The sequence below is a fragment of the Fusibacter sp. QWL-12 genome (genome assembly GCF_058683495.1).
The window spans coordinates 747,568-805,238 of sequence record NZ_CM178745.1; the positions used below are offsets into that span (position 1 = coordinate 747,568).

The window sequence follows — 57,671 nt, forward strand, 5'->3', positions numbered from 1 at the left end:
CGATGTTTTGCATCTGTAAATTAGTGCTGTAGCCACTTCCATCTTCAGCAATCAATTTTGCTTTATCATTTAACTTATTATAAAGATCAAGATATTGAACGAAACTATCAGAGTTTTTCGAAGCCAAATACGACTCCAAATTGGTTTCAAAAGCATCCATTTCAGTGTTCATTTCGTTTAATAAAATACTTGTTGTAAACATTTGATTGATCTCTTGGTTGACTTTATAGGTCACATAGAATGTATATAGGAATCCCGTCAAGAAACAAAGCATGATTACCAATATAAACGAGAACACTTTTCTCTTTAGTGTATTATGCATCAAAAGGTCTTTTAATCTTCTCATAGCTATTCCACCCCTAGATTCCGCATTTCAAGTGTTTCAAATGGTACATTGACATAGCTAGAAACGCCTTCACCGTGTATGATGCGATTCATAAAATACACCGATAGCGAACCTATTTCAGAATAATCCTCAACGATACTTGCAGTAATTGATCTCTTTTCAATCCCATCTTTTATCTCATCTGTTTCGCCACTAGCAATAATCCGAATATCACCCACTCTGTTACGATCAACCAATACGCGAATGATTCGATTCACATCTACAGGATCGGTGCAAATAAGAACATTAATAGGCAGTTCCTCATTTAATATCTCGTCCATTAGCAGTTCAGCCCTAATGGCATTCGTATACTTAATAACTGATAGAGAAGCATTATCGGTTCGAGTAACCACATCTTGAATCCCATTAATAAAGTTATTGGTGGCAATTGCCTCTTCGCTAATGTATTCGCTGCCTAAGATTACACCAATATTAACCGCACCTTCACGCGATTGAATCGCAAGCGTCGCTGCATGGCGTCCCAAATTAAATTTATTTGTACCGATATAGACATCTCTTTGAGAATCGGGTGCATCATTGCCAACGACTATGACTTTTATGCCTTCTTCTTTACATTTTACAATCATGTCACTGGCTCTAGAATTGTCAGCCATTCTAAAAATCAAACCATCTACATCTGTAATAATCGCCATATCAACCACATCTTCTAAGGTCTGTTCGCCGACCTCGTAGATTTCGTAAGCCGAATCAATGGCTTTCATTGCTTCATCTACACCAGATATAAAGCTTTCATAAGCATAAGATTCAACATCATCAGTAATAATAGCATAGTGATATTTGTCCTCAGTAAATGTCTCCTTAGGTACAAGTCGCGCTTGATTAATTTTATTGAAAGTAACCACACTTAAGGATACCAGTATAAGTATGATTAAGACTTCTAAAGCTTGAACGATATATTTCATAAGTACACCTTTTTTCTCTTTATTCTTTCTTATTATAAATGAGGCATAGTTGGATTACAAATCAAAAAGACACTTACGATTCTTTCATCTTATCGTAAGTGTCTTATTTTATTTTTCATCTTCTAACCAATCCATTAACTGATCAAAGGGTTGAGGTTTTGAAAATAAATAACCTTGGCCATACTGACAGCCCTTTTCAATCAAATATTCCTTCTGTTCATAAGTCTCAATCCCTTCAGCAACAACAGTTAACTTTAAGCTGCTTGCTAAGGCAAGAATTGCATTGATGATTTCTTGACTGGTTTGATCTAAAGACTCAGCAATAAATGTTCTATCGATTTTCAAATGGTTCACTTTAAGGTTTCTTAAATACGCCAGTGATGAGTAGCCTGTTCCAAAATCATCAACCGCTATCTGAATGCCTAAGTTTTTGAGTTCTTCAATGACAAACTGCGCTTTATTTAGATCATTTAAGAAAACACCCTCTGTCACTTCAAAGGTCAAATATTTAGGGTGAATATCATATTGTTCGATCAATTGTTTTACTCTATCAACAAATCCTGGTTGATAAAACTGGACAACCGAAATATTAATTGCCATATTGAGTTTATCGTGTCCATCTCTTTCTAGTATTTTAAGGTGCTGCATGGCATTCGAAAGTACCCAATCGCCTATTTTTATAATCTGCTTCGTTTCTTCAGCTAATGCGATGAAAATAGTAGGTGGTATGTTGCCCAGTTTTTCAGATTGCCAGCGTATTAAAGCTTCTAAAGCAACTACTTTACCTGTTTTCAAATCAATAATCGGTTGATAATGTAAGGAAAACTCATTACGTTCGATTGCATGATTGAGCTCATTGATGGTTTCCATACGATTTCTAACCTTTTCATTCATTTGGCTACTATAAAATGAATAACCACCTCTGTTGCCTTCTTTCGCATGGTTAAGTGCTACATTTGAAAATTTGAATAAATCTAGAGGATCCTGTGTATCGTTTGGATAAATACTAACGCCTACAGAGCAGCTAACACTTATCTCATGCATAACCGTTACATAAGGCTTCTTAAAAGCTAATATGATTTCATCACATTTTCTAATCAGCGCCTCACCAGTTATATCTTTTAATATGATACTAAACTCATCACCACCGGTTCTGAACAACAAATCCTTGTCCTCAACAATTTCACCCAAGCGACTAACTGATTCGATAATAATATCATCACCGACCTTATAAGTGTAAGCATCGTTGATTTTCCTAAGTTCGTCAATACCAATAGTTATCAAAGAAAGTGTAGGACTGTCTTTCATTTCCTTAAGAATGTTAAATAATGCTTTTTTATTTAACAAATCTGTGTGTGCATCAAAATTCTCAAGATAATCAATCATACGGTCTTTTTTTATTCTTTCAGCAATTTCATCCTTTAATCGTTCATTTTGAACATTTAGTTTTTCAATGGTTTGATGAATTTCTGCTTGCATCTCATTAAAGGCAGTTGACAATTTACCTATTTCATCATTTGAGTCAATTTCCATGGGCTCAGAAAATTGATTGTATCTCAGCTCCTTAACCGAATGCGTCAACAGGTTTAGCTTTCGCGTCAGCTTAGAATTGTACAGCATGATAAATGCCAATACGAAGAAAGTGATAATAATCGCAATATAAAGTTGATCTTTGAGTGCAATATTAGAGATTTGGTTAACTTGATCCTCAAAATTTAAATATAAACTATAAACCTCATCTTTAGGCAAAACCAATGCCATAGTCCAGTAATCTTCACTAAATCCATCGTTTGGCTGCCATGTGGTATATTCATTTGTATGCGTTGAAATAATAAAATACGAAGTACCATTTATGCTAACTTCTTTTAGTTCTTTAAAGGATTCAAAATCAATTTGACGTACATCTTCATAGATACTGTCATTGATATTTCTCTCTAAAGTATTAAAGCCTTCTTCATTTATTTTTAAGCCATCGCCATTTTCTTCAAAACCAAGTACCTGTTTACCTAAATTATTAATTGCAAACACATTCCCATTTGATTGCATTAACACTGCGAAACCATTTTTACCTAGTCTAAGCGACTCTGTATAATCAATAAAATAAGAAAGCGGTATGTCATAAGCTAGCTCACCTAGAAATTTACCATCATCCGGAGAAAAAATAGGATATGTCATGCCAATGTTAACTTCGCCTGTAATACCGTCTTGAACAGGTTTTCCAGTCCTGATTAATCTCTCATCACCAATTCCAACTCTGTTTTTAAAATCTGTCCAATCATCAATTAAACCAGGGTTAAAGGTTTGCCACATAGGCAAATCATACAATTCAGGATACACATCATAAATGCCTTCACCAATATTAATCCACGGTGCCATTCTAGTAAAATCAAGTTGCTCACCACCCGTGAAGTAAATCTGTAATTTTTCAGCACCGTTGCTTGCAAAAGAAGGCATATATAAATCAAAAAATGAAGTCTTTTTAATGAGCTCTGACACAGAAAGAGGTATGTTGCCATTTTCATCTAATAGATATCTGCCTAAAAATACAGTTGTCTGCTCATCATCCTGATTCTGAAGCCAGTTGCCATTGTTAATCAGTCGATCTCTAAAGATGGGCGCTTCAAGTAGTGTCTCAATTCCTGGAGACATAGCTTCATAATTATCGAAATAATTTTGAACAATATGTCCAAAGATGCTCAATTCGTCAAAATATTTGTCGTACTCTGCTTGAAGATTCGATGCAACCTCAGTTATATGTTCACTATAAAAATCGACAATTAGAGCATCTAACTCTACACTCATTTTATCTAAAGTTTGATCTGATAGACGTTTAACACTAATCTGAGTATATAAAATAATCGAAACAATACCAATTATCACGATTAAGATGGTACTAAAAGTGATTTTATAATTTAAACTCGATCGATATTGATTAAAAAGTTTTTTCATTTCGCCCCCAAATGATTGTAATGGTAAGTTTATACCCTAAAATTGATAATTATCTCTCATTTAACTTTAAGTACTTTTCAACCATTCTTATAACGGATCTTTGGTTCGTAAGCCCGAACACCTCTTCATGCTTGACCCATTTTAAATCATTAGACTCATCACTTATGGCAATGGCCTCATCTTTAGTTTGCCTGATTAAAAAACGCACATCATAGTGAAAATGTGCACCTTGAGTTTTTCTTTCAGGAATTTCATGTACATCTATATCAAAAATATCAGAACTGAGTAGAGTTAGTGCTTCTAAGCCTGATTCCTCTTTTGTTTCACGCATTGCAGATTCAAGAATGCTCTCATAAGGTTCAGTATGACCGCCTAATTGCAGCCATAGATTAAGTTTACTATGATGCGTCAACAGTACACTATCGCCACTAAAGTTAATCAGCCATGATGATGCAGTTATGTGTCCCAATGGGTTATCAGAGCCGAAAACCTGCTCATTTGAACTAAGGAACTCAAGTGTTCTTCTCTTCGATATTTCATCTAAAGATTCATAAGGCTCATAAGCCATCAAAAGTCGTATCAATTCCTGTTTGTTTACAGTTGTCATTTTATCACCACCTAAATCTATTATGACATAAAACAATAGCCTTTATCCATAGGGATAAAGGCTATTTTATTTAGCAGCAAAGAAATTGATGTAAAATCTGAGGGCTCGATGACCGAAGATTTTTATTAAGTGACAATTAAAGCATATTTCTAATCGACTTACTCCTGTTCCATCAGAATTTCTTGTAGGAATGGTGTAAGTTCATTCACATCCAGCTCATCAAATGAACACCACTTCGTTATAACCAGTTCGTCATCATCTTGTTTAGGCATTAAGTCTTTCACCATATCCAACTTGACTTTAAAAATAAAACCCACAAGATGAAGAGATACTTTTTGTTGATTTTCATCGGTATAGTGCGTAACGAGAGCATCCGTTTTTAAAAACTTATACTCTTTTAACTCTAATCCGGTCTCTTCTATCATCTCTCTGATCAATGTCGTATCAGGTGATTCACCAAATTCGATCTTACCACCAGGTAAATCCCAAAGACCTTTGTATGGTCCTTTTGACTTTTGAACCAATAAGATCCGATTGCCTTCAGTTACCATACCATATACATAAAACTGTTGAAGCCGCGTTATCATAAAAACCTCTCTTATTTTACGGCTCCCTTTTGAGATGCCGTTAGATTATTTCCTTTAATATATTACCCAATCTTTTAATGCCCTCAACAATCTTATCTTCAGGCATGTTAGAAAAATTAAGTCTCATAAAGTTCTCTTGTCCACCATTTGGAAAGAATGAACCACCAGGTACAAAGGCAACTTTGTTTTCAACCGCTTTTTGAAGTACCGCTCTTGTATCTACATGCTTAGGTAATTTTACCCACGCAAATAATCCACCAGAAGGTATTTCATACTCTGCTTCGATTGGGAAAGATTCTTTTATTGTCGCCATCATTAAATCTCTACGTTTTTTATATACTGCTTTTATCGAATCAATATGTGCGTCAAAGTCATAAAGATCTAAAAATACATTTAGCTCTCTTTGACTGATTGAACTAGATTGAAGGTCAGCCCCTTGCTTTACTAAGATATATTTTGATAAAACTTCAGGTGAGGCAAAAACCCAACCAATTCGTAATCCTGGAGAAAAGGTTTTTGAAAAAGTACCCAGATAAACCACTCTTCCCTCAGTATCAAATGATTTGATAGGCGGAATACGTTCTCCTTCAAATCTCAATTCCCCATAAGGATTATCTTCGATAATAACTAAGTTATACTGGTTTGCAATTTTAACAAGCCCTTCTCTTCTCTCTCTACTCCAGGTTCTTCCTGAAGGATTTTGAAAATCAGGGATAACATATATAAATTTAGCAGATGGTGTTTCTTGAATCACTTTTTCTAAGTGTTCTAAATCCATGCCATACTGATCGGTATCTATTTCCTTAAAACCACATTCATAGGCTTTAAACGCATTGATTGCCCCCAAATAGCTAGGGCTTTCACATAAGACAATATCATTTGGATTTAAGAAGATCTTTCCTGTGAAATCCAAACCTTGTTGCGAGCCATTCGTAATAAGTATATGCTCCTTAGAAGCATTTAATCCATCTCTATTCAAACGAAGTGCAATTTTTTCTCTTAATGGATCATAACCCTCTGTCGTACTATATTGTAAAGCTTCTCTGCCCATCTCATTTAATACTTTTTGAGTGACCACTTTCATCGCTTCAATAGGAAATAGTTCCGGCGCAGGTAAGCCTCCAGCAAAAGAAATAATTTCTGGTTGTTGAGTCAATTTTAATATTTCTCTGATTTCAGATGCTTTAACTTGTTTAACCCGTTGTGAATAAAGATGTTCCATACTTCATCCTCCTAAAATTTATAAAAAACCTTTAAGCAAAAAAGTTTTTTGACATTTCTTCTAGGAACAACCGCGTATGTTTCTCTGTTTGAATTCTCGCTTCATCACAATCTCTATTTTTTATTGCATCTGCAATACTTTTAAAAGATTCAATGAGAATATCATAGTGCTGAATTACGTAGTGAATGGATTGAAGAAATCTAGCAGTTTTCGTATTGAGCGAATCCAATGTATCAATTAAAATCACATTTTTTGAAGCTTTTCTAATGATTTCATGAAACAACTGGTCATCCTGAATGCATTGTTTATAATCAATCTCTAAATCATACTTGCCAAAGCGATCGATGATATCAAATAGAGCTTTAATTTCATCTTCCGTTGCTCTTTTAGCAGCAAGTTCAGATGCAAATGCTTCAAGATTCTTTTTCACTTCATACGCATTCTTTACTGTTGGTATATCGATTTGAGTGACAAAGGTTCCAACGCGCGGTCTAAACTCGACCAAATCAATCTGAGCTAACTTAATAAGCGCTTCCCTAACGGGTGTTCTACTCACACCAAATTCTGAACAGAGGTCCTTTTCGAAAATCGGATCACCCGGTTTCATCTCAAGTTCGATTATTCTTCTTTTCAATTCTTCGTAAATAACTGTTTTTGATTGTTTTTGCATAGTCACCCTCGTGTTAAGAATACTTTCATTATACACGAAACCTTGTCGCAAACCAATAAAAAGAGAAACAAGCTGTTCCTTGATAAACATGTGATATATCAGCTATATATCAAATTTATCACTTTAATGGAAGACATACAATGTTTGTTGAACAAGTATACAATATTCTTGTTTATTTCTCTGAAAACCATATTTCAATTTCTCTTTGGCTACTTGTTTTAGAGTCTGAACCGTGAACACAGTTAATGGTTGTCGTGGTACCATATTTGCCTCGAATCGACTGTGGTTCCGCCTTATCAGGATTTGTAGCACCATTTAATCTTCTAACCTTTTCGATTGCATCTTCTCCTTCTAGTACCATAGCTACCAATGGTCCAGATAACATGAATTTCTCCAAATCAGGATAGAATGATTTTTCAACATGTTCTGCATAATGTTGCTTAAGTATTTCTGGTGTTGCATTTTGCATTTTCAATTTAAGTAAATGTAAATCATTTGATTCATATTCCATCAAAATAACCCCTGTTAAGTTTCTCATGACCGCGTCAGGTTTAATAATTACAAAAGTTCTTTCTATATTTCTTTCTATATTTCTTTCTACTTTTCCTTCCATCTTTCCTTCCATTATTTTTTCCAACTTATCCACCTCTCTTCTAGTATTTCAGTCGTTATCATTTAATTATATTAATTATACCAAAATAGACATCCTTCAATCACAACTGATACTTTGAATTGCTTTGTGGCATATTAAAGTGAGATTGTGGCTAAATTAAATAAAAAAGACTTGCTAAAATTCTAGCAAGTCTGATGCATCAAATAAACATGGTATTCGTCTTCACTCAGGATAACGTTTTCAAATGCGCCCTTCGAAAGATTATGTGCTACTTTTGTATAGTATTGTTTAAGTCGATCTTCGTTCGCAATCGTCGCATAAAGAAGCGATAATTCTGCAATCAAAAGTGTAGATGATACTTCACTACGTAGCTTTTCGCTTTCTCCAATCGCATCTTTCATAAAGCATTTTGACACGGAAACCCTTTCAAGATCCAGTGGATTTAACTGCTTTAAAACTGATGGTGATATCGATACTGCCTGCAATTTTCCAGATAAAAAATCAACTTGGTCTGACCAAAATTGGTAGTAGCCACTATTTAGTCCATCGCTAACTACTTGATCCCCTTCAGTATAAAATGCCAAAAGTTTTTCAAGTGTCAAAACAGCTTCTTTTGTCATAGGTCGATACAATGTATTTTTTTTCAGATCATTGATTGTTCGTTTAACACCATCAAAATCTACACAAATATAAAGACGTCTCACACCACTTTCAAAACCTCTTTTTACTTCACGCTTTTCAAATAAATACAGCATAGCAATTAAAAAAATAAGCAAGGCGAGACTTTGTGGCGCAGACAGTTGATCCAATCTGACAAAAAAGACTATAAGTAGTACGATAATTACCGTTACTTTTGTAAATTTTTTCATTTTATTAAGCTAAGGATTTCATTCTCTCTGAGTTTGATTTCTTCAACCACTTCGCTATATGGCTTCATAAAGTTTGTGTATTTACCAATTACTGCATTTAAAAGGTAATGCATATCAATAATATCTACATCTCTAATCATACATCTACTTGCAGTTAATAAGAAACGATCCATTTTTGGTGCATCCTTCATCAGCTTTCGATAAAGATATTCAGAGATTTTTTTATCATGTACATCTAACATTGAAAAATAAAGTGACAAGTCTTTGTTGTCATAATACTTAAAGATAATCTCTCTAACTTTTGCATGACCTTGCTCTTTCTTGATTTGTCTTAAAGCAAGTAAGTCGTATTTAAGCTTGCGATATGTCATATCAAAGTTTTTATATTTGATATCGATTTCATTTTCTTCATCGATGTCTAATACTTCTCTTTCATCGAAGATTCTTTTATAGTTGTTTTTAAGGAACTCTTCTCCCAACAAAGAAATTAGATAGCTGATAATTGCATTTGATTCAATTCCTTTTTGAATCATAAGCGCTCCAGAACCTAAAATGACAATTTTAGAGAAGTACACATCACTTTCATCAAAGTTATACGCATAACATTCGATAATATCTGAAATAACTTCTGTCGATAGCTCAGATGCTAGTAGTGAAATGAAAAGATGAAAAGTGTGATCGATGTTGTAAACTGGTGAGTTGGTAATCGCATCAATGTTTTTGGCTTTAGCGATATCATTTGCTTTACTAACCAATTTGATGTAATTGATTAATCTAAACTTGTCCGTTATCGGTAAAGTTTTGATTCGATCGAGTTGAAATGTGTTTTCAAAATAATCTGTGATATGGTCGTATTTATTAATCATGTTCGCCTCCGCTATTTATTTTCTACTGGCACAAAAGCCATTTTTGGTTGGTTGCAGGTTGGGCATCTCCAGTCATCAGGTAAGTCCTCAAAAGCAGTCCCTTTCGGTATTTCATGCATCCAATCTCCTTTTTCAGGGCGATACACATAACTGCAAACAGTACAACGATATTCTCCCATAATCCCTCCTAATGAATGTTATTAAGTGAAAAACCAATTCTCCCTCATTATCATTATATCACGCTAATTTGTAAAATATAGACTAAATCAATCAAAAAGTGTTTTTACAAAAAAACAGGGTAAATAAAGCATAACGAAATAAATATGGGAGGAAATTATGCTAAAGATTTACACAAGGACAGGCGATAGTGGTGAAACTAGTTTGTATGATGGCGCACGCGTACCAAAGGATTCAGTAAGAGTTGAAAGTTATGGCACAGTGGATGAGCTCAACTCTTATCTGGGACTCGCAAGACAGTATACAACAGATGATGACATTAAAGAAAAGCTACTCAGAATTCAGCGTACATTATTCAACGTCGCAGGTGAACTCGCAACAACGGTCGGAGAGAACTTCCCTGAAAAAGTAAGTGACGACGATGTTAAATGGTTAGAAGATACAATTGACTATTATCTGGATCAAATGAATCGTGCAGAAGTATTTCAATTTATCATCCCTGGAAGCAACCTAACCAGTGCTTCATTGCATGTGGCTAGAACCATCTGCAGAAGGGCTGAAAGAAGAATTCTCGCTTTACATGAAGAATCACAGGTTAGACCAACGCTTATGAAATACGTCAATCGTCTTTCAGATGCGCTCTATGCAATTGCAAGATATTCAGAAACAGAGTTATTGAGGGTAGAATTTAAAAAATAATTTTCAACGTTCTTAAATGAAGAAGGGAGGCCTTTATGGAGAGATTGAAAGGTATGCTCTTTGGTGCTTTTGTCGCTGATGCATACGCACTTGGTTTACACTGGATATATGACCTTGAAAAACTTGCAATGTACAGCGAACGTGACAACTTGATGATGACACCTTTAAAAGATAGCTTTCATCTCGGTAAGGTAAAAGGTGATTTCACCCATTATGGGGATCAAAGCTTACTCCTTCTTAAGAGCATAGCTTCAAACAATGGTTTTTCACTATCGGTCTTCAAAAAGCATTGGCTTACTTTTATGAGCAAATATGAAGGGTACATGGATCGAGCGTCTAAAGAATCGATTGAGCTTTTGGATAGCAACACAGTAAAGGGTTCATCCTCAAACGAGCTGGGAGGCTTAGCACGTGTTGCCCCATTGATCTATTATCATTTTGATGATCCTGAACTTAAAACATTAGTTGAATCAGAAACGCGTTTAACACATAATAACGATACTCTGGTTTACTACAGCCAATTTATTACCGATGTTATTTTAGAGTTGGTTATCGGAAAACCACTTGTAGACACGTTAAATAAAGTTGCAGTTAGTTATCCAAAAGTTCAATCACTACTTGAAATGTGTAATAGCCGAATTAATGAAGAGACGGCCTCTGTCATACATGATATTGGTCAGAGCTGCTCTAGCCAGTTCGCATTTCCGGCAGTGCTGTATTTGCTATTAAAGTACCCAGGTGATTTTGTAAAAAGTATGAATCAAAATGTTCTTTCTGGTGGTGATTCTGCTGGTCGCGGTATGATCTTAGGAATGCTACAGGGCGCAGCAATTGGCTATTCACAAATCCCACAGGAATGGTTACAGGAGATAAAGGTTTTTGAACTAATCGACAATTTTACACAACACAAACAGATATAGCATCAAATAGAAATCTTTATTGTTAAATAAAAAGGAGCTGTTGGTCATCTGATTTAGATTTCAACAGCTCCAATTAGATTTTATCTATTTGAAGAAATACTTTAATATGGATTGGAGGCAATCTATGTTTACTATAAAAAAACTACAAGCTGCATACGAAAATGCCTCAAGACTCCCACTGAACAAAGACTCAAAATATATTTTTTTTAGCGATGTTCATCGCGGTGATAACAGTCTTGCAGATGAATTTGCACACAATCAAAATCTATATGCCTATGCACTTTCTCACTACTATGATGCAGGCTTCACCTATATCGAAGTCGGTGACGGCGACGAACTCTGGGAACATAAAAAGTTTAATGTGATTCGATATGCACATAGTGACGTTTTCATGTTACTAAGAAAGTTCTATGATTTAGATCGCTTTATTATGCTTTATGGCAATCACAACATGGCTTTCAAGCATCAGATTCAAGCACAAAAACATTTATTCACCTTTTACGATGAATATGAAGAGTTTTTTAACGAGCTCTTTCCCAATATAGAAGTTAAAGAATCCGTAGTACTTACCTGCGAAGACTCGCCATTAGAGTTGTTTGTTACACATGGTCATCAAGGAGATTTTCTCAACGACCAGCTTTGGCCAGTCATGCGAACTTTAAGCCGGTACTTTTGGCGATACTTTCACGTTGTCGGCTTTCAGAATCCGGCAAGTCCTGCTAAAAATGCGCACAAACGACACAAACTTGAAGACAATTATTATAAATTTATCGAGCAAGAGCGCAAAATGCTCTTAGTCGGACATACGCATCGACCAAAGTTTCCTAAACACGGCGAATTGCCTTACTTCAATACAGGCTGTTGCATCCACCCTAGAAATATCACCGGTATAGAAATAGAAAATAATCATATATCACTTATTGAATGGCGAATTAAACCCAATGAAGAGGGTACGCTTCAAATCATTAGGCGAATCGTTCGCGGCCCTAGACCACTTTCGGATTTTGTTTATATGTCAACCGACGCCAAACCCACTCGACCGGACCGAAGCGATGACGTTTAAGCCATAAATTACTCACTATGATCTGTAGCATGATAAATCCGAGTGCTAAATACCAATACATTACTGGCTCTAAACTCTGGAACTTAGCGAATCCATAACCATAATAAAAGAATGTAAAGAAAACGGTTTGAGTTAAATAATTCGTGACTGCCATTTGTCCCAAGCTAGCCAATGGGTTTACGATGCCCCTTGTCCATCTGTTTTGACAGAACAAAATCAAAACACAAGCATAGAAGGTAGCGCCTGATAATGTGCTGAGTTCTTTAAATAAGCTTTGTGAAAAACCACTTGATAAGACATTCTCAGCAATGCTTACTGCTATAAAAATCAAGCTCGTGCTTAGCGCTACTCTTTTGATCAAAAGCTGATGTTCTTCAATCCGGTTAAAAAAACCTGACTTTGCATAGCCATAGCCTAACAAGAAAAGTCCATATATCCTAATTGGAACCAACACTATATTGGTAAGAACCAATGGTACTTCGTGCGTCATTCTGTACAAAAGCATCTCAAAATAGCTTGAACTTTGATAAGCCATTAATGCAGTTTTTGCTTGCTCATCATTCATGGATGATGGGAAACTTGAAATATAAGCGAAAATCACAGCTGACACAAGCCACCACATTAAACCGGATTGAATCAAAGCTCTCGGTGTTTTATCTCGTTTCCTAATTAAAAAAAAGCCAGTAAAAGCATAGACGTGCAAAATATCGCCATACCAAACCATCGTCATATGAAGTAGCCCCATGAAGAGCAGTATGATCAGCCTGCGTTTAAATAACGATGTATTTTTCAATAGTGTTGCGTCATCTAATCTCGATGCATCTTTAAACACAAAATAATAAAAGCCTGCTCCAAACAGCATTGAAAACAGTGAGTAAAATTTACCGACTGCAAGCGTATCAATTAACCACAGACTTAGCGAAAACGATTCAGTTAAAGATGATGCGACGTCAGTATATAACGTCGCATCTATCATTGTTAAATTTACCAGTAGGACGCCAAATAATGCAAATCCCCTAATAATATCCAGTTCAATTATCCTATTTTTCTTTGATATTGGTGAAACCATTTTAGAAACCTAGATTCATCATCAGTAAACTTTTTAGCATATCTTTATTTTCAAAGAAATACTCAGCGATTCCAACGATGCCCTCTTTTTCATCAGCAGGTAACACTTCTGCATATGTTTTTAAATCAGTCATCAGTGTTGTTAGAGCTTCACCTTCGATGATATTGGTTAAACCTTGATCCATAATATCATATCCCGTTTCAGCTGCTAAATCTTCATCTTCACTTAATGCTAAAATAGAAATACTATTTTCTGGTGTTGCGAGAGTCTCAGGCACAACATCACCATCAAAAGCATTGAAAGTAACGGATTGAGCCATCTTAATCCCCATCATGTCCATCGCGTATGTCATTTGTCTGATTTGATACTTGCTGTCAATTGCTACGGTTACATCGTAGTTGATGTCTGTAACAAGAACGGTACTCATTTGATCCTTCATGTCTTGATACATAGCAATCATTTCATCAAGTCCATTATTCCAATCTGTATCGAAATTCGTGTCAAACTCTGTGATTGCAGTTTCTAGCTCAGCTTTATCAATGCCCATGATTTCATAATCGCCAGATGAAAGCACTAGGTTCATCAGTTCGATTGCTTTAGATTTTACCAATACTTTTAATTCATCATCATTACGTGCTTCGTTCATCAAGTCGATATACATATCAAGCATTTGATCATAGGTTACAGTCATCTTAAGTGTGTCACATTTTACTTTTGAACCATCATCTAATGTAACTGTAATAGATTCGCCTTTTTCAAGACCACCTAAAAATGCTCTGATGATATTTTCATATCCTTTAATATCTTTAGTTAAAGCTTTGTAATTCGAATCGTTTTCAAGATTTAAAGCATCGATGTATTTTTGAATTTCAATTTTGTTTAGATCGACGCCTTCTTCTTCGTTGATCATATCAAAGAGTTCAGACTTAGTCATAACAAACCCTTTGTCGTATAATGTGTTACTCTTGATCACCATCTGCTCTTGATCAATACCAAAAGCAAAATCAATTAGCGGTTTTCCAGCATAGTTCAGATTCATACTCTCAAATAAATGGAACGCTGCATTTTTACCATCGAGTTTGTAAACAACTTTACCATCTATAGTGACATTGTTCACTAGAGAGGTCACAAAGGTTGCCATGGCTTCTGGATCTGCAGATATCATCATCATATTAGATGTCATCGCCTCTTTATCAAGTTCAAATTTACCATTAAAACTAGCGTCTACGGCAGTATGGTTGTTTTTTGTTGTACTGTATAACAAATAATTAACTGGATCTTTCTTTATCAGCATGTCTTTGACTATACCGAAACCAAATACGCCGACGATTGCTACGCATAAGACAACGGCAAGTGATATTATAAGCTTTTTATTCATGTAATCCTCCTAAATAACTATGTACATGCATAGACTTGATTCTACTATACATATCTTTTATCATTATAGCATAAGTAAACATCCTAAGAATTAAAAAACCATTAAAGATAAGGAGGTGAACTTTAATGGAACTGCCTCATGATCCGATTATACTTTTAGGTGTCATTAATATGAAGCTTCGTGATTTTTATCCTGATTTAGAAGCACTGTGTGATGATATGGAGCTGAACTTAGGAGAATTAAGCGATACCCTGACTGCAGCTGGATTTTTCTATGATCAAAAAACCAATCAATTTCATAAAATGTAACTTTGTAATATTAAAAAAGGCAACTCTGTGCTATGGGGATAGCTCACAGAATTGCCTTTTTATTTTTCAATTACCTCATTTATGGTCTTTCAATGAGTAACGTTGTACCCATTCCGCCACCTATACATAATGTTGCTAACCCTTTTTTTGCATCTCTTTTTTGCATCTCGTGAAGCAATGTAACAAGAATTCTTGTACCACTTGCACCAACAGGATGACCTATTGCAATAGCGCCACCGTTCACGTTAACGATTTCTGGATTAAGTCCAAGATCTTTTACAACTGAAAGCGATTGAGCAGCAAATGCCTCATTAGCTTCAATGAGCTCTAAATCTTCAACTGTCCAGCCCGCACTAGCAAGTGCTGCTTTAGTAGCTGGAACCGGTCCATATCCCATAATTGAAGGATCTACACCTTTTGTTCCAAATCCTTTAATAACTGCTAGAACTTCACATCCTAACTCTTTTGCTTTCTCAAGACTCATAACAACAACCATTGCAGCACCATCATTGATACCAGATGCATTACCGGCTGTAACTGTACCTTCTTTTTTAAATGCTGGTTTAAGTTTTGCCATCGTTTCCATGGTCACACCGTGTTTGATGTACTCATCTTGATCGACAACCACTTCACCTTTTCTAGTTTTAATCACTACAGGTACGATTTCATCTGCAAACTTGCCTTCTTTTTGAGCTTTCTCAGCTCTGTTTTGGCTGGTTACTGCAAAGGCATCTTGTTCTTCTCTTGTCAAATGCCATTGTTCAGCGATGTTTTCAGCTGTGATGCCCATATGATAATCATTAAATGCATCCGTTAATGCATCCTTAATCATATGGTCAACCATTTGAACATGGCCCATTTTGCTGCCCCAACGATTTTGCATCGCTAAATAAGGCGCATTAGACATGCTCTCAGCACCTCCGCAAAGGATGACATCAGCGCCACCACTGCTGATAATTTGAGCAGCTAAGCTAACTGAACGAAGACCTGAGCCACAGAGAATGTTAAGTGACATCGCTGGAATTTCTACTGGCAGACCAGCGTTAATAGCGATTTGTCTCGCGATATTTTGACCTTGACCTGCACTTAAGATGTTTCCGATGAGGACTTCATCAATATCACTTTCTTTGATGCCAGCTCTTTTAATTGCTTCTTTAGCAGCTATCACACCTAAATCCACAACTGATACGTCCTTTAAAGCACCGCCAAAAGCACCGACAGGGGTTCTAGTAGCAGATACTATTGCAACTTCTCTCATTTACTGCCTCCTACAATCTTAATCCGCCGTTAACTGATAAGTTATGGCCAGTTACAAACGATGATTCATCACTTGCTAAGAATAAAACTGCATTTGCAATTTCTTGAGGTTCGCCAAGACGACCTAACATTGTTTTTTCTCTAATTGGATCAAGAACTTTGTCAGGTACTGTTTTCATCATATCTGTATTAACATATCCTGGAGCAACGCTGTTTACTCTAACTGCTGCCCCTTTTCTAGAAAATTCTTTTGCCCAAGTTTTCATCATACCGATGACGCCAGCTTTAGTTGCAGCATAGTTTGATTGTCCCACATTACCATACTCACCAACAACTGATGCGATATTGATAATACTACCTTGACCGTTTTCCATCATAACTGGACTAATTGATTGCGTCATGTTGAAAACACCTTTAAGGTTAACGTTAATTACTGCATCCCACATATCTTCAGTCATTTTATTAATTAATGCATCTCTTGTTATACCTGCATTATTTACAAGTACATCAATTTTTCCATATTTAGCAACGATTTCATTTGTAAAAGCTTCAATTGCTGCTCTATCTGTAACGTTAAGTGCATAGCCATGAATGTTAGTAGCTTCGAACTCTGCTTTATTCATATCTACTGCGATAACAGTAGCGCCTTCTCTTTCAAATGTTTCACAAATACATCTACCAATTCCTTGTGCGCCGCCTGTAACAACAGCTACTTTATCTTTTAATCTCATATTTTTACACTCCTTATACTATTTTGCCATTCCTTATATCATGAGGCCCATTTTATCTTCTTTAAAAATTCTGATATCCATGGTTTTTAGCGGTTCTGCGATCGCAGGTCTAAACTCCATTTGTCCGATAACGTCTTTTTCTAAATCTACACCTGGTGCGATTTCGGTTAATGTTAATCCTTTGTCTGTAATTTCAAATACTGCCCTCTCAGTAACATAAATTACAGGCTGACCAACTTCAAACGCATAATCTCCAGAGAAAGTTACTTGTTCCACTTCTTTAATAAATTTCTTTGCTTTACCTTCATTAACGATTTTTAGTTCACCATTTTCAATTGCAATTTCTAAACCGCCAGCAGTAAAGGTACCACAGTAGACCACTTTTTTAGCATTTTGGGAGATGTTAATAAAGCCGCCACAGCCAGGTACCTTTGGACCAAATTTTGAAACGTTAACGTTTCCTTTAGCATCACATTGAGCAAGACCAAGGAAAGTAACATCAAGGCCACCACCGTCATAGAAATCAAATTGGTAAGGCTGATCGATAATCATATCTGGGTTAGTTGCTGCACCAAAGCTTTGGCCACCAGCTGGTATACCACCAATTGTGCCCGCTTCTGTCGTCAGAATTAGGCCATCTATGCCTTCTTCGTTCGCAACAATAGAAACGCCCTCTGGCATACCGATACCAAGATTCGTAATTGCATTTGGTTTAAGTTCCATTGCAGCACGTCTTGCTATTAACTTTCTTTCTGAAAGTTCAAGTGGCGGGATGCTTTTAACAGGTACTCTAATATCTTGGCTATATGAAGGATTATACTGTTCAGCAAATGTCTGCATATGATCTTCTGGTTTTGCTTCTACAATTGCATCTACATATATGCCTGGTATTTTAACGAGCTTGTTATTGAGCGTTCCATCTGCAACAACTTTTTCAACTTGTAAAATGACAATACCGCCTGAGTTTTTTGCTGCTTGAGCGATTGAAAGCATTTCTAAGCTCAATGCTTCTTTTTCAAATGTACAGTTACCAAATGAATCTGCATAAGTCCCTCTAATAAATGCAACGTCGATCGGGAATGATTTATAAAATAACCATTCTTCACCGCCAATGTGCATTAACTCGACGAGATCTTCTTTAGCAGAAGCATTAATCTTTCCACCTTCTAATCTAGGATCTACGAAAGTTTTTAAACCTACTTTTGTAACAACGCCTGGTTTTTTACCAGCAATCTCTCTGAATAGATGCGAAATTACACCTTGTGGAAAGTTATAAGCTTCAAGTTTTTCCTCTAGTGCTAGTTTGCCCAATTTAGGCGCTAGTCCCCAGTGACCCCCTACAACTCTTTTAACCATTCCCTCTTGTCCAAAGTGGTTTAATCCTCTGTTTTTTCCATCTCCTTGTCCAGCCGCATAGACAAGCGTCAAATCTCTAGGATGTCCTGCTGCTGTAAAGGCTTCTTCCATCCCTCGACTTAATGCCTCTGGATGCATGTTACCAACAAATCCTCCGGTTGCGATCGTACTGCCATCTTTTATAAGTGCAATCGCCGCCTCAAGCGTCATCACCTTACTCATTTTGTCCCTCCGAAATATGACAGCAACAAAGGCTGCTATCAAAGTCTATTTAAAATCCCAACTTTATTTTCCTAATTATATAGAACATGCGGGTGGGGTCTTAATGACCCCATCCGACATTCATTTAAGTGATCTGGTTCAAGTGTTAATTTAATTTGATTTAAATAATTTGAGTTTTCTATTTTTTATTACACGATACCAAATAACAAGTATGCTAAACATACTACTACAACAGTGATTAATGGAATTACAACTGTAAGTGCTGCGATATCCAAATATGATTCTTTGTGGTTTAACTTACATACAGAAAGTAATGTGATAACAGCACCACAGTGTGGTAATGAATCAAGACCACCAGCTGCGATTAACATGATTCTGTGAAGTGCACCTGGATCGATACCCATTGCTAAAAATTCTGGTGCTAAAACTTCAAGAGCGATAGCTGTACCACCTGATGATGAACCAACGATACCTGCTAATAAAGTTGTAGAGAATGCCACTTTGAATACTGAAGGGATTGCCATAGCAACGATTGCAGCCTTAACTGTACCAAATGCAGCTAAAGACTTGATAACGCCACCGTAACCAACTTCAGAACCTGTGTTGAAGATCGGTAATAACGATCCTACAGCACCGTCAAAGATTTGTTTGTTAGTATTTTGTAGATATTTTCTTAAGAAGATCAAAACGTAAACGATTGCTACGCCAAGACCGATAATTACTGGCCATGTACCATCAATAGTAGCATCTGGATTGTATGCTTTTAATTTGTTGATTACAGAGTCCATTTTGAAATAGTAATTTGTTAAGAAGAAGTTCATTACAAATACGATGATGATTGGAGCGATAGAAACCCAGAAATTTGGAATATCATCAAAGTTTTCGTGTAAGCCTTCATTTTCATGGTTACCATAGCCTTCACCAGCAGCGTTAAGTTTCTTAGCACGTCTGTTTAACCACCACAAACCGCCGAAGAACATACATGCAGAACCGATGATTCCTAACCAGAAACCAGCATAGATTGTTGTACCAAAATATTTTGTAGGCATTGTATTGAGGTACTGTGGCGAACCAGGCATAGCTGTCATAGTAAACGTAAATGCGCCAAGTGCGATCGCTGCAGGAAGTAAACGTTTTGGAACGTTTGCTTCTCTATAAAGCATAGCGCCGATTGGGTACATAGCGAAAACAACTACGAAAAGTGAAACACCACCATAAGTCAATAAACTTGTTGCAACAACAACAGCAGCAATCGCATGCTTTTTACCAGCTTTTTCTGAAATAAAGTGTGCGATAGAAGTAGCTGCACCAGTAACACCCATTAATTTACCAAAAATTGCACCTGCCAAGAATACTGGGAAGTATGACTTGATGTAGCCTGCAGCTGCTGGCATGAAAATGCTAGAAAGTGCGTAAAGTGCAGGAATCTCGCCTGATAAGATAGCAGCGAGCATAGCGAGCAATGGAGCTAATACTAACACTGTGATACCGCGGTAAGCTAAGTACATCAGTGCTAACAGTGTAAAGATAATAGCAATTACACCTAACATTTGTTTGTCCCCCTAACTTAATAGTTTGATGATTTCGTATGAAACATACAAGAGAATCAGTCCACAGATGCCCAACATCAGATAAAGTATGCCGTTTGTAAAAACTTTACCTTTTTGAAGCATCTCAACGTGTTTGGCATGAAACTTTGTCGTCCCTTGATAGTTTTTAGAGTCATCTATTATGGTCTTTAAAAAAGTACCCATTAAGACAACTGCAACTGCAAGGGCTAACAAGTAAACCAAGCCAAGGTTGATTGTAAGGATTTTTTCTACGATAGAAACAAGTGTGGTAACCAAAATTGCTAGTATAAAGTATTCCTCATTTTTTTGGAAACGATGTTTTGCATCGTATGCCTCAGAGATAATCATTCTTATGAACACCAATGCCAAGTGAACATATTTGAATCCTTGAGGAGCGTAAATCTGCTGAGCAATAACTATCGCCAACAATATCTGGTAAATCGCATTGAAATACCTTGGGTTCCTAAGTGTCTTCACCATAAAATACATCCTTTCATAGACTAATATCCTACGCCAATAATAAAAAGCAATTCCCATGCCAACTTTTTGTACATCCATTTAATTATTTTTGGTATTTTTCGTCTTTTTTTACGTCATTATTAATAAAATTCGCATTAATTATTGACAAAAATAAAACAAGTGTAAATTATTATTTACACTTGTCGTAACTCTTTTTCACCAGTGTCAACATTCGTTTACAGTAAATCGTTTTAATAAACCCTTGTAAAGTTTCGTTTACACTTTTTGATTTGATTTTGAAACACGGTTGAAATTATATTGTAAATTCATATAAAATTTGCAAATATTTTTTGATAAATTACTTCATATCGTACTTATCAAGTTTTTTGTGAAGTGCCATACGTGAAATTCCTAAGTCAGCAGCAGTTTTGCTTTTATTACCTTTAAAAGCAATCAATCTCTCTAAAATAATTTTCTTTTCAGCAGCATCAACAAGCTCTTTTAACGGTTCGCTCGTCGTCACATATTTACCACTATTAATATGTGCTGGTAAATGCCAAGGCTGAACAAACTCTTCACCCTCAATAATATTATAAGCACGTTCAATAACATTTTTAAGCTCTCGAATATTGCCTTTCCAATCGTAAGCAAATAACTGCATTTGCGCCTTTTCTGATAAGCCTTTAAGCTTACCGTGATTTTCTTGATTCAATTGATCGATAAAATGATTGGATAAGAGTAAAATATCCTCTTTACGTTCTCTCAAAGGTGGAATCATTAGGTTAATGACATTCAGTCTATAATATAAATCTTCTCTAAAAGACTTTTCTTCAACCATGCTTTTTAGGTTTCTGTTTGTAGCAGCTATTATACGAACATCAACTTGTCTCGGTGTGTTAGAGCCAATTCGTTCAACTTCGCCTTCTTGAAGCACCCTAAGTATTTTAGCCTGCATTTGAAGAGGCATATCTCCAATTTCATCTAAAAATATAGTGCCCTGATCCGCTAACTCAAACTTACCGATACGGCCATTCTTGTCTGCGCCTGTAAATGAACCTTTCTCATAGCCAAAAAGTTCTGATTCAAGGAGGTGTTCTGGGATTGCAGCGCAGTTTACCTTGATAAATGGCATTTCTCTTCTATGGCTTGAAAGATGAATGGCATGTGCAAACAATTCCTTACCCGTTCCACTTTCACCTTGTATCAAAACACTTGATTTCGAATGTGCTAACTTATTGACATAACTCTTCAACTTATTTATTTCTTCATTGCCTGTAATGATTTGGTTTAGGTTATACTTTGCACGATGCAAACTGCTAATTTCTGATTTTAAATTCTTAAGTTCTTTCTCAACCCGGCTAAATTTTTTATTAATGTTTTGTAGCTCAGAAACATTTCTAAAGATAACTTTACCGATTGCACCCGCGATTTTACCATCTACATAATAGGGAATACGCGTCGCCATCATATAGTCACCGTGTATCTCTTGAAAATCGTTAACTTCGGGAATACCCGTCTGAGCAACGATATGCATTCTCGTATTTTCAATAATCTCGGTAACATGCTTGCCTATAACCTGATCATCACCAATACCAATAAATTTTTTATAAGCATCAGAAATCATTGTAATATAGCCATTAACATCTACGACGACTATACCATCGTATGCGATTTCTAATATTGTTTTGAGAATTGACATTTCGCTTCGATCCGCTTCTATGCGACTGGTCATTTGCTCCATGCGAGTGATATCATCAAAAATTGAAATTGCACCTATTACGACATCATCCTTATATAGAGGCACTCTTGAAGCGATGCATACTCTGTTGTGAACATTGAGTCTTATGTTTCTTTCTACTTTCTGAGTGGTTACAGTTTGATTGAGCTTCGACTCAGGATAGACAGAAAGCATCGTCTTTCCAACTGCGTTTTCGTGACTTACTTCAAGTAATTCCAAGGCACGTTTATTAATGTGTGTAATTTTACCTTCTGTGTCAATTACCACAATCGCATCCGTGAGTTCTTCAATTACATATTGATTTTCATCAAGAAACTTAAACATATTTTTCAAACCGTTCACTCCTTCGATAATTAGTACCTATTATCAAATGCAATTTTTATACCAACTCTACCTAAACGATATGTGAATGCATTTAGTCTTCTACTCAGTTTCTAATAAAACAGGACAATGATCACTTCCCATTATATGTGCGTCAATTGCTGCTGAAACAAGTCTTGGCTTTAACGCTTCTGAAGCAACAAAGTAATCTATTCTCCAGCCAACATTTTTCTCCCTCGCTTTTCCAAAATACGACCACCATGAATAGGCATCCGTTTTATCAGGATAAAAGTATCTGAATGTATCAACAAAACCTGCATCTAATAGCTCTGTCATCTTAGTTCTTTCTTCAATTGTAAAGCCTGCACTTCTCATATTTGATTTCGCATTTTTTATATCTATCTCTTTATGAGCCACATTTAAATCCCCGCAGACGATGACAGGCTTATGATTCTCTAGTTTCTTCAAATAAGCTCTAAAATCATCTTCCCATTGCATTCTATAAGACAATCTTTCTAACGCCGATTTTGAGTTAGGTGTATAAACCGTAACCAGATAAAACGAATCTAGTTCAATGGTAATCACACGTCCTTCTTGATCATGTTCCTCAATGCCAATGCCATATGCTACTGAAAGAGGTTCATGCTTTGAAAATATAGCCGTACCTGAATATCCTTTCTTGACAGCGTAATTCCAATACTGATGATATCCTTCGAGTTCAAGAGCCACTTGTCCTTCTGATACCTTTGTTTCCTGCAGACAAAAGAAATCTGCATCCACTTGGTGGAAATAATCTAGAAAACCTTTATTAATACAAGCTCTGATTCCATTTACGTTCCAGTTTACAAATTTCATAAAATCCTCCAAATGCATTTATTTCAATTATTGTGTACTATTATATCAAATTTTCCAAGCTTCTAATACTAATTCTCAATTAAAAAGCAAAGCTACAACCTCTTTATTTCCTAACGCATGTATTACTCAAATTAGACAAAACCATCTTAGCGTTGAGCTCCAAATTTTAACACAACTGAAACAATTGCAAAATTAAAGAGCTCTGGCAACTTACCAGAGCTCATAATTAATGAATCTTATAATCTACTTTCAACGACTGACCAATCCACGACATTCCAAAATGCCTCGATATAGTCCGCACGTCTGTTTTGGTAATTCAAATAATAGGCATGCTCCCAAACATCTAGTCCCAATAATTCTTTTAATCCATCAGAAATTGGTGCATCTTGATTAGGTGTGCTTACAATTTTCAAATTACCACCATCGGAGACAAGCCATGCCCAGCCGCTGCCAAATCTTTTTAAAGCGGCATCTTTAAAAGCAGCTTTAAATGCTTCCAAAGATCCAAATGCTGCATTAAGTTTAGACTCAAACTCTGGTGAAATAGATTTACCACCTGGCGTTAAACTTTCCCAAAATAGTGTGTGATTGTAATGACCACCACCATTATTTCGAACAGCTCCTCTAATGCTTTCAGGAAGTTTATCTAACCCCTTTAATAATTCTTCAATTGATAAATTCTCAAACTCTGCTTTACCTTCAAGTGCAGCATTTAAATTATTAACATAAGCACCATGATGTTTTTGATGGTGAATTTCCATTGTTTTTTGATCAATATAAGGTTCTAATGCTTCCGTGTTGTATTTTAATTCTGGTAGTACAAATTTCATAATGACCTCCTAAGTTGTTATTAAACATCCAAATGGATGAAAATTTCGCTTAAGGAGTATATATCCAAGGCGCATAAATGATAATCATTATCAATGCCTTTGTAATATAACTGTAATATTACTCACAAAATGATTCTGATCTATTCTTACCAAGACTTTTTGCTTTATATAGTGCCTGATCAGCACATTTAATATATTCTTCTTTTGATTTACTTAAATCTGGTATAAAGTGGACGTATCCAATACTAACCGTAATAAAGACTGTTTCTGTTTCAGAAATCTGAAGCGGTGTATTGGCAACTTCATTTCGTATGGTCTCACATAGATCATATACTTCTGATTTCGAATAGCCCTGTAAAACTGCAGAAAATTCTTCGCCACCAAAACGTGCGACTAAATCCTTATTTTTATAAATAATACGACTAAATATGATACTCACCATTCTAAGACAATCATCCCCTACAAGATGACCATAGGTGTCATTGAATGCTTTGAAGTTATCCAGATCCATCATAATAATTGCCATTTCTCTTTTATGACTACCATTCTTTCCAAAAACAGTACTATAAAATTCATCAAACTTCCTTCGATTGGGCAATCCAGTAAGACCATCGCTAAATGAGAGTCGGCTCAAGGATTCATTCATTTCCTGAAGATCTTTGGTTCTTTCATCAACCTGCTGTTCAAGCGTCGTCACTAAGCTAGTTAGCTTTAAGGCCATTTCGTTGAACGATAGAGAAAGTTGACCGAGCTCGTCACGCCGTACTTCGTCTGTCACAAAATCAAATTTACCATCTGCTAACTTTTTCGCTGCATTATTTAGATGATAAATCGGTTTGGTTACCCAGCGCGTTACTAGCCATGAAATAATAATGAACAAAATAAGACTGAATAAAATTACAGTAATGGTTTGTTTAATCGCTGAATTCATCTGATCAACAAAATCATCATAGGAGAGCAAAACATAAATTTTTCAATTCAAATTCAGTAGATTAAATGCCATTTGATTGACACTGTATTTATCACCCTCCACTTTTATGGTTTGATTGATTTCAGCAGCATCTAATTGAACGGCTCTTTGAACCAATAAATTGCTACTTTCTTTAGCATTAATCAACTCTGAACTGCCATTGACGATTTTAAATATATCATCAGATGATTTCGAGGTTGCCACCAATTTATTATTTTCATCTACGATGAAGATTAGTCCGTTCTCTCTAATTGGAATTGTAGATAGCGTTTCTCCTAACCAAGTTAGTAGGTAATCCACGCCAAACACTGCGACCACTTCTCCCTCTTCTATAACTGGGTAACTCGCGGTAATAGTTGGTTGTTTAAAGACAAAATGATTATACACATCACTAAAAACAGGTGTTTGTGTCTTTACTGCCTTGATATACCAGGGTCTTAAGGTCGGATCATAGGCGTCAAATTTTTCAACAAAATCTGAAGCGTCGTGATGTTCATCAATATTATAATACTCTGATGCCCCTGATGTCTGACTATTATTTTTAACGACTTGAATACTGCCATCCTGCGATCGTCTTGCACCGTAAAACGTCTTGTCCGGAAAGCCAACATAGGTCATAGTAACTTCTGGAAATTTTGCAATTAGATTAGAGAAATAGCGCTCTCTATTTTGTGTACTTTCAATATTTAGTATAGAAGTGTTATAGTTATCTACATTTACCGCATTGAGCTGTGTTGCTTCAGATAAATGGTGCATTAATAAATCATCTACTTGAACCATGGATTGTTCTGAAACCGTCTCTATCGAAATTTTAGAAACATGATCAGCGCCATTTAATAGTAGATAAGTTAGTAGTGTCAATATAAACATTAATGGAAGTAATATTGGCATAATAAAAGCTGTCCGAATTGATTTAAACCTTAGAGGGGTGAGTCGCTTCATAAAATTCCTCCATCGTGGGCAAGTTATATAGTAAATAGTAAATTCTTACCCTAAAGTTAAACCGACAACCAACACTTCTGAAAACTAAACTCTTCTTTTGAGATGATCTCTGTTATTATTTCTCGTATATAGAAAACCAGATGCGATAGCAGTTAACGGTAGTGTCATTAAGATTCCTAACGAACCTATTATTGCTTGTAAAATTTCTATAACCACCATCTCGCGATTCATTAAATCTAGAATTGATGAATTATAGGTAATCAGTAGTAATACCGTCGATAATGAACTACCAATATAAGCAAGAACTAAGGTATTCGCCATGGTTCCCATAATATCTCTACCAATGGTCATGCCAGATGCAACCAACTGCCCAAAAGAATGCGCAGCATAGTTTTCCTTCATCTCATATAACGCCGATGAAATCGACATGGAAACGTCCATTATTGCCCCCATAGCACCAATGATAATTGCACCAAAAATAATAGCTTTCAAATCAACAGGGTGATCTGGATTCATCAGTAACAGATAGACAGATGCCTCATCAACAACACCTGTTAGCTTTAATATACTATTCATTACGAGTACTAGGATAGCTGACATTGCAATACCACTAATACATCCTATTATCGCTGCAGAAGTCTTTGGGTTAAAGCCACTCACTACAACTAAGGTCATAATTGTAACAAAAACACATATTACCAGTGACCATGCGTATATGTTAAATCCTGAAAGTACTGCAGGGATAAATACATAAAAAACAGCCATTATCGTTAAAACAAGTGAAAATAATGTTTGTAGTCCTTTTGATCTGCCAAAGATTAAAAGGATTAAAGCGAATATAATCCCTAATACAACTAAAGCTGGCGTTCTGTAGTATTCTCCGTAGGTCCAATCAGTTCCATAATACTCATTTGGCATCTCATAAAGCAAGATCGCATCTCCTACCTGAACTTCTTTTGGCAATACTTTGAGGTAATTATTTAAGCTCTGTAATGCTCTAATCTCTTGACCTTTTTGTAATCCTGTTTCCATTTTAACGTTAAACAAAATGTCTTTTGACACAAAATTAATGTCAATTTGATCTTCATAGCTTTGATCGATCTGATCTATGATCTCAGTAACCGTTCCTCTTTCAACGCCAATGTTTTCTGCTTGGCTAAATGAATCTGTACCCTTGCTGGCAATATTATGTCCAACAAATATAAGTGCGATGGATAGTGCGATAAATAAGAAGTACGTAAATCCGTATTCTTTTTTCTTCTTTTGACCTTTAATGATTACTTTTGCCATATTTGCCTCTTGTCCTTAAGATTTTAAAAACGCAAAAGCGAAGTTTCGCTTTTGCGTTTCAGTTCAATTATAATCTAAATTTCTTGATGTCTTCTTTTAAACGATTGATATCGGTTAAGAAATCTTCAATATCGTGTTCGTGCTCAAGCTCATCATTTAATATGGTAATTGCCATTTGATAAGTTGAGTGATCTTTACCGTTCGTATAATCTGCAATTTCCTCATATCTTTGAATTGCACATCTTTCGCCATCAAGATTTTGCTTCAATATTTCTTCAATATAAGGATCAACAGGTTCAGCATAAGGACACTTAGCATATTCGGTCCATTTAGCTGGATTTAAAATAGGTGTTCCACCAAGTTGAAGAATTCGATTGATAATTAATTCAGCGTGAGCCAATTCTTCATTTGCATGTAAAAGTAATTCTGGTTCTACTTCACTTCTCATTGGGCCTTCCATAACTCTTGCGCCAACCCAGTACTGATAGTACGCTAACCACTCTTCCGCCAAAGCTTCGTTTAACATTTGGATTAACTTTTCCACGTCGAGATTAGAAATTTCAATTGCCTTTTTCCCCATTACTTAACCTCCTTATCGATATTAAAAGCATTATTTGAGTACCATTATCATTATACCTTTTATTTATAATATCGTAAAGATTTGATCCAGACGCGTCATGCTAATTACTCTAGCGACGTCTTTCTTAAGATGTTTTAGAATCATTTTGGAATGTGTCTCATTGCATTTTTTATAAAGACCCACTAACACACCTAGTCCAGTACTGTCTATAAAATTACAGTTTGAAAAATCTAACTCAAAGGTAATTTGATCTACTTTCATAAGGTTATAAGTCATTTCTCTGAACTCTGATGCTTCTGTTACTGAAAATTGCTCTGGAATTTTTATAACTTCTACTCTCATATCTTACTCCTCAACTTTGAATTTTTCTACCAAGGTGTTTAGTTCGGTTGCCATCGCTGTCAATTCTTCACTACCTGCTGCTATGCTCTCTAACAATGCCGTTTGCTCTTCAATTGCCGCAGCAACTTCTTGGGCATTGGCAGAATTTTGCTCAGACAAAGTACTAACCGTATCAATTAATGTTAATATCTGCTCGGAGCTATTCACTTCATTATCCGTAATTTCGACAATTTTCTTAACATCTTGTGTAACGGATTGAACTGCATCATAAATTTGAATAAAGGCTCTATCCGTTACCATCGCTTTGTCAACGCCATTTTGAACGGCTGATTTACCAAACGACATGGTTTCAACTGCATTGTCAATTTTCTTGACCATTTCACTAACGACTTTCGTAATACCGCCAGCTTCTTGACCCGTTTGCTCTGCAAGTTTTCTAACCTCTTCAGCGACAACTGCAAAGCCTCGACCGTGATCCCCGGCTCTAGCTGCTTCAATTGAAGCGTTTAATGCCAATAAATTGGTTTGTTCAGCAATAGCATTTATAGTTCCTATGATACCCTTTATTTCTGTTGATAACACTTCAAGTTCTTTTAAACGATTGCCCGTTTCATCTGTAATCGCTTTAATCTCATCAATTGATTGCTTTGTATTACTTAAGCTATCTCGACCAACACCGACGCTAGATATCGCAGATTCAGCATTTTTATCTGATTCAAGCGCTCTAACCTTTGCGAGTTGAATTAAACTGCTTAATTGTAAAATGGTTTCGGTTGTTTCAAGTATAGAACGGCTTTGTGTTGTTGAATTATCAGCTACCTCTTGGATTGCCTTAGCCACATTTTGAGAGGCATCGCTGACATCGTTAGTTGATGAGGCAATTTCATCTGACGATTTTGCTACTTCCTTAGAGCCAGACTTAACTTTGGATACAATACCATTTTGATGTTCAATCATTTTATTAAATGAGTTTGAAATACTCTCAATTTCGTCACCAGTTTTAATATCCGATTTTACAGTTAAATCTCCATCTCCCGCAACCGACATTAATTCAGAAAGCTTTTTAAGTGGTCTTGTAACGTTAAACGTTACGAAGAAAAAACTGAGTGCTATTGCAACGACAAGAGATACCCCAATAATAATAAAAAGTAAATTTCTGATTTTTGTCATCGTAGACATATAATCATCATAATTGGCAGTGATTGCAAGTCCCATACCATCTATTGAGGTATATCTCACATATTTCTTTACACCTTTATAAGTATAAATTGCACTATCTGATTGACCTTCTTTTACTTTCTTCACCATTTCTGTTAATTCTGGAATATTTAATTCGTTTAAATTGAGATTAAATTCGTCCTCAGCATTTATGTAAGAAAGAACCAAACCTTCTGTGTTAAACATGTAGCTGTAGCCACCTTCAAATACTTTGATTGCTTTAGAGTGTGCTGCAATTTGATCAAATCTAATCGTTGTAATAAAGGTACCAACTACAGTATTACCTTTTTTAATTGGGTGCGCAATAGCAATTACCGGTTGGTTTGTTGCTTTAGAAATAATAACATCACTTTGTCCAACGTTTCCTTTTATTGCTTCTTGGTAGTATGCACGTTCACTAACATCTATAGAAGCGTTCATATCTGTATTTGATATAACGGCATTTCCCTTATTATCTGTAATCAGTGCCATCTCTATGACATCACTATGCGTTTCAACTAAGTTTTTTAATGCACTGTATGCTTCACTTCTCTTAGTACTATCTCCACCAGCAAATGCAACGATACTCGCATCATTACTCATCATATTACCGATCAAGCTCGATGCATCGATTTCCTTGGAAATCACATCTGATGTTAAATTAACCAAGTCATCTAATTTTGAATAAACGGATGACTCCGTTTCACTGGTGAATTGCAGTAATGAAATAGTTCCCAATACCGCTAATGGCACAATTATGACGACTAGCATCATTGCCATAATTTTAAATTTCAAGCTTCTCTTCATGTGTTTTACCCCTTTTTACTAATGCAATTACGCTATCATTCGTCTCATATAAAGCGTTTGCGAATTCTTTTACGAGGAATAATCCTCTGCCACCCTCAGATAGGATATCTTCAGGTAGGCATGCTTTTTCTAATACTTCTTGGTTTTTTGAGTGATCTATGTTATAAACCTCGATGGAAATCGAGTTTGGTGTGAGATGGATCATTATACTTACAAATGGCTCTACTCTCTCTTTACGTGTGTGTTTAAAAGCATTTGTCACCAGCTCACTTAGGATTAGCCTTACAGCAAATTCTTCTGATTCATCAACCTCAGTCTCCTTCAATATATGATTGATTACATTTTGCATTTCAGAAAGGCTATTGATACTATAGGCATACAGTGATTCACCCAGATTGGGTTTAATCAGCAAATTGCCTACCTCTGTATTATAGTTTAACTTATTTGCTTCAAAGTACTTATAGGATTCATTGAATATCGGAATTGGGTTATACCCATCGTATGATTTAAAAATTTCTGTTGGCATAGCCTCTGTAGATAACATCGCAAAATCAATATCATCCAGTTTAAAGGAAACTTCCCTTTGCGCATCAATTCGCATAAGCTCACCACTTTTTTTTACAAGATAGACATGACCATTATTATTATGAATTTGAAAGCGGTTTCCCTCAACATCCAAATTAACGAGCATTATTTCAAGTTTCACACCGTTATCTTCAGCCCATTTGTCGATTTCATTGGCAATTAGTTCTAAACGGTTTAAAGTTTCATTATGTTCGATACTCTTAATTAAAAAATCCAGCGTTATCAAAGAAATCGCATTCACTGATTCATTTGGATGAACTTTAATCATACAACTTGTATGCTTTTCATCACCATGGTTTAAAAAAAATACAGGTGGTTTTTTTTCATTGAGAATAATTTGGGGTTTTATTGCGCACCCTTTGTAGAGCCGTTTATGATGATCCATCATATATTTATACATGACAAATCGATCCGAAGAGCGGTTGTCTTCGTATTGGTTATTATCCACATATACAGAAAAAATCTCATTTTGGTAATTAAAGGTGTGCTTGTTTAATGAGAGTTCATCGAAATGGCTAGTTTCCAGATTTAAGAGTGACTCTAAATCGACTTTTCTAGCTAAATTAGAAAAGGTTGCTCTAAACGATTTGTTTAAGAACAACACCTGCTGCTCATTCGCTATCGCGATAGGCATTGTATATAAGTCTATGTATTGAGACAATCTATGTATTCCGGATTTCATTTTGACCTCGTATATTTATTAAATAGTCATATAACTTTATTTATTATAGTTCTAAAGTACTGTTTTTTCAACTTGAATTATGTTATCCTATATTGAAATTTCTAATGGAATTTTAATCTTGCAATTCCTTACATTTTTAAAATCACATTAAATTTTCCAACTTAATGATATATAATATTTTGACAGGATGATTGCCTGAATGCCTGACATTACAGTATATTAAGGTAAGTCATAACAGTTGGCAAATTTTGCTACAAGGAGACACAATTTATGTCAAACCGAAAGGTTATTGTTATCGAAAATGGGACAAACCATTTTTCACCTTTAAATCAATATTTAGTGCTTCACAATATTGATTATCAACTTTACAACCATTTTAATGAGTATACCGATGCCGGACTTAAAGACAATCACACACTGATTGCAAGTACAACAGACATTATTACACATTTCAATACAGACTTGTCTGATTATTGTGATTATAAACGCAGACTCTACAACTGTACATATCTGATTGCCTACGAACATAGTAATTGTATTGATTCTTTAAAAGAAGCGTTTATTCATGGTGCAGATGACTACGTTACCTTGCCCGCTCATCCAGAACTACTTTGTATGAAATTAAGGATTCAACATGAGCGTCTAAATTATCTAGAGTCATTGTATGCCTCTGAACAAGGTACAATCGTTTACAACAATATGTCTATCGATCCATTTTCAAAGCAAATCTATTTAAATGGTAAAATTCTCGATTTAACACACTCTGAATTTAACATTCTTTACACCCTTGCCAAAGCACCAAGTGAAGTTTTCAGTATGGAATATTTGTTCCATTTAATCACTGGTCAAAAGAGCTTGGGGGATTACAATGCACTTATGACACATGTGAGCCGACTTAGAAAAAAGTTAGCATTGGTTGATCCAACCAATCAATACATCGTGACCGTTCGAAATAAAGGATACAAATTTAATGTAATGAAAGCATCAAATTCAAAACCATTTGATTAACATTCTACAACATTTCATATGAATTGTATACCATGTACTTATTAAAAGTTGACATCTAATTGATTAACATTTTATTTTATATCCTCAGATAATAAGCACTAATCTTTCATTATTTATTCCATTGGACTAAAATTTTATTTATGTTTTAAATTATATGATTGTTCACTTTTCTCAAAAAAATGATATAAAAAAAAGTACCTGCTATGCAGGTACTTTTTTTATCTTTTATTGTACTGATACAACATCGTATCCAGCATCTTCAACTGTTTCTTTTAACACTGCTGCATCAACATCAGCATTAAGTGTAACAATAGCAGATTTATCAGTCAAATCAACCACTGCGTTAGAAACACCCTCGACACCTTTTAAAGCATTTTCCACTCTCATTTTACAATGATTACAGCTCATACCTTCAATTACTAATTTCTTTTCCATTTTGCCTCCAAGTCTATATTTTATTAACTCTAAACTGAGATCTATAACCTTATTTTACTACAATATTAAAGATTTTACCCGGTACATAAATTTCTTTTACAATTGTTTTACCATCTGTAAACAATTTAATCTTCTCATCTTCTAAAGCAAGTGCTCTAGCAGCAGCGGCATCAGCATCTACCGGAATGCTGATTAATCCTCTTACTTTACCATTAATTTGTACTGCCATCTCAATAACATCTTCTACTGTCTTATTTGGATCAAATGTTGGCCATGATTGCTCTGTAATCATACCTTCAAAGCCTAAAGACTCCCAAAGTTCTTCAGTTATGTGAGGCGCTACTGGATTTAAAAGTTTAAGCAGTGTACTGTACTCAGCGCGATTGATGTGCTCAACTTTTTTGAACTCATTGATAAGGCTCATCATTGCTGCAATCGCAGTGTTAAATTTCAGTGTTTCATAGTCTTCTGAAACTTTTTTAATGGTTTTATTCATCGTAATTTCAAGCTCTTTAGAAAAAGCGTCGCCAGGTACCACTTCATCGGCAAAATTCCAAACTCGATCTAAGAAACGTCTACAGCCTTTTACACTATTGTCCGACCAAGGCACACTCTTCTCAAAGTCACCTATAAACATCTCATAAGTTCTAAGCGTATCCGCACCAAACTCACCTATAATATCATCAGGATTTACGACATTCCCTCTTGATTTAGACATCTTCTCATTATTTTCTCCCATAATCATACCATGAGAGGTTCTCTTTAAATATGGCTCTTTTGTGTTAACTTTACCGATATCAAACAAGAACTTATGCCAGAATCTAGAGTAAAGTAAGTGAAGTGTCGTATGCTCCATACCACCATTGTACCAGTCAACTGGCATCCAATAGTTAAGTGCATCCATGCTTGCAAACTCTTGATCATTATCTGGATCACAGTATCTTAAGAAATACCAGCTTGACCCCGCCCATTGAGGCATCGTATCTGTTTCCCTATGTGCATGCCCGCCGCATTTAGGACAAGTTGTTTCGATCCATTCTGTCATTGCAGAAAGTGGTGATTCGCCATTATCCGTTGGTTCATAGCTAGCCACTTCAGGAAGCGTCAATGGTAACTCGCTTTCAGGTAGAGCAACCCAGCCACACGAAGGACAGCTTACGAGAGGAATAGGCTCGCCCCAATATCTCTGTCTTGAGAATACCCAGTCTCTTAATTTAAAGTTGACTTTTCTTACGCCAATACCAAGTTTTTCAAAGTGATCTGCAATTGATTCTTTCGCTTCAGCTACTGACAAACCATCGATAAGCGGTGAATTGACAATGATACCTTCTTCAGAATCTGTATAAGCTTCATTTTGTACATCGCCACCCTTGACGACCTCAATAATCGGCAAATTAAACGCTTTTGCAAACTCCCAGTCTCTTGTATCGTGACCTGGAACAGCCATAATTGCACCTGTACCATAACTCATAAGGACATAATCTGAAATAAACACAGGGATTTCTTCACCTGAAGCGGGATTAATCGCTTTAATGCCTTCGATCATGACGCCAGTTTTATCTTTGTTAAGTTCCGTTCTCTCGAAATCAGATTTTAATTTTGCCTCAGCGCGATAAGCCATAAGTGCATCGTAATTGGTAATCAAGTCTTTGCGTTCATCGATCAATGGATGTTCCGGTGAAACAACCATATAAGTTGCTCCATAAATCGTATCCGGACGCGTTGTATAAATTCTAAGGACATCACCTGAAGTCGTTTTAAAATCAAGCTCCATACCAGTTGATTTACCTATCCAGTTCTTTTGCTGTGCTTTAACACGTTCTATATAATCAAGATCGTCCAAATCGTCGATTAAACGTTCCGCATACTCAGTAATTTTTAGCATCCATTGTGATTTTGCTTTTTTAACAACTGTACCGCCACATCTTTCACAGACACCACCGACAACTTCTTCGTTTGCAAGGCCTACCTTACATGAGGTACACCAGTTGATGTCCATCTCTTTTTTATAAGCCAAACCATTTTCAAAAAGTTTGATGAAGATCCATTGTGTCCATTTGTAATAACTCGGATCGGTTGTATTGATTTCTCTCGACCAGTCAAAAGAAAGACCTAAACTTCTAAGTTGTTCTTTAAATCTTTTAACGTTATCTTCCGTAACGATTGCTGGATGTATTTTGTTTTTGATCGCATAGTTTTCTGTAGGCAATCCAAACGCATCCCATCCCATTGTATATAGTACGTTGTATCCTTCCATTCTTCTTTTTCTAGCAACGATATCAAGTGCTGTATATGGACGTGGATGCCCTACGTGTAAGCCTTGACCTGATGGATATGGGAATTCAACCAAAGGGTAATATTTTGGTTTTGAATAATCATTATAGGCTCTAAAGCTTTGCTTTTCGTCCCAGCGCTGCTGCCATTTTTTCTCGATTTCCTTATGCATATAATCTCGCATCAAATAACCCCTTTCAAAAAAAAATAAGGGTTCTTCGTTAGAGACGAAGAACCCGCGATACCACTCTATTTGATTGCCTAGGCAATCCACTCAAAGCCTTTAACGGAAGCGATCCGGTTTTTGCTTTCACAAAAACAGCTCCAGAACGAGTTCGGTCATTCAGCCGTCATCTTTCACCACCCGATGACTCTCTACAGACTATAGCTACCTACTACTTTCCTTCTTAGCAATTTATACTATTGAGTGTATTATAATATAGCTTTTCAAACTTTTCAACACAAATTCAAAAACGTTTGTAATTAATGCATATACTTCTCAACATAAGCAAATATCTCTGTTTGACTTAACCTAGATGCGTCAAGCAATACCATTTCACCATCGCCATCCCCCATGAAGGTCACAGGATCAATTTCTTCATACTCCTCATCCACATCATTAAGGATTGTAATTCTAATATTTTCTCCACCATCTCTAAAAGGGACCACATCATACCCTTTAGCTCTTAGCATTTGTGTCAGTTCACTTAACCCTGCTTGAATTGCAATTTTCATAAGTTCGCCTCCCAAAATACATTATTTTTAAAACCCTTCTGTAGTTTAATACCCTATTTTTCGATGATTATGCCTTTTCCTTTACCTTTGCTTATTAACTTATCTTTTTTTCTATTGATTTTACTTTCTAAAACGATATTTAAATCATATTGTTCCGGATAGAGCTCTTTTTGTTCAATATAAGGCTTCAGCCTTTTGTGATTAACCTTAATTCGCTTACCTAAAACGATTACCTCAACTTCACCTTTACTGTTACACGTTTGTGAGACGATGCCAGGTTTATTCATAGTCGTTACCCAAACTGAATCTCCAAGTGCATATTCGGATTGCCAGCTGGGACGATACTTTGATCCATTGATTTGATTTTTATGGCTAATATCATTTTGACTTTCAGTCAGTAGCTCTACTTGATCTACAACTTCAGATTGAAATTTAGTCTCTTCTATTTTCTGATCCAGTATATTAATCACTTCATTGATCTCAACATTTTCTAGTATCGCCATATCAGACCATTCCGTTTTATAAGCAAGCTCATGTGCCCTTTCGATCAAATCTTTAGGCATACCAATCCTTAGTGCAATGTGAAGTGCGTTACTTTGTCCAGAAGTATCTGTTATCAGTTGATAAAGTGGTGATAAGGTCTTTAGGTCAAATGCCATGCTACCATTTCTAAAATCTGGATGTTCATCTGCAAACGCTTTGATTTCATTATAGTGCGTTGAGGTTAAGGTATAAGCTTTTTTTTGATTTAATGCTTCAAGTACAGCGATGCCAATTCCCATTCCTTCACTTGGATCCGTACCTGCACCGATTTCATCAAGAATAACCAAGGACTTCTCATTTGCAAGTTCTAAAATTCGAATGATATTTGTAATGTGCGCTGAAAAAGTACTAAGGTTTTGAGAAACACTTTGTCCATCACCGATATCACACAAGAAACGTTCAAAAATTGGTAGCTCCGTTTCTTTACTCGCCGGAACGTGTAGTCCCGCCTGTGTCATCATACAAAACAAGCCTACCGTTTTCATAGCTACGGTCTTACCGCCAGTGTTAGGTCCAGTAATAACCAGATTGCGCTGTGTCGATGAAAGTCGAATATCTAAAGGTACCGCTTGGGAGGTCAATAAAGGGTGTCTGCCTTGAGCGATGGTAATCTTTCCTTCTAAGTTTAATTTCGCAGAAACGCCTTCAAACTTTTTCGAGAGCTTCGCTTTCGCAAATAAAAAATCGTAGTTTACCATGATTTCATAGTTTCTAAAGAGTTCAAAATGTCTTGAAGCCACATGATTGGTTAACTCCGATAGAATTCTATAGACTTCATTTTCTTCGTCTATTCGCAATGCAGCTAGCTCATCTGATAGCTTCTTAACCGCTGCGGGTTCAATGAAAAATGTACCTCCTGATCTAGAACGATCTAAGACCATACCATCCAGCCTTTTCTTATGCTCACTTTTTACCGGTATGACATATCGTCCATCGCGTTGACTGATAACCGCATCTGCAAGTAAACCTTGGTATTGCTCTCCTACAACGTATTCTGAAAGTTTCGACTTAATACGGCTTTCAACGATTTCAATTTTCTTTCTAATTTTATTTAGCGTACTACTTGCATTATCATCCACTTGCTGCCTGACTATAATTCTTACGATTTCATCATACAGTTCATGAAGCGGTTCGATAGCACCTGCATAGGTGCCAACTTCCGTTTCAAGATAACTGAGATCATTCATAAATATTTTCATTCTTGTAGACTCTTTTATAAATGATACGACGAGCTCAAATTCTACTGGTCTCATTATTTCCGATCGTTTAAGCTTATCGAGTTGTGTTTTTACCCCCTTTAAACCGTGAAGCGGTATACTTCCTGAGTGATCTAAAATCATACGCGCTTCTGTCGTTTCACGTTGATGCCTTTTTATTAAATAGTAGTCTGTCAGTACTTCAAGTTGGTCAACCTGTTCCTTTACTTCATCAGTTACTGCCAGAGTTTGTAAAATAGCTTTAATTTGTTTTAGTTCTAGTAAATTCTCAGCGTGTTCAATGTTGTAAATATGATTTACTGTGTTTTTGTGGTTCATTTTTGACATATTGTTCTCCTTGTCCATTTGATATGTCCACCTAAACGGATTGAATGATCTTATTGAAATGTAAATTTTTACCTGTCTTGGATAACAAAAAAACAGCAGACGCACACGGTCTACTGTTAGCTACATTAGATCATAGTGTTCCAAACCAACTTAGGTGAACGCAACACAAACAAGCCCAAATGGGCTATTGCTTTCAACCTTTTAAGTTATTAGTTTAGAACGACTCCACTCATAAAAATCTCCTTTATGTCATTTTGACACTTTAATTGTAGTATGAAAACAGGGTTCATGCAACATTAACTTTTTATTTACTTTAAAATAATCCTGTATTTTGCTATAATTTAACAAAAGAGTAGGAGTAAATTAATGAGCAAAATACAATGGAAACCAGGTACAATGGTTTATCCAGTTCCATCTGTCATGGTGACTTGTGGTTCCATGGAAAAGCCTAATATACTTACGGTTGCATGGACGGGAACTGTTTGTACGGACCCTGCCATGACATATATCTCTATACGAAAAGAAAGATATTCTTATGATCTTATTAAAGCTTCTGGCTTCTTTACGATTAATTTGACCACGAAGGCGCTTGTAAAAGCAACTGATTTTTGTGGCGTAAAGTCTGGAAGAGATTTTGATAAATTTAAAGAGTGCGGATTAACCCCTGTTAAGGGTTTTCATTCTTCAGTTCCTATGATTGAAGAATCTCCCGTTAACATAGAGTGTCAGGTGACACAAGTTCTCGAACTGGGAACGCACGATATGTTTTTAGCCAAAGTTTTAGGCGTTACTGTTGATGACCAGTATCTAGAGGAATCTGGAAAGTTCAGACTTGATTTTGCAGAGCCCATTGCATATGCTCATGGTGCTTATTATGAACTTGGAAAACAGCTTGGCACATTTGGGTACTCCGTTATGAAGAAAAAGACAAAGAAGAAGAGACAACAACAAAAGAAGTAATCTTGGAGGGGATATGTTTAGACGTTTTTCACTTTATATTGATATCGTAACATCACCGAAATACTATGCCCCAATACTAAAGTCTATTGAAAACTACACCGATGTGTGTGAACCCATTACAAATGTTTCAGAATCATTTGAAAAGCCTAATTTCATCTATAATTTGTTAGTGATTGAATACTGCAAAATCGATTTTACCAATCGCGCACTCGCTCTAATTAAAGAGTCCTATAATCATGTAATTGTTATCAATGTTCCCGACAATGTCATCCACTTCGAAAGACTATATGAACACGCAATTTATCGTATGCTCCGAGAAGGATTTTATCAAGTTGAACTCGATGCGATGCTTAAGGAATACATCCGTTCTGAACTATTAATCAATGAGAATACCCTTTTGGACAATCTATTTAACAGTGCGCAAAATTCCATCGTAATTACAGATCGAAAAGGGAATATTCAATATGCAAATCCTTATTTTGAAGAGCTCTCTGAGTATTCAAGAGATGAACTTATAAACAATTCACCTAGAGTCATTAAAACGGGGCAGCATCCTGAGTCCTTTTATACAGGTCTGTGGAATACAATCACTTCTGGACACGTTTGGGAAGGTATATTTATTAACAAAAGTAGAAATGGCAATATTTTCTATGAAGAAGCAACCATCACACCGATCGTCAATTCTCATGATATGATCGAGAAATTCCTTAAAATCGGTCGCAACATTACCCGTGAAAAAATGTTACTTGAAGAGCTATCAAAGGAAATCAAAGTTGCAAAAAAAGTACTTTCCTCATTTTTACCAAATGAGTATGTCGACGAGTCCATAACTTTTGAGTTTCAGCTTAAGGAGTTCAACGAAATTGGAGGCGACTTCATTTATTTTAAAAAAATAGATGAAAAAAGATATCTTAATGCCATTATAGATGTTATGGGTCACGGCGTTTCATCTGCTCTCGTTGCATTGGTTGTAACTCAGATGTTTGATGATTTAATGGCTTATTTGCCCATTGCAGATACCTTAAGGGAAATCAACAATGTTTTATGTGATTTAAACAGTGATGATATAGATAGCAATAAGTATGTCACGGGTATATTCATGGATATTGATTTGAACTCAGAGACCATAACCTATGTGAATATGGGACATCCCGATGCTCTCTTCTGTTATGAAGATGAAAGCATCGTTTCTCTTACCTCTAACAACATTATCCTTGGCATTCTCAACATCGATAATATTAACACCATTACCATTGATATTCATAAATTAAAGCGCATCCTAACCTACACTGACGGTCTATACGAGAACGATAGCCTTGCTTTAGACAATGCTGTTCAAGTATTGATGAAGCATTTATCAAAAAGTAAAACACCTTCAGAAATATTCGAACTTTTTTCTGAACATATGGAAATTAAAGATGATTCGACCATTAGCGTCATCGAATTGCTATAATAATAAAAGGTTTTAAACATTCAAGAGAGAATGCTTAAAACCTTTTTTATTTTACAATTGCTTGTATTTCAAAAGATGATTTGGTTGATCAGTGCTTATATGCTTGGAGCTTTATTTTAAATTCTTAGCATAATTTAGAAGTTCATTGATACTTCTACGATTGTCGATTAGATCGCTTATGGATTGATCAAAATTCAATCGATTGACAACTCTTGCGATAAACTCCGACATATCTACTTCAGAAAACCAAGGTGCTTGCCTTGCTGCTTCTGGTACATAAGATAAATTGGTCGTATATAAACGATCGATCAGACCTGCTTCATAAAATCGATTAAATTTATCTATGCCTTCAGTAAACAAAGCGTATGTTGTTGCAACAAAAATTTTACCAGCCTCACGCTTTTTCAACTCTTCTACAATATCAAAAACAGATTCACCAGATGCAATCATGTCATCTACAATTAAAATATTGCAATCTTTCACATCTTTTCCGATATACTCATGCTGTACAATTGGGTTTTTACCTTTGACAACTTTACTATGATCACGCCTTTTATAGAATAGGCCTATATCAAAGCCGAGCACACTAGAGTAATAAACCGCTCTGTCCATTGCGCCTGTGTCTGGACTGATCAAAAGCATCTTAGAAGGCTCTTTAAAGAGGTCTCTCTCATCTGAAATAAACCTTTTTACAATATCTAAGGTAGGATATAAATTTTCAAAAGAAATCAAAGGGACTGCATTTTGAATCGTAGGATCATGTGCATCAAATGTCAAAATATCATCGACACCAAGTTTTTCCAGTTCTTGAAGTGCCATTGCACAATCTAAAGACTCTCTACCCTTTCTGCTGTGTTGTCTAGAAGAATAAAGCAAAGGCATAATCAGAGTAATTCTTCGAGCCTTACCAGCCATTGCAGACAATACCCTCTTCACATCCTGTAAATGATCGTCTGGGCTTTTCCGGTTTACATAGCCGAACATCGTATAAGTAATGTTATAATTTCCTATATCGGTAACGATATAGATGTCCTTTCCTCTTACCGATTCTTCTAAAAACACCTTACCTTCACCATTCGAAAAACGGACCTCTTTTTTATTGATGATGAAACTATCTGGTAGTTCTAAGCCCTCATCTAAAAACGGTCTTCTCATTTCGAGTAAATGATCGTCAATCCATTTACCAATGGTTTCACAGTTTTCCATGACGATTAAACCCAACTCTCCAAAAGGAGAATGCTTTAAATAAACCTCGTTTCTCATGCCCACACCACCTTATAGATTAATTACGATTCATTTTTACCCATACTTTCTCTCTAAATTCAACTTATCATAAAAATCCATAGCTAAGCAACCTTTATCCCTATAAAAGATAAACTTTATATCATTTTTATAAAGTAAACTTGTAACTATTTTCACCACTCATGTAAGATGACTTTATTGCCAAATATAAAAAAGCTAAGAACGATTCGTTCTTAGCTTAATGGTGCGGGATAGAGGACTCGAACCTCTGGCTTTTTCCACGTCAAGGAAACACTCTACCAACTGAGTTAATCTCGCATGTTACCCTGCTATTATGACATAATTTCAACCACTAGACAAGTCTAAATTGTCATTTAATTATAATATTAGCTGATTCGACTGGTGGTATAATTATAACGAGGTGATATTATGAAAAAACGTGTTATTACTATTGGCATATTTATACTAACTACACTATTAATCTCTGTAGGCTGTCAAAATGAAACTTCTTCAACCGATGAGATTACGACTACTGCACCTGAAACAACCGTTGCTTCAACCAATAATGAATTACAAGAACAACTTGAGATTGCAAACCAAACCATAACCGATCTCAACGAACAAATCACTTTGTTGCAAGATCAGCTTAACTCACCACAGACCAGCACCATTTCAAATACAGTTCTTTTATCCGCGCTTGATGTGGTTCAAGCACTAAAAGATCAAGATATGAGTCTATTAGCAAGTTATGTTCATGCCACTCAAGGTGTAAGATTTACCCCTTATGGATATGTGGATACGGTTAATGATCTCAGCTTTTCATCCACAGCAATTGCAACTCTAATGCAAGATAATTCGCTTTACACTTGGGGGTCATATGATGGCTCTGGTGATCCAATTACTAAAACGTATTCTGATTATTATTCTGAATTTGTATATGATGAAGACTACATTTCGCCACATGTGATCGGCATAAACACCGTTATTGGTACTGGGAATTCAATCAATAACATTGCAAGTGTCTATCCAAGTGCAACCTTTGTTGAGTTCCACTTCACTGGGTTTGATCCACAATATGGTGGCATTGATTGGTCAAGTTTGATTCTGGTTTTTGAACCAGTTGGTTCAGATTGGAAGCTGATAGGTATTGTTCATAACCAATGGACCATTTAATTAAAGCAAGAGCAGTTTTCTCCTTAATGGAAAAAACTGCTCTTTCATTTTGTTCGTTTATAATTATTCTACAATGTCATTTAACTTTTCTGTTTCAACAGTAATAGGGAATTGCTGTTGTAATGCTGAATAGTCAGCACTGTAAGCAACTTGTTTCATACTGCTGATAACTTCGTTTTGCCATTGATCATAGCCTTTTCCTTCGAAGTACATAATGTGATAACCATAATCGGTTTGAACAATTCCTGTATCACCAACAACTCTTGATGGATCAAATATCCAATCGTTAAAGGTTTGAACCATATCGCCTTCAGCGACATTTTCGTATAATCCACCCGTTGCGCTTGAACCTTGATCTTCAGTGTATTGTTTTGCAAGCTCACCAAAGCTCTCTGCTGTTGCATCTCCTGCTTTCCATTCATCAAGTACTTTTTCAGCAAATGCTTTTGCTTCTTCATCAGAGCCATACGTGTCAGCAGTCAATAGGATATGTCTTACATTTACTGTAGCAGCTTCATGACGATATGGCAATTGAGTTAAAAGATACACTGTATAAACATGGTTCTCAGTATTTCTAGTTACAAGTGTTTGATTGAGCGCAGCATCCGCAGCAAATCCCCACTCACTTACCTCATCGCCTTGTGTATAGAACATATCACTTGCTTCAATTTTTGTCATCTCAGCTTCAACATCTAAAGAGCCATCTTCATTAATGCCATTAATATAGTTTTCTACATAAGCTTTATAAGCTTCAGGTGATGTTACTGCTGCTAACTCATCCGCACTTTTTTCAGCAGCTTCAGCAGTAATGCCTTTATCGGTGTCCTCTGCAAATGAGTATACTAAATAATCGATATACTCGAATTCATTTTGATTATTAGTATAATGTTCTTGAATTTGATCCGTTGTAAACTCGTATGAATTTTCGATATCTGAGTATACTTTGTAAGCAAGTGTGCTTTTTTCGAGGAAGCTTTTATATTCATCACTCGTCATTGATGCACCAAACGTATCATTAAAGAACGCCTCTACCGTATCAAAACCAGCTTCTTTTGCTGAATTTAATACTGCATCTAGTTCTTCTTGAATTTGGTTCATATCTGATTCATCCAGTTCGATGCCACGATCTTTTGCTGCTTCTGAAAAGATTAAGAAATCCTTCGCATAGCTAACAGCTTGTTCCATCATATAGTCAAACCACGATGTACCATCCATGTACTCCTGATCTTTCAAAGACTTAGTTGTATCAACGCCTAAATATGATAAATAAGATGCGCTCTGGCTATATACGTAGTTGTATAAATAAGCCATTTCATTTTTTGTGAACCCATAGTCTTTAGAATAGACATAAAATGAGTTATCTCCAGTATTGGTATCGCTTTTTGAACATGCAGCAAGACCGAATACCATAAGTAAAGAGAGTAGTATCGCGATTGTTTTTTTCATGTCAGTCGTTCCCTTCATTAATATTTCTGCACAAGATGCCAATAGTGTAATCCTTTTAGCTTAAAATAACCTTAAATGTACTTAGGCAATTCATTAATGGAATCTTCACAGTTTCTTTTCAAATGCTTACATTATGTTGATATTGACTTAACATTCTAAGAATATACTAAACACATAAAGAACGTCAAGCAAACTTTCTCATTTAGATAAATCCCCCACTAATATGAAAAAAGCAAGTATCTCCCCCGATACATGCTTTTTTTATTTTTATGAATATAATGAAAAAAAATAGAAGCACAAGCTTCTATTTCTTAAACTCCCAATAGCATCTCTTCGGTGAAACAATAACTTCTTCCTCTTTCATCTTCTTCATGATCTTATCGACTTCTTTTCGATCTACGCCCGTTTCCTCAGAAACTTTACCTGCATTTACAGGTTCTTTAAGTGCTTTAAAATAATCAAGTACAATCGTATAATTTTCCACTTATACCTCCTATTGATAACTCAAGTTCTATAAAGGTATTTTATCACAGCCACAGTTCAAAAGCTATGTGCTTACACGATCGTAATGTGCAAATTATTACGCCCTCTAATCGTGTTTCTCGAAACGTATACATTCGTTTAACTCAACCGAAGACAACAATGGTGAGGCAGCCTCAACGACTTTAACACAGTCTGGTACAGTGGGAATGATTTTTCTTCTTTTAAGTCCCCTGAGAATTTTAATCACTCGATCTTCCTCATCAAGAAACAGAACGTCTATGTCAAATTTCATATTAAAGGTATGAATGCTGTTGCAATCATCAAGAATTAAAACCTCTTTTATTGTCGGTCTTTCTGTAAACATATACCCTCTGAGTCTTTTCATAAAAGTATTCGCATTTATAATTCTCTGTACTTTTATTATTTTCATTATGAGCACCTCTTACTTGAACATTTCAATAATTTGAATCACTGCAGGGCCAAGGATAATAACGAAAATTGCAGGAAAGATGAAAATCATCATAGGAAATAAAATCTTAATTGGAGCTTTCATAGCTTTTTCTTTAGCAGCCTGTTTTCTCTTCTCTCTTAATTGTGCGCCTTCAATTCTTAATACTTTACCTAAGCTAACACCCAGTTCATCCGCTTGAATTAATGCATTTACCAACACAGATAAATCTCTGACATCGCAACGACTAGCCATGTTTCTAAGTGCATTTTTTTTATCAATTCCCATTCGCATTTCCTTTAAAGTTTTTGCAAATTCTTCAGAAAGTGGACCTGGAATGGTTAATACGATTCTACCAATTGCACCATCAAGTGATAATCCCGCCTCTACGCTTACAGTAATTAAGTCTAAGGTATAAGGTAGCGCTTTAACAATTGAACTACTTCGCTTTTCTACTGCTGCTCTCGTAGTAAAACGATAAATGATTTGAGTGAATCCAATCACCCAAAATGCAATGACAAAAATACCTGCTGCAGGTACATGAATCAGACTTAATAACAAACACACACTCAATGTAAGTACCAACGTCGTCAACCATCTTCTAGCAATAATTCTTTCATAAGAAGATGTCTTAAGAAATCCTGCACGCTCGAAAAGAGCTTTTCTTTGTTTGGTAATAGAATCTGGGGATAAAGCCATAACGCGGCGACCTAAGTTTGTAAACATAGGAACAATTACGCGTTCACCAAATGCACGATTATCCACTTCGACATTTGCTTTATCAATCCCTTCAATATAGGTCATTCTATTTTCAATTTTACGTTTAGATGCCGTCATCCGATTAATAATTGAATTGAACATTAAAAGGATTGCTATAAAAATCAAAAAAGTTGCAATATATAGCATGTTAACCTCCTAGTATTCAATATTAATAATTTTACGGATAAATAACCATCCCATAAACTGACTAAACATCGCGGTTCCAAGCATAATCCTTCCAGGTAAGGTCACAAACAAAGTTTCTATATATGCATTATCAAAGAGGTAAATGACGACGCCAAGAAAAACAGGCATTACCATGATGATTAATCCAGAGAGTTTCCCCTGTGCAGTAAGTGTTTTAACTTCATTCTTAATACGTTGCCTTTCTCGGATTGTCTCTGCAATATTTTCAATGATCTCAGATAAGTTACCACCAACATCCTTCTGTATTAAAATAGCATTAATAATGAGCTGTAAATCTTCAGAGCTAATACGATCATATAAATTATTTAAGCCATCCTCAAGTGGTATTCCAAGGCTTAACTCTTTTAATAAAATCTTGAACTCCGTAGAAAATGGTGGTTGCGTTTCTTCAGCTGCCACTGCTAAGGATTGTAAAAATGAATAACCTGCTTTTAAGGCATTAGATATCATTACCAAGCCTTCATTCAGTTGCATATCAAACGCTTTCACTCTTTTGGAAATCTTAGCGTTAACGATCAAGTTTGGTATCGTATAAATAATCACTAGGCATATTAAAAATATTAAAAAATTACGTGTGATGGCAAACACAAAAAAACCAACACTCACCAATCCCATGAACTTTACTACAACAAATTCTTCATAGGTCATTGAAAAATTAGCTTGATTGTATTTTTTAGCAGCTTTACTAATCGTTCTCTTTTTAGATGAAGATTGTGTTAATAGGCTTGCAATTTTACTAATCGGCCCACGTTTGACTTCATTAGCGATTCTTGCGTCTACTTCTCTTTCTATTGACTCATCATATTCAGTTAATTTATCTATGACTCTGATCTTTTTCGTTCTCAATGAGAATGATATTCCAGCAAAGAGAATACTAAAAAAAATCATAACCACGCCAATCATTAACATCATAAAATCACCACCAATCGCCCTTCAGTCTAAAATAACTCAACTTATAAATTATTAAAAATAGAATTGTTAATATGGATACCATGTTCTCTAAGCTCTTTCAAGCAGGTTGGCATAATCCCAGTGAATACAAAATCCCCTATGACCTGGCCACGTGCGTCAACACCCTTTTGATCAAATTTAAATATATCTTGAAGAATGATTACATCGCCTTCCATTCCAAGCACCTCTGTAATGTGGGTTATTTTTCTACTCCCATTGACGAGTCTTGATTGTTGTACGATTAGATTAACCGCTGATGAAATTTGATCCCTAATCGCTTTAATTGGAAGATTCATCCCTGACATTAATACCATTGTTTCAAGTCTGGACAGCATATCTCTTGGTGAGTTGGCATGACCTGTAGTAAGCGAGCCATCATGACCTGTGTTCATGGCTTGTAGCATATCCAAAGCTTCACCTGAACGTACCTCACCAACTACGATACGATCTGGACGCATACGCAAGCTGTTCTTAACCAAATCTCTAATACTAACTTCTCCTTTTCCTTCCACATTCGGCGGTCTCGTTTCTAATCGAACCACATGAGGCTGAGGCAATTGTAGCTCAGCAGCATCTTCTATAGTAACAATTCGCTCATCATCAGGAATAAAAGATGATAATACATTTAATGTCGTCGTCTTACCACTTCCTGTTCCGCCAGATACAACCACATTCATACGTCCCTCAACACAAGCCCTTAAAAACTCTGCCATTTTGGAGTTTAACGTTCCAAACCCTACTAAGTCATCAATCCCGAATGGATCTTCAGAGAACTTTCTAATGGTGAGTGAAGGACCATCAATTGCGAGTGGTGGAATGATGGCGTTTACACGCGAACCATTTGATAAACGGGCATCAACCATAGGAGAACTCTCATCTATACGTCTTCCAATGGTAGAAACAATTTTCTTGATGACATGCATCACATGATCATTGTCTTTGAAGTGAATCTCTGTTTTTACAAGTTTCCCTGAAACCTCAACAAACACCTGATTCGGACCGTTCACCATAATTTCTGTCACTGATGTATCTTGAATGAGTGTGGTTATTGGACCGTATCCTATAATTTCATCAAGAAGTTCTTCTAGGATTTTCTTTTTTTGCACAGGCGTTAAATTAAGTGCTTCTTTTTCAATGTTCTTACTAATTATAATTTTAAGCTCTTGCTTCAAGGCTTCATTGTGATCAGAAATTTCATTAAAATCAATGTCCAAATCATTGATTACTTGTGTTTGAATCTTCATTTTCATTTCGAGATAAGGATCTTTCTCTTTATCTGAAAATCTTTGACTTCCTTTTTCAACCGTCGTATCTTCGAGACGTTTTTTTAATGACATACGCCACCTCTAATCTAAGACATTATTTTCTGGCAAACACTTTCAAGTTGCTTTAAAACTGGATTGTATTTCCCTTTAACAAGAGGAACACCTGTGTTGATTGCATTCTTAACAATTTTTGACTCTTCAGAAACAAAGCCATAGATTTCATAGTCAAACGCTTTTTGAACATTATTTTTTGTCACGCCAAACTTTTCATTCACTTGGGTAATCAAAAGTTTAACTTTTTCTGCATTATAATTAAGTGATTGCATTACTTTTAAGCTCATTTTCGTATTTTTTAAGGATGTTACTTCCATTCCCGACACAACGATCACTTTGTCTGATTGGTCAAGAGCATTAAGTGTAATATCGTTGTAATTTACCCCAGTGTCGATGATTACGTAGTCATAATGTTCCTTTAAGAGTTCAATTAACTGTTTTACCTGATCTTTTGAGATGTACTCAGCTGATTCAGGATCTCTTGGAGCAAATAACATATCACAATTCTTACTATAGCTATAGAGATAAGGCCGAACATCCTCGTATCGACTTATTGGACTATCGTCAAAAAGCTCCTTAATAGTCAACTCAGACTGTTTGTTCAGCATCAAAGAGACATCTCCAAACTGCAAATCTAAATCCACAACAAGCACTTTCTTATTAAACTTTTCACTGATGATCAAACCGGTGTTCACAGCTATGAACGTATTGCCAACGCCACCTTTCGAGCTGAAAAAAGAGATGATTTTGGCACTATATAATTTATCGTCCACAACAGGCTTTATTAAGTTTTGCTTATTTCTATCATAAGTGGTTTGGATCGTTTCAACTAACTCGTCCATATCTACAGGCTTCATAATATATGCTTTCGCTCCAGCTAGCATTGCCTTTTTTAGATATTCGCTTTCATGTTGAACACTCATCATAATAACAGAGGGATGTACCGCATTTCTGCAAATGATTTCAGTTGCTTCAAGACCATTCATCTCTGGCATATTGATATCCATTAGGACGATATCCGCTTGACTTGACTCGAGCGTGTTCAGTACTTCTTGCCCAGTGGCACACATCGCTATGATTTCGTGCTCCAAATCACTAGTTGATAACATTTTCGCTATCATTTCACGCATTTCTTCGACATCATCTGCAACGATAATTTTAATTGCCATTCGTATCGCCTCTTTCTTTGAGTACTGGAATTTTAATTCCCGTTCCCGTCAAAATCATGTTCTCATCCACTATTTTATTTACTTGCTGAATTAAAGTATAAAGCGTTTCCGTATTATAAAACTTCAAACTGATGGATTGAAGCGTATCGCCGTACTCTACTACGTAGTAGACATATTGATCATAGTCAAACTCACCAGGTTTTACTTCTAATGGGTCTTCACCAATAATGCCATATTCTGGTGCCATATCTTTCATTTGTCTTGTGTCATTGAGAAGTAATTCTTGCCAGATTGCGCCTTCTGTTACATATAGATAATCGCCGTCTTTTGGTCTTAATACTAACTCAATAGAACCTATAGTCTTCGCTAAAGACATCATTTCGACGTCCATTATTGGAATAGATAAAGTCATAAGATAACTACTAGACTCTAAATTACCATCACCTGTCGCATTATTATTATTTCTAAAAATCGTCTTATTGACTGCTATAACTTCAATATTTTGTAAGAAAAGCTTTGCAATGTCCGGTCTAGAAATCCTTCCTTGATCAGAACCAGCTGGAAGATTCAAAATTACATCCACATAATCGCCTACTTTTATCAGGCCATTGACACCTGAGTCACCACCTACTGTGATTGTCATAGCACGATTATTTCCAGTAATTTTCATACTCAAGTCATTTTCAATAGATTCAGCAATCATGTTAGGATGAATCTGTTGTCCAGAATAGATAATTTCAGTTGCATATTGACCAATCACAGTGCTGGTTTCGCTTAAATACTCGCCCACAATACCGTTCTCAACAACCTCTACAACACTTAACATTTCGCTTGTTATTTTAGTTCTCGATGGAATATCGTCTTTCGCTACTACGACAGATACAGTATTAACCTGTATAACCTCTTGTTGATCCAATGATTTTAAATAAACAAACACCGCACCTGCACCTAATAATGCAAGAATTAGCGACATCAAAAATACCATCAACCCACTTCGTTTCATAGAATCACCTCAATTAACTAATTTTATGCCGTAAGTACCACGATCATCTACGGTTTGATCAATCTCACCATTTACAACGAATCGAATAAATCTTGCATTGATCTCAATTTTTCCTGACTTTTTCTGAATATCCTCAACAAACACCTCAGCGAATCCAGTGACAATAACAGCACCGCGACCGTTTTCTTCAAGCGAATCCACTAGAGGAACTGTCCATAGTCGATCTGAATCACGGCTAAAGTTATCAAATGTATCTGGAATATTATTAATATAATCCTTTAAGGCATTGGATACATTGGCCATGTTCCCTGGTTCTGTTAATATTTCATCACCAATTGCAACTTCACCTTTATAGCCATAAAGTGCATTTAGTTCATAATTACCCGAACCAGTGGCACCTAAAGCAACAACCCCATAATTTCCGTGATAACCATCGCCACCTTCTTGTTTTAAAGTAATCAAAGTACCGTAAGTGTAATCAAAATCTTCCACTGCAAAGGGTCTAAGACCTCCCTTCACACTTTTTACAGCGCCTAGGATTACTTTTGACGATCCAACGACATTCGTTTTATCAAAACCTAAAACTCTAATAAATGAAAATTCCATTTCTTTTGTACCATTCAATGCAATTGTTTTGTGATCATCTGTTATCACAATCGAAATATTTGTTGGATCGATATTATTATCATTAAGGTAAGCAACTGCAACCGTTCTTGCTGCATCGGGATCATCAGGTAATTCTTGTGCACCTGCTAACGCAGCATAATCTAAAGCATTGGATAATTTCGCCCTTTCAATAACAATTCGTCCAACATCCACTGCTACGCCCGCCGAAGAAAGTAGTACGACCATTAAAAGCAGAACTAAGAGGCTTACATTTCCATTTTCTCTTTTCAATTGACTCACCACTTTTATTTCTTTTATCCTATTTTTAAACATTTTCTACACCTCAATTTACTATTCGACCCTTAAAGTTGCACTTGATTCAAGTTCTAGTTCACCACCAAATAATGGTGTCAGAAATGGTGTTAAGAAGTGGTAAGGATATTTCAATGTAACGGTAATTGAATCCCCACGTTCTAGCGTTGATACATCTACCGATGTGAGTAAGGTAATCTCATCTGTATCTAACAGACCTGCTACGCCTTCAATTCTAGCTTCTGCTTCAACATAGGTTCCACCCAAGCTAATCACTCTTGCAGCTTCCCTTGATGCATTCGTTAACGTCAGATATCCAGAAAACATAAAGCCAAATTCAATTATACCAATGAGAATTAGCATTAATAATGGCATCACCAATGCAAACTCTACTAGAGATTGTCCTTTAGAACGCTTCATCCACTTCACCTTCTTATTACTTGATATCAATAAGATTCATCTAACAGCATTTTCAAATAACACTATTTGATTCTGAAAAATAATTTTATTTGAGAATTTTAATTTACTTTAAATATGTAAAAAGCTCTAACCATATTCGATTAGAGCTTTGGGATACTAATTAGCTGGTGCTGACGTTGCTTCTGTTGTCAATTCGCCACCGATATCAATGAACATATCTCTGATGATCGGTCCTAAGATTACCAAACCTGCTATAACGATAAGTGCGATAAAAGCGATAATTAATGCGTATTCTACCATTCCTTGTCCTTCTTCTTGTTTGAAAGTAGAAAGTTGAGCTTTGATCCAGTTGTAAGTCATTTTAATCATAATAAACCTCCTAAAAACTATTTTATAATACCTACTCATTTATCCGTCGTATTTGAATGTCTCGTTTATGTTAAACCAAGTATACGATAAGCTGAGCTGTAATCAAAGTAGCTAGAGGCCCTTGTTATTACTATCATGGTCTCTCAATTTAGGGACTTTCGTCCTCAACCTTAAGTTTTCATGACATGCGACCAATGTGGCCTTATTCCTGATGTGTCTTACTATATAAACTTTCTATTTGATTTTCTATTGCGAATAGTGTTGCTTGAACGCGATCTCTAACGTCTATTGTCTTAAAAATTCGCGTCATATTATTTTTAATAGTTTTTTCTGATAAATACATCGTATCTGCTATTTCTCGATTACTCATCCCTTTCGAAAGATACATGAGAATCTCTAAGTCTCTTGCAGATAACTCACTGATAACCTTTAACTGCGATGCACTGCTTGAAACTTTTTTAAAGAGTAAGGTCACTAAGGATTTATCAATATAATTTTCATCATCGTAGACACGTCTAATTGCTTCAAGTAGTTCCGTTGTACTTGATCCCTTTAATACATACCCATCAGCACCTATTTCAATCGCTTCCATTATAGTTCTTCTATCACTTTCAACCGTAAGTAAAACAACCTTAATATTTGAATGCTTGCCCTTAATTTCTTTAAGTACTTCAATGCCATTCTTACCTGGCATATTGATATCCATAAGTAGGACGTCAGGGAGATATTGTCCAATCAACGATAATACTTCATAGCCATCGCAAGCTTCACCAGCTACAAGCAGATCTGGTTCATAGGAAATTATGGTCTTTAAACCTTGACGAATTAGGTCATGATCATCTGCAATGAGAACTTTAATTTGTTTTTTATTAGGATCACTCATTTGCTAGCACCTCTCTATTTACTGGTAATTTTATCATGACGGTTGTACCTTCGTTTTCCATAGAGTGAAAGGTAATTTCTCCATTAAACTGCTTTACTCTTTCAAAAATGCCAAGGAGACCGAACGATTCATGTTTTCTTTTCATTTTTTCAAGGGTTTTATCGACATCAAACCCTTTTCCATTATCAATTACAGTTAATCTAAGGTATTTCGACCCATATTCAAGCTGTATGATGACATCCGAAGCCCTTGCATGTTTCTTAATGTTGTTCAACAACTCTTGAATAAGACGAAATACAGCCACTTTGATAATTGGTTCTATTTCGGTTACTATTCGACCCGCCTTAACGCGTATTTTTATTTGTGTTTCATTGCTAAAACTCATCGCATAATTCTCGACCGTTTCATTCAAACCTAAATCGTCGAGTGACATTGGTCTTAAATCATGTATGATTCCCCTTACTTCTTTAAGCGCACGTTTTGCCTGATCTTTAAGTTCTGAAAGTTCTTTTAAACCTTTATCAAGATCTTGTTTTGCGACCCGTTCACAAAAGTCTGCCTTCATGACGATAGAAGCGATCTGTTGAGCAGGTCCATCATGTATATCTCTTGAAATGCGCATACGTTCATTTTCTTGAGCTTCAAGAATTTTAATGCCTAAGGCCATTCCCTCATTTCCCATAACATCTATCGCAGATAAAATTTCTCCTCTTAAATAAGTTACAGCAATGGTAACTTGCTGAACGATATGTTCTGCATTTTGTATATTCTTTAACGCCCTTTTTAACGATAATTCAAGTGCGGTTCTTCTTACTTTTAATTGTTGTTCATCTCTCATAGCTGCCATTAATTCAACTTTCACATCTGCTGCAGCTGTATATGCCTTTTTTATATCTTCCTCATCATATCGATTGAAAGCTTTTGATACTTCTGCCAGTTTACCCCTAACCAGCTTATCTTTGAGTGTCAATCGATCTACCTCGCCTATGACTCGATCAATTTCGATTTTTATAAAGTTGAGTTCGTTTCGAAGGAGCTCATGTTCTTCACGTGCATTCTCAACAATATCGAGAAGTTGGTTTTTACTACTATCTATGCTTGTGATCGTTGCACTTAATATTTCTTGTACTTTGTCAATATCTACCCCGTTGCTGTGTTCGTCTCTACCAGCTTTAGTTGATTTTCTTTCAGCATCCATTAATAAAACCCCCTATTTCTATTTTACCCTTTTTGTACCTAAACTTTCAAAAGAATTGATTTTACTTTTATGGAAATTCAACTAAATGAGAAATGTGACTTATGTAAACTCAGGACCATAGAATTAATAAATGCAGATAAAAATTTTTGGACATAATGACCTCAGATTTTATCACAAGAAAGATAATGACTAAATAAAAAAAAGGTGATCATAATTGATCACCTTTTAATTTTAAATTACTCAGTAATACCTACGTTGAAGATGTAGTAGTAAGTTCCAACATAAGGCATAATTTGGAATGTTGGATCTTCAGCGATAAGTCTAGGAATTTCTGATACAGGGAAGCTATCGATTAAATCTAATTCGCCAGCTTCGTATGCAGTAAGAGCAGTTGATTGATCAACGATCATTAATGCATCGATTCTAGTTAACTTAGTTTTATCTGCTTGCCAGTAGTTATCGTTTGGTACAAGAACAATTCTATCACCAGTTTTGTATTCTGATAATTTGAAAGGTCCATTACCGACAGCTGTAGCAGGATTTGAAGACCAACCTTCAGGATCTTTCTCTACCATATCTTGTCTTACAGGCATGAATGTGTAGAAAGTAGTAAGGTCTAAGAAGTATGGTGTTGGAGCAGCAAGAGTAACTTCTAAAGTTTTATCATCAATAGCTTTTACCATTACGTCTTCAATATTACCAGCACCTTCATAGTACTCTTGAGCGCCTTTGATGTAGAACATTTGGAAGCCGTATTCAGCTGCAACAGCTGGATCTAAAGCACGTTTCCAAGCATATTCGAAATCTTGAGCTTTAACAGCTTGGCCATCAGACCATTTTGCATCTCTGATAGTGAAAGTATAAACTGTACCATCATCAGATACTGTATAGCTTTCAGCCATAGCAGGTTGTAAACCTTCTTCGTTCTTTCTCATGAGACCTTCGAAAGTATTGTTGATTAAGTTACCACCATCAACTGCAGAGTTAAGTGCAGGGTCGATAGTTTTTGGCTCTGAGCCAAGGTTCCATTGTAATGTACCGTCATCTGTTGATACTTCACCGAAGTAGAAGTGACCTAAAGATGAGATAAACCAGTTTTTAACTTCTTCTTTAACAGCTACAGTATGAGTGTAGTAGTAGATAGGCATAACGATTAAGTCGTCCATAATCATTTGCTCTGCTTCGTAAAGAAGTTTATCTCTATCTGTACCAGTAGCTAATTTTGATGCTTCGATAACGTCATCGTAAGCTGTTACTTTCCATTGAGCATCGTTGTTACCTGAGTAAGAAGTCCATAAGTCAAGGAATGTCATAGGATCTTCATAGTCACCAATCCAACCAGCACGAGCAACTTGGAAGTTACCTTGATGTCTAGTATCTTGGAATACAGCCCACTCTTGGTTAGCGATTTCTACGTTGATGTTAAGGTTTTGTTTCCACATTTCTTGGATAGCTTCTGCGATTGCTTTGTGACCTTCACTTGTATTGTAAAGGATTGTCAATGTTGGGAAGCCTTCACCATTTGGGAAACCTGCATCAGCAAGAAGTTGTTTTGCTTCTTCAACTGCAGATCCATCTTCAGCAATACCGTAATCACCAGCAGTAGCTCTGAAATCAGCGCCTGTAGAATCTTTTAATCCCGGTGGCACGAAACCAGTTGCAGGTAATTGGCCAGCTCTTGTGATTTGCTCAACGATCATAGTTCTATCGATGGCAAGTGTAAGCGCTTTTCTTACTTCGTAAATTTGTACTACTTCTTCAGCAGTATAAGTTTTTGCAGCCATAGTTGTCTCAGCTGCAGTTGTCTCTTGAGCTTCAGTTGCTGGTTCTTCATCTTTAGCACAAGCAGCTAAAGAAAAAGTGAGCACTAAAACTAACAACAATGCTAATAGTTTTTTCATTAATCAAAAACCCCCTTTAATTTTGAATGTCTCTTGCTTTTTAAGCATCTATACTTAAGCCAGTGCGGCTAAGTACCTTTATAAACTTACTTATTTGTTAACAGTGTTCAAATGACATGCAGAGAAATGATTTGGTGAAACTTCGATAAACTCTGGTTCTACTTCTTTACAAACATCCATTACGTATCTGCAACGCGTTCTAAAACGGCATCCAGACGGCGGATTGATCGGAGAAGGTACATCGCCTTCAAGTACGATTCTTTGACCATGCTTAGTTGCATCAGGATCCGGAATCGGAATTGCTGAAAGCAATGCTTGAGAGTAAGGATGATTTGGATTGTCATATAACTCATCAGAGTTTGCCAACTCAACCAATTTACCAAGGTACATAACACCAATTCTGTCTGAAATATGCTTAACCATTGACAAGTCATGCGCAATAAACAGATAGGTCAATCCCAGTTCTTTTTGTAAATCCTCAAGCATGTTGACAACTTGTGCTTGAATAGAAACATCTAGTGCTGAAATTGGTTCATCACAAATGATGAAATCTGGATTTACAGCAAGTGCTCTTGCGATACCGATACGTTGTCTTTGTCCACCTGAAAATTCATGTGGGTAACGGTTTGCATGCTCTTTGCTTAGTCCAACTCTTTCGAGTAAGTTCCAAATAATTTTTTGTCTCTCTTCACCTTTTGCAATATTATGAATATCAATTGGTTCCCCAATAATATCACCAACAGTCATCCTTGAGTTTAAAGATGCGTATGGATCTTGGAAAATCATTTGA

At 36.0% G+C, this 57,671-nt stretch carries 56 protein-coding genes, 1 tRNA gene and 1 other annotated feature (2 of these 58 only partly in view); of the genes, 8 read left to right on the plus strand and 49 right to left on the minus strand.

Annotated features, from left to right (window positions below):
- The 11 genes from AC4PID_RS04005 to AC4PID_RS04055 form a co-directional block, all read right to left on the minus strand.
- Positions 1–346: the 5' portion of a sensor histidine kinase gene (locus tag AC4PID_RS04005; RefSeq protein WP_492134277.1), read on the minus strand. It extends 1,178 nt beyond the left edge of the window; only the first 346 of its 1,524 coding nucleotides appear in the window; its start codon is at positions 344–346; its stop codon lies off the left edge, out of view.
- 2 nt (positions 347–348) lie between these two features.
- On the minus strand, positions 349–1,308 hold the full coding sequence (locus tag AC4PID_RS04010) for a substrate-binding domain-containing protein (protein WP_492134278.1): 960 nt from the start codon (positions 1,306–1,308) through the stop codon (positions 349–351).
- A 108-nt stretch (positions 1,309–1,416) separates the two neighbouring features.
- Entirely contained in the window at positions 1,417–4,257 is a 2,841-nt protein-coding gene (locus AC4PID_RS04015) for a bifunctional diguanylate cyclase/phosphodiesterase (protein ID WP_492134279.1), read from the minus strand.
- Between the two features lie 49 nt (positions 4,258–4,306).
- Positions 4,307–4,864 carry an NUDIX hydrolase gene (locus tag AC4PID_RS04020; RefSeq protein ID WP_492134280.1) on the minus strand — a complete coding sequence of 186 codons (558 nt, stop codon included), beginning with the start codon at positions 4,862–4,864 and terminating at the stop codon, positions 4,307–4,309.
- Between the two features lie 158 nt (positions 4,865–5,022).
- A complete protein-coding gene (locus tag AC4PID_RS04025; protein ID WP_492134281.1) occupies positions 5,023–5,451 on the minus strand; it encodes an NUDIX domain-containing protein in 429 nt (142 codons plus the stop codon).
- 40 nt (positions 5,452–5,491) lie between these two features.
- Positions 5,492–6,673 carry an aminotransferase-like domain-containing protein gene (locus tag AC4PID_RS04030; RefSeq protein ID WP_492134282.1) on the minus strand — a complete coding sequence of 394 codons (1,182 nt, stop codon included), beginning with the start codon at positions 6,671–6,673 and terminating at the stop codon, positions 5,492–5,494.
- 31 nt (positions 6,674–6,704) lie between these two features.
- Complete coding sequence (locus AC4PID_RS04035) at positions 6,705–7,343, minus strand: GntR family transcriptional regulator (protein ID WP_492134283.1); 639 nt, start codon at positions 7,341–7,343, stop codon at positions 6,705–6,707.
- A 172-nt stretch (positions 7,344–7,515) separates the two neighbouring features.
- Positions 7,516–7,956, minus strand: coding sequence for a nucleoside-diphosphate kinase (ndk, locus tag AC4PID_RS04040; RefSeq protein ID WP_492134284.1), 441 nt, complete (start codon positions 7,954–7,956; stop codon positions 7,516–7,518).
- Positions 7,957–8,138: 182 nt separating this feature from the next.
- Positions 8,139–8,825: a hypothetical protein gene (locus AC4PID_RS04045; protein WP_492134285.1), complete on the minus strand. Its 687-nt coding sequence runs from the start codon at positions 8,823–8,825 to the stop codon at positions 8,139–8,141.
- Complete coding sequence (locus tag AC4PID_RS04050) at positions 8,822–9,691, minus strand: hypothetical protein (RefSeq protein WP_492134286.1); 870 nt, start codon at positions 9,689–9,691, stop codon at positions 8,822–8,824. The genes AC4PID_RS04045 and AC4PID_RS04050 overlap by 4 nt, the downstream gene beginning before the upstream one ends.
- Before the next feature lie 11 nt (positions 9,692–9,702).
- On the minus strand, positions 9,703–9,870 hold the full coding sequence (locus tag AC4PID_RS04055) for a rubredoxin (RefSeq protein WP_492134287.1): 168 nt from the start codon (positions 9,868–9,870) through the stop codon (positions 9,703–9,705).
- A gap of 157 nt (positions 9,871–10,027) precedes the next feature.
- Between AC4PID_RS04055 and AC4PID_RS04060 the strand changes: the two genes are divergently transcribed.
- The 3 genes from AC4PID_RS04060 to AC4PID_RS04070 all read left to right on the plus strand — a co-directional run bounded on the left by AC4PID_RS04060 (position 10,028) and on the right by AC4PID_RS04070 (position 12,550).
- Complete coding sequence (locus AC4PID_RS04060; RefSeq protein ID WP_492134288.1) at positions 10,028–10,567, plus strand: cob(I)yrinic acid a,c-diamide adenosyltransferase; 540 nt, start codon at positions 10,028–10,030, stop codon at positions 10,565–10,567.
- 35 nt (positions 10,568–10,602) lie between these two features.
- Complete coding sequence (locus AC4PID_RS04065; protein ID WP_492134289.1) at positions 10,603–11,487, plus strand: ADP-ribosylglycohydrolase family protein; 885 nt, start codon at positions 10,603–10,605, stop codon at positions 11,485–11,487.
- 124 nt (positions 11,488–11,611) lie between these two features.
- A complete protein-coding gene (locus AC4PID_RS04070; RefSeq protein WP_492134290.1) occupies positions 11,612–12,550 on the plus strand; it encodes a metallophosphoesterase family protein in 939 nt (312 codons plus the stop codon).
- Here AC4PID_RS04070 and AC4PID_RS04075 read toward each other — a convergent pair.
- Positions 12,474–13,619, minus strand: coding sequence for a DUF418 domain-containing protein (locus AC4PID_RS04075; RefSeq protein WP_492134291.1), 1,146 nt, complete (start codon positions 13,617–13,619; stop codon positions 12,474–12,476). The two genes, AC4PID_RS04070 and AC4PID_RS04075, sit on opposite strands and share 77 nt — an antisense overlap.
- 1 nt (position 13,620) lies before the next feature.
- On the minus strand, positions 13,621–14,997 hold the full coding sequence (locus AC4PID_RS04080; RefSeq protein WP_492134292.1) for a hypothetical protein: 1,377 nt from the start codon (positions 14,995–14,997) through the stop codon (positions 13,621–13,623).
- A gap of 125 nt (positions 14,998–15,122) precedes the next feature.
- Here AC4PID_RS04080 and AC4PID_RS04085 point away from each other — a divergent pair, with 125 nt between their 5' ends.
- Complete coding sequence (locus tag AC4PID_RS04085) at positions 15,123–15,305, plus strand: DUF4250 domain-containing protein (protein WP_492134293.1); 183 nt, start codon at positions 15,123–15,125, stop codon at positions 15,303–15,305.
- A 79-nt stretch (positions 15,306–15,384) separates the two neighbouring features.
- Here AC4PID_RS04085 and AC4PID_RS04090 read toward each other — a convergent pair whose 3' ends face one another.
- The 15 genes from AC4PID_RS04090 to AC4PID_RS04160 all read right to left on the minus strand — a co-directional run bounded on the left by AC4PID_RS04090 (position 15,385) and on the right by AC4PID_RS04160 (position 32,040).
- Positions 15,385–16,563, minus strand: a complete 1,179-nt coding sequence (locus AC4PID_RS04090) for an acetyl-CoA C-acetyltransferase (RefSeq protein ID WP_492134294.1) — start codon at positions 16,561–16,563, stop codon at positions 15,385–15,387.
- Between the two features lie 10 nt (positions 16,564–16,573).
- Complete coding sequence (locus AC4PID_RS04095; RefSeq protein WP_492134295.1) at positions 16,574–17,293, minus strand: beta-ketoacyl-ACP reductase; 720 nt, start codon at positions 17,291–17,293, stop codon at positions 16,574–16,576.
- A gap of 33 nt (positions 17,294–17,326) precedes the next feature.
- Positions 17,327–18,871, minus strand: coding sequence for an acyl CoA:acetate/3-ketoacid CoA transferase (locus tag AC4PID_RS04100; protein ID WP_492134296.1), 1,545 nt, complete (start codon positions 18,869–18,871; stop codon positions 17,327–17,329).
- A 188-nt stretch (positions 18,872–19,059) separates the two neighbouring features.
- Complete coding sequence (locus tag AC4PID_RS04105) at positions 19,060–20,421, minus strand: GntP family permease (protein WP_492134297.1); 1,362 nt, start codon at positions 20,419–20,421, stop codon at positions 19,060–19,062.
- A gap of 12 nt (positions 20,422–20,433) precedes the next feature.
- Entirely contained in the window at positions 20,434–20,790 is a 357-nt protein-coding gene (locus AC4PID_RS04110) for a hypothetical protein (RefSeq protein ID WP_492134298.1), read from the minus strand.
- 469 nt (positions 20,791–21,259) lie between these two features.
- A complete protein-coding gene (locus AC4PID_RS04115) occupies positions 21,260–22,963 on the minus strand; it encodes a sigma-54 interaction domain-containing protein (RefSeq protein ID WP_492135355.1) in 1,704 nt (567 codons plus the stop codon).
- 99 nt (positions 22,964–23,062) lie between these two features.
- Positions 23,063–23,815 carry an exodeoxyribonuclease III gene (locus tag AC4PID_RS04120; protein WP_492134299.1) on the minus strand — a complete coding sequence of 251 codons (753 nt, stop codon included), beginning with the start codon at positions 23,813–23,815 and terminating at the stop codon, positions 23,063–23,065.
- A 236-nt stretch (positions 23,816–24,051) separates the two neighbouring features.
- Positions 24,052–24,645 carry a superoxide dismutase gene (locus AC4PID_RS04125; RefSeq protein ID WP_492134300.1) on the minus strand — a complete coding sequence of 198 codons (594 nt, stop codon included), beginning with the start codon at positions 24,643–24,645 and terminating at the stop codon, positions 24,052–24,054.
- A 118-nt stretch (positions 24,646–24,763) separates the two neighbouring features.
- Positions 24,764–25,576 (minus strand): GGDEF domain-containing protein, encoded by an 813-nt coding sequence (locus AC4PID_RS04130; RefSeq protein ID WP_492134301.1) that lies wholly within the window; start codon positions 25,574–25,576, stop codon positions 24,764–24,766.
- A 42-nt stretch (positions 25,577–25,618) separates the two neighbouring features.
- Complete coding sequence (locus AC4PID_RS04135; protein WP_492134302.1) at positions 25,619–26,557, minus strand: cache domain-containing protein; 939 nt, start codon at positions 26,555–26,557, stop codon at positions 25,619–25,621.
- Positions 26,558–26,641: 84 nt separating this feature from the next.
- The gene (locus AC4PID_RS04140; protein WP_492134303.1) at positions 26,642–27,847 is read right to left on the minus strand and encodes a YibE/F family protein; all 1,206 of its coding nucleotides are present in this window, start codon (positions 27,845–27,847) and stop codon (positions 26,642–26,644) included.
- Positions 27,848–27,914: 67 nt separating this feature from the next.
- Positions 27,915–28,427, minus strand: a complete 513-nt coding sequence (locus tag AC4PID_RS04145; RefSeq protein ID WP_492134304.1) for a ferritin-like domain-containing protein — start codon at positions 28,425–28,427, stop codon at positions 27,915–27,917.
- A 63-nt stretch (positions 28,428–28,490) separates the two neighbouring features.
- On the minus strand, positions 28,491–28,769 hold the full coding sequence (locus AC4PID_RS04150; protein WP_492134305.1) for an STAS domain-containing protein: 279 nt from the start codon (positions 28,767–28,769) through the stop codon (positions 28,491–28,493).
- 3 nt (positions 28,770–28,772) lie between these two features.
- A complete protein-coding gene (locus tag AC4PID_RS04155; protein ID WP_492134306.1) occupies positions 28,773–30,773 on the minus strand; it encodes a methyl-accepting chemotaxis protein in 2,001 nt (666 codons plus the stop codon).
- The gene (locus AC4PID_RS04160; RefSeq protein ID WP_492134307.1) at positions 30,751–32,040 is read right to left on the minus strand and encodes an ATP-binding protein; all 1,290 of its coding nucleotides are present in this window, start codon (positions 32,038–32,040) and stop codon (positions 30,751–30,753) included. Before AC4PID_RS04160 ends, AC4PID_RS04155 begins: the two co-directional genes overlap by 23 nt.
- A 270-nt stretch (positions 32,041–32,310) precedes the next feature.
- Here AC4PID_RS04160 and AC4PID_RS04165 point away from each other — a divergent pair, with 270 nt between their 5' ends.
- Positions 32,311–33,048: a winged helix-turn-helix domain-containing protein gene (locus AC4PID_RS04165; protein WP_492134308.1), complete on the plus strand. Its 738-nt coding sequence runs from the start codon at positions 32,311–32,313 to the stop codon at positions 33,046–33,048.
- A 225-nt stretch (positions 33,049–33,273) separates the two neighbouring features.
- Here the strand turns inward: AC4PID_RS04165 and AC4PID_RS04170 are convergent, their stop codons facing one another.
- From AC4PID_RS04170 to AC4PID_RS04185, 4 genes are all read right to left on the minus strand, one after another.
- Entirely contained in the window at positions 33,274–33,483 is a 210-nt protein-coding gene (locus AC4PID_RS04170; RefSeq protein WP_492134309.1) for a heavy-metal-associated domain-containing protein, read from the minus strand.
- 49 nt (positions 33,484–33,532) lie between these two features.
- Positions 33,533–35,941, minus strand: coding sequence for a leucine--tRNA ligase (gene leuS / locus AC4PID_RS04175; RefSeq protein ID WP_492134310.1), 2,409 nt, complete (start codon positions 35,939–35,941; stop codon positions 33,533–33,535).
- 36 nt (positions 35,942–35,977) lie between these two features.
- Positions 35,978–36,175, minus strand: a binding site (T-box leader).
- Positions 36,176–36,240: 65 nt separating this feature from the next.
- Entirely contained in the window at positions 36,241–36,492 is a 252-nt protein-coding gene (locus AC4PID_RS04180) for a YkuS family protein (protein ID WP_492134311.1), read from the minus strand.
- Positions 36,493–36,545: 53 nt separating this feature from the next.
- Positions 36,546–38,579 carry an endonuclease MutS2 gene (locus AC4PID_RS04185; protein ID WP_492134312.1) on the minus strand — a complete coding sequence of 678 codons (2,034 nt, stop codon included), beginning with the start codon at positions 38,577–38,579 and terminating at the stop codon, positions 36,546–36,548.
- 366 nt (positions 38,580–38,945) lie between these two features.
- Here AC4PID_RS04185 and AC4PID_RS04190 point away from each other — a divergent pair, with 366 nt between their 5' ends.
- Together AC4PID_RS04190 and AC4PID_RS04195 are read left to right on the plus strand one after the other, a co-directional pair.
- Entirely contained in the window at positions 38,946–39,539 is a 594-nt protein-coding gene (locus AC4PID_RS04190; RefSeq protein WP_492134313.1) for a flavin reductase family protein, read from the plus strand.
- Positions 39,540–39,552: 13 nt separating this feature from the next.
- Positions 39,553–40,992 carry a SpoIIE family protein phosphatase gene (locus AC4PID_RS04195; RefSeq protein ID WP_492134314.1) on the plus strand — a complete coding sequence of 480 codons (1,440 nt, stop codon included), beginning with the start codon at positions 39,553–39,555 and terminating at the stop codon, positions 40,990–40,992.
- A 111-nt stretch (positions 40,993–41,103) separates the two neighbouring features.
- Here the strand turns inward: AC4PID_RS04195 and AC4PID_RS04200 are convergent, their stop codons facing one another.
- Both AC4PID_RS04200 and AC4PID_RS04205 read right to left on the minus strand, forming a co-directional pair.
- A complete protein-coding gene (locus AC4PID_RS04200; protein ID WP_492134315.1) occupies positions 41,104–42,255 on the minus strand; it encodes a ribose-phosphate pyrophosphokinase in 1,152 nt (383 codons plus the stop codon).
- A 221-nt stretch (positions 42,256–42,476) separates the two neighbouring features.
- A tRNA-Val gene (locus AC4PID_RS04205) sits at positions 42,477–42,552 on the minus strand.
- A 111-nt stretch (positions 42,553–42,663) separates the two neighbouring features.
- On the opposite strand from AC4PID_RS04205, the gene AC4PID_RS04210 reads away from it, so the two are divergent.
- Positions 42,664–43,407 (plus strand): hypothetical protein, encoded by a 744-nt coding sequence (locus AC4PID_RS04210; protein WP_492134316.1) that lies wholly within the window; start codon positions 42,664–42,666, stop codon positions 43,405–43,407.
- A 63-nt stretch (positions 43,408–43,470) separates the two neighbouring features.
- Here the strand turns inward: AC4PID_RS04210 and AC4PID_RS04215 are convergent, their stop codons facing one another.
- The 15 genes from AC4PID_RS04215 to AC4PID_RS04285 all read right to left on the minus strand — a co-directional run.
- Positions 43,471–44,853, minus strand: a complete 1,383-nt coding sequence (locus tag AC4PID_RS04215) for a peptidylprolyl isomerase (RefSeq protein ID WP_492134317.1) — start codon at positions 44,851–44,853, stop codon at positions 43,471–43,473.
- Positions 44,854–45,157: 304 nt separating this feature from the next.
- Entirely contained in the window at positions 45,158–45,337 is a 180-nt protein-coding gene (locus AC4PID_RS04220; RefSeq protein WP_492134318.1) for a MarR family transcriptional regulator, read from the minus strand.
- 105 nt (positions 45,338–45,442) lie between these two features.
- Positions 45,443–45,766, minus strand: coding sequence for a DUF192 domain-containing protein (locus AC4PID_RS04225; RefSeq protein ID WP_492134319.1), 324 nt, complete (start codon positions 45,764–45,766; stop codon positions 45,443–45,445).
- A gap of 12 nt (positions 45,767–45,778) precedes the next feature.
- Positions 45,779–46,690, minus strand: coding sequence for a type II secretion system F family protein (locus tag AC4PID_RS04230; RefSeq protein ID WP_492134320.1), 912 nt, complete (start codon positions 46,688–46,690; stop codon positions 45,779–45,781).
- A gap of 9 nt (positions 46,691–46,699) precedes the next feature.
- Positions 46,700–47,662 (minus strand): type II secretion system F family protein, encoded by a 963-nt coding sequence (locus AC4PID_RS04235; protein WP_492134321.1) that lies wholly within the window; start codon positions 47,660–47,662, stop codon positions 46,700–46,702.
- Positions 47,663–47,703: 41 nt separating this feature from the next.
- On the minus strand, positions 47,704–49,038 hold the full coding sequence (locus tag AC4PID_RS04240) for a TadA family conjugal transfer-associated ATPase (RefSeq protein WP_492134322.1): 1,335 nt from the start codon (positions 49,036–49,038) through the stop codon (positions 47,704–47,706).
- 14 nt (positions 49,039–49,052) lie between these two features.
- The gene (locus AC4PID_RS04245; protein WP_492134323.1) at positions 49,053–50,189 is read right to left on the minus strand and encodes a CpaE/TadZ family protein; all 1,137 of its coding nucleotides are present in this window, start codon (positions 50,187–50,189) and stop codon (positions 49,053–49,055) included.
- Positions 50,179–51,192, minus strand: coding sequence for a Flp pilus assembly protein CpaB (cpaB, locus tag AC4PID_RS04250; RefSeq protein ID WP_492134324.1), 1,014 nt, complete (start codon positions 51,190–51,192; stop codon positions 50,179–50,181). Before cpaB ends, AC4PID_RS04245 begins: the two co-directional genes overlap by 11 nt.
- 9 nt (positions 51,193–51,201) lie before the next feature.
- On the minus strand, positions 51,202–52,131 hold the full coding sequence (locus AC4PID_RS04255; protein ID WP_492134325.1) for a pilus assembly protein TadG-related protein: 930 nt from the start codon (positions 52,129–52,131) through the stop codon (positions 51,202–51,204).
- 18 nt (positions 52,132–52,149) lie between these two features.
- Positions 52,150–52,530, minus strand: coding sequence for a TadE/TadG family type IV pilus assembly protein (locus tag AC4PID_RS04260; RefSeq protein WP_492134326.1), 381 nt, complete (start codon positions 52,528–52,530; stop codon positions 52,150–52,152).
- 156 nt (positions 52,531–52,686) lie between these two features.
- Entirely contained in the window at positions 52,687–52,899 is a 213-nt protein-coding gene (locus tag AC4PID_RS04265; protein WP_492134327.1) for a Flp family type IVb pilin, read from the minus strand.
- A gap of 202 nt (positions 52,900–53,101) precedes the next feature.
- Entirely contained in the window at positions 53,102–53,782 is a 681-nt protein-coding gene (locus tag AC4PID_RS04270; RefSeq protein ID WP_492134328.1) for a response regulator transcription factor, read from the minus strand.
- Complete coding sequence (locus AC4PID_RS04275; protein ID WP_492134329.1) at positions 53,775–54,980, minus strand: sensor histidine kinase; 1,206 nt, start codon at positions 54,978–54,980, stop codon at positions 53,775–53,777. The genes AC4PID_RS04270 and AC4PID_RS04275 overlap by 8 nt, the downstream gene beginning before the upstream one ends.
- Before the next feature lie 236 nt (positions 54,981–55,216).
- A complete protein-coding gene (locus tag AC4PID_RS04280) occupies positions 55,217–56,881 on the minus strand; it encodes an ABC transporter substrate-binding protein (protein ID WP_492134330.1) in 1,665 nt (554 codons plus the stop codon).
- Between the two features lie 90 nt (positions 56,882–56,971).
- Positions 56,972–57,671: the 3' portion of an ABC transporter ATP-binding protein gene (locus tag AC4PID_RS04285; RefSeq protein ID WP_492134331.1), read on the minus strand. It continues 302 nt past the right edge of the window; 700 of the gene's 1,002 nt are visible here — the last part of the coding sequence; its start codon lies beyond the right edge, outside the window; its stop codon occupies positions 56,972–56,974.

What these genes read in the sequence shown, in the direction of transcription:
- AC4PID_RS04170 (WP_492134309.1), bottom strand. Translation starts at nt 33,483, where the DNA reads ATGGAAAAGAAATTAGTAATTGAAGGTATGAGCTGTAATCATTGTAAA.
- AC4PID_RS04010 (WP_492134278.1), bottom strand. Translation starts at nt 1,308, where the DNA reads ATGAAATATATCGTTCAAGCTTTAGAAGTCTTAATCATACTTATACTG.
- AC4PID_RS04120 (WP_492134299.1), bottom strand. Translation starts at nt 23,815, where the DNA reads ATGAAATTTGTAAACTGGAACGTAAATGGAATCAGAGCTTGTATTAAT.
- AC4PID_RS04015 (WP_492134279.1), bottom strand. Translation starts at nt 4,257, where the DNA reads ATGAAAAAACTTTTTAATCAATATCGATCGAGTTTAAATTATAAAATC.
- AC4PID_RS04260 (WP_492134326.1), bottom strand. Translation starts at nt 52,530, where the DNA reads ATGAAGCGTTCTAAAGGACAATCTCTAGTAGAGTTTGCATTGGTGATG.
- AC4PID_RS04080 (WP_492134292.1), bottom strand. Translation starts at nt 14,997, where the DNA reads ATGAATAAAAAGCTTATAATATCACTTGCCGTTGTCTTATGCGTAGCA.
- AC4PID_RS04210 (WP_492134316.1), top strand. Translation starts at nt 42,664, where the DNA reads ATGAAAAAACGTGTTATTACTATTGGCATATTTATACTAACTACACTA.
- AC4PID_RS04225 (WP_492134319.1), bottom strand. Translation starts at nt 45,766, where the DNA reads ATGAAAATAATAAAAGTACAGAGAATTATAAATGCGAATACTTTTATG.
- AC4PID_RS04145 (WP_492134304.1), bottom strand. Translation starts at nt 28,427, where the DNA reads ATGGGGAAAAAGGCAATTGAAATTTCTAATCTCGACGTGGAAAAGTTA.
- AC4PID_RS04020 (WP_492134280.1), bottom strand. Translation starts at nt 4,864, where the DNA reads ATGACAACTGTAAACAAACAGGAATTGATACGACTTTTGATGGCTTAT.
- AC4PID_RS04090 (WP_492134294.1), bottom strand. Translation starts at nt 16,563, where the DNA reads ATGAGAGAAGTTGCAATAGTATCTGCTACTAGAACCCCTGTCGGTGCT.
- AC4PID_RS04070 (WP_492134290.1), top strand. Translation starts at nt 11,612, where the DNA reads ATGTTTACTATAAAAAAACTACAAGCTGCATACGAAAATGCCTCAAGA.
- AC4PID_RS04180 (WP_492134311.1), bottom strand. Translation starts at nt 36,492, where the DNA reads ATGAAAATTGCAATTCAAGCAGGGTTAAGTGAACTGACACAAATGCTA.
- AC4PID_RS04245 (WP_492134323.1), bottom strand. Translation starts at nt 50,189, where the DNA reads ATGGCAATTAAAATTATCGTTGCAGATGATGTCGAAGAAATGCGTGAA.
- leuS (WP_492134310.1), bottom strand. Translation starts at nt 35,941, where the DNA reads ATGCGAGATTATATGCATAAGGAAATCGAGAAAAAATGGCAGCAGCGC.
- cpaB (WP_492134324.1), bottom strand. Translation starts at nt 51,192, where the DNA reads ATGAAACGAAGTGGGTTGATGGTATTTTTGATGTCGCTAATTCTTGCA.
- AC4PID_RS04195 (WP_492134314.1), top strand. Translation starts at nt 39,553, where the DNA reads ATGTTTAGACGTTTTTCACTTTATATTGATATCGTAACATCACCGAAA.
- AC4PID_RS04100 (WP_492134296.1), bottom strand. Translation starts at nt 18,871, where the DNA reads ATGAGTAAGGTGATGACGCTTGAGGCGGCGATTGCACTTATAAAAGAT.
- AC4PID_RS04105 (WP_492134297.1), bottom strand. Translation starts at nt 20,421, where the DNA reads ATGTTAGGTGTAATTGCTATTATCTTTACACTGTTAGCACTGATGTAC.
- AC4PID_RS04200 (WP_492134315.1), bottom strand. Translation starts at nt 42,255, where the DNA reads ATGAGAAACGAGGTTTATTTAAAGCATTCTCCTTTTGGAGAGTTGGGT.
- AC4PID_RS04160 (WP_492134307.1), bottom strand. Translation starts at nt 32,040, where the DNA reads ATGAAATCCGGAATACATAGATTGTCTCAATACATAGACTTATATACA.
- AC4PID_RS04155 (WP_492134306.1), bottom strand. Translation starts at nt 30,773, where the DNA reads ATGAAGAGAAGCTTGAAATTTAAAATTATGGCAATGATGCTAGTCGTC.
- AC4PID_RS04280 (WP_492134330.1), bottom strand. Translation starts at nt 56,881, where the DNA reads ATGAAAAAACTATTAGCATTGTTGTTAGTTTTAGTGCTCACTTTTTCT.
- AC4PID_RS04085 (WP_492134293.1), top strand. Translation starts at nt 15,123, where the DNA reads ATGGAACTGCCTCATGATCCGATTATACTTTTAGGTGTCATTAATATG.
- AC4PID_RS04125 (WP_492134300.1), bottom strand. Translation starts at nt 24,645, where the DNA reads ATGAAATTTGTACTACCAGAATTAAAATACAACACGGAAGCATTAGAA.
- AC4PID_RS04130 (WP_492134301.1), bottom strand. Translation starts at nt 25,576, where the DNA reads ATGAATTCAGCGATTAAACAAACCATTACTGTAATTTTATTCAGTCTT.
- AC4PID_RS04025 (WP_492134281.1), bottom strand. Translation starts at nt 5,451, where the DNA reads ATGATAACGCGGCTTCAACAGTTTTATGTATATGGTATGGTAACTGAA.
- AC4PID_RS04075 (WP_492134291.1), bottom strand. Translation starts at nt 13,619, where the DNA reads ATGGTTTCACCAATATCAAAGAAAAATAGGATAATTGAACTGGATATT.
- AC4PID_RS04275 (WP_492134329.1), bottom strand. Translation starts at nt 54,980, where the DNA reads ATGGATGCTGAAAGAAAATCAACTAAAGCTGGTAGAGACGAACACAGC.
- AC4PID_RS04150 (WP_492134305.1), bottom strand. Translation starts at nt 28,769, where the DNA reads ATGAGAGTAGAAGTTATAAAAATTCCAGAGCAATTTTCAGTAACAGAA.
- AC4PID_RS04050 (WP_492134286.1), bottom strand. Translation starts at nt 9,691, where the DNA reads ATGATTAATAAATACGACCATATCACAGATTATTTTGAAAACACATTT.
- AC4PID_RS04235 (WP_492134321.1), bottom strand. Translation starts at nt 47,662, where the DNA reads ATGATGTTAATGATTGGCGTGGTTATGATTTTTTTTAGTATTCTCTTT.
- AC4PID_RS04055 (WP_492134287.1), bottom strand. Translation starts at nt 9,870, where the DNA reads ATGGGAGAATATCGTTGTACTGTTTGCAGTTATGTGTATCGCCCTGAA.
- ndk (WP_492134284.1), bottom strand. Translation starts at nt 7,956, where the DNA reads ATGGAAGGAAAAGTAGAAAGAAATATAGAAAGAAATATAGAAAGAACT.
- AC4PID_RS04110 (WP_492134298.1), bottom strand. Translation starts at nt 20,790, where the DNA reads ATGATTATCTCTGAGGCATACGATGCAAAACATCGTTTCCAAAAAAAT.
- AC4PID_RS04060 (WP_492134288.1), top strand. Translation starts at nt 10,028, where the DNA reads ATGCTAAAGATTTACACAAGGACAGGCGATAGTGGTGAAACTAGTTTG.
- AC4PID_RS04140 (WP_492134303.1), bottom strand. Translation starts at nt 27,847, where the DNA reads ATGGCAAAAGTAATCATTAAAGGTCAAAAGAAGAAAAAAGAATACGGA.
- AC4PID_RS04185 (WP_492134312.1), bottom strand. Translation starts at nt 38,579, where the DNA reads ATGTCAAAAATGAACCACAAAAACACAGTAAATCATATTTACAACATT.
- AC4PID_RS04035 (WP_492134283.1), bottom strand. Translation starts at nt 7,343, where the DNA reads ATGCAAAAACAATCAAAAACAGTTATTTACGAAGAATTGAAAAGAAGA.
- AC4PID_RS04190 (WP_492134313.1), top strand. Translation starts at nt 38,946, where the DNA reads ATGAGCAAAATACAATGGAAACCAGGTACAATGGTTTATCCAGTTCCA.
- AC4PID_RS04115 (WP_492135355.1), bottom strand. Translation starts at nt 22,963, where the DNA reads ATGTTTAAGTTTCTTGATGAAAATCAATATGTAATTGAAGAACTCACG.
- AC4PID_RS04240 (WP_492134322.1), bottom strand. Translation starts at nt 49,038, where the DNA reads ATGTCATTAAAAAAACGTCTCGAAGATACGACGGTTGAAAAAGGAAGT.
- AC4PID_RS04165 (WP_492134308.1), top strand. Translation starts at nt 32,311, where the DNA reads ATGTCAAACCGAAAGGTTATTGTTATCGAAAATGGGACAAACCATTTT.
- AC4PID_RS04255 (WP_492134325.1), bottom strand. Translation starts at nt 52,131, where the DNA reads ATGTTTAAAAATAGGATAAAAGAAATAAAAGTGGTGAGTCAATTGAAA.
- AC4PID_RS04065 (WP_492134289.1), top strand. Translation starts at nt 10,603, where the DNA reads ATGGAGAGATTGAAAGGTATGCTCTTTGGTGCTTTTGTCGCTGATGCA.
- AC4PID_RS04045 (WP_492134285.1), bottom strand. Translation starts at nt 8,825, where the DNA reads ATGAAAAAATTTACAAAAGTAACGGTAATTATCGTACTACTTATAGTC.
- AC4PID_RS04215 (WP_492134317.1), bottom strand. Translation starts at nt 44,853, where the DNA reads ATGAAAAAAACAATCGCGATACTACTCTCTTTACTTATGGTATTCGGT.
- AC4PID_RS04270 (WP_492134328.1), bottom strand. Translation starts at nt 53,782, where the DNA reads ATGAGTGATCCTAATAAAAAACAAATTAAAGTTCTCATTGCAGATGAT.
- AC4PID_RS04265 (WP_492134327.1), bottom strand. Translation starts at nt 52,899, where the DNA reads ATGATTAAAATGACTTACAACTGGATCAAAGCTCAACTTTCTACTTTC.
- AC4PID_RS04135 (WP_492134302.1), bottom strand. Translation starts at nt 26,557, where the DNA reads ATGAAGCGACTCACCCCTCTAAGGTTTAAATCAATTCGGACAGCTTTT.
- AC4PID_RS04030 (WP_492134282.1), bottom strand. Translation starts at nt 6,673, where the DNA reads ATGGAACATCTTTATTCACAACGGGTTAAACAAGTTAAAGCATCTGAA.
- AC4PID_RS04095 (WP_492134295.1), bottom strand. Translation starts at nt 17,293, where the DNA reads ATGAGATTAAAAGATAAAGTAGCTGTTGTTACAGGCGGCGCACAAGGA.
- AC4PID_RS04230 (WP_492134320.1), bottom strand. Translation starts at nt 46,690, where the DNA reads ATGCTATATATTGCAACTTTTTTGATTTTTATAGCAATCCTTTTAATG.